The sequence below is a fragment of the Kitasatospora sp. NPDC096077 genome (assembly GCF_040303245.1).
Lineage (GTDB): Bacteria > Actinomycetota > Actinomycetes > Streptomycetales > Streptomycetaceae > Kitasatospora.
The window spans coordinates 8572-66242 of the sequence record NZ_JBEOSV010000047.1; the positions used below are offsets into that span (position 1 = coordinate 8572).

Consider the following 57671-nt stretch of genomic DNA (forward strand, 5'->3'; position numbering starts at 1 on the left):
ACTCCCTCCCTCCCCCCCCCGCCCTACCGCTGGGGCCACCGCCGTTTTCCCCGGCCCCGGCCGGCGCGGCGGGCCGGCCCGCGGCGCGGGCGCCGCCCCCGGCCGGGGCTCAGCGGCCGCGCAGTGCGCGGTAGCGGGCGACCAGCGCCGCGGTGGAGCTGTCCAGCTGCTCGCCGCCCTCGCCGGTGACCAGCACCGGCTCGATCCGCTTGGCGAGCACCTTGCCCAGCTCGACGCCCCACTGGTCGAAGGAGTCGATGTTCCAGACCGCCCCCTGGACGAACACCTTGTGCTCGTACAGCGCGACCAGCTGGCCGAGCACCGAGGGGGTCAGCTCGGCGGCCAGGATGGTGGTGGTCGGGTGGTTGCCCTGGAAGGTCTTGTGCGGGACGAGCTCGGCCGGCACGCCCTCGGCCGCGACCTCCTCCGGGGTCTTGCCGAAGGCCAGCGCCTGGGTCTGGGCGAAGAAGTTGGCCAGCAGCAGGTCGTGCTGGGCGACCAGGCCGGCGGGCAGGTCGGGGGTCGGCCGGGCGAAGCCGATGAAGTCGGCCGGGATCACCTTGGTGCCCTGGTGCAGCAGCTGGTAGTAGGCGTGCTGGCCGTTGGTGCCGGGGGTGCCCCAGACCACCGGGCCGGTCTGCCAGTCGACCGGGGTGCCGTCGCGGGTCACCGACTTGCCGTTGGACTCCATGTCCAGCTGCTGGAGGTAGGCGGTGAACTTGGACAGGTAGTGCGAGTACGGCAGCACCGCGTGCGCCTGGGCGTCGAAGAACGCGCCGTACCAGACGCCCAGCAGGCCGAGCAGCAGCGGGACGTTCTGCTCCGGCGGGGCGGTGCGGAAGTGCTCGTCGACCAGGTGGAAGCCGTCCAGCATCTCGCGGAAGGCGTCCGGGCCGATCGCGATCATCAGCGAGAGGCCGATCGCCGAGTCGTAGGAGTAGCGGCCGCCGACCCAGTCCCAGAACTCGAACATGTTGGCGGTGTCGATGCCGAAGTCCTGCACGCCCTGGGCGTTGGTGGACAGCGCGACGAAGTGCTTGGCCACCGCCTCGGTGCCGGCGCCCAGGCCGTCCAGCAGCCAGGCCCGGGCGGAGACCGCGTTGGTGATCGTCTCGATGGTGGTGAAGGTCTTCGAGGCGACGATGAACAGCGTCTCGGCCGGGTCGAGGTCGCGGACCGCCTCGTGCAGGTCGGCGCCGTCCACGTTGGACACGAAGCGGACGTCCAGGTCCCGCTGGGTGTACGGGCGGAGCACCTCGTAGGCCATCGCCGGGCCGAGGTCGGAGCCGCCGATGCCGATGTTGACCACGGCGCGGATCCGTCGGCCGGTGTGGCCCTTCCACTCACCGCTGCGGACCCGGTCGGCGAAGGCGGCCATCTTGTCCAGGACGGCGTGCACCCCGGGGACGACGTTGACCCCGTCGACCTCGATCACGGCGTCGCGCGGGGCGCGCAGCGCGGTGTGCAGCACGGCGCGCCGCTCGGTGACGTTGATCTTCTCGCCGCGGAACATGGCGTCCCGCAGCCCGGCGACACCGGTGGCGGCGGCGAGCTCGCGCAGCAGCTCCAGGGTCTCCGCGGTGACCAGGTGCTTGGCGTAGTCCACGTGCAGGTCGCCGACCTGGAGGGTGTGGCTGCGGCCGCGCTCGGGGTCGGCGGCGAACAGCTCACGCAGGTGGGTCTCGCCCAGCTCGGCCCGGTGCTTGGCCAGGGCGGCCCACTGCGGGGTGCGGTCGAGCGGGGTACGGGCGTCGGCGCGGGTCTCCGACATCGGTGGGTCCTCGATTCATCTGGGTGCAGAAACCGGCAGGGCCAGGCGGTGAGCGCCTGTTCGCGAGGTCGTGGCGGTACTGGTGGTGCGCCGACTCCGTTGACGGCCTGCCCGGGTTCAGCCTATGCAACCCCGGAGGGGGTCGCGCACATTCCGCACCGTCGGCGGCGGGCGGGCCGGACTGTCCGTCACTTCCGCCGCGCCCACCGCCTCCGCCGCTGCCGCTACTTCCGTTCCGAGCGCAGGTCCAGCCCGCGCAGCACGTGGTCGACCAGCTCCGGGTCGGCGCCGAGCTCGCTGCGGGCGATCAGCATCTCGCGCCGGGAGGCGGCGATCATCTCCTGCTCGACCTCGGCGGCGGCCCGCCACTGGGCGACCCGCTGCTTGGCCTCGGCGGCCTCCTCCTCGGCGTAGTTCTCCGGGCAGAGCCGGGCCAGCCGGTCGTGCTGACGGTCCCGCAGCCGGTCGGCGACCTCGGCGGGCAGCTTGTCCTGCTCCTCCAGTTCGCCGAGCCGCTGCAGCCCGGCCTTGGCGGCCCGCCACCAGAGCCGGCGCACCGCCTGCTCGTGCTGGTCCTGGTCGATGTCCAGTTCGAGCCGCTTGGCCAGCCAGGGCAGGGTCAGCCCCTGGACCAGCAGGGTGAACAGCACCACGCTGAAGGCGATGAAGACCAGCCGGCCGCGCTCCGGGAAGTCCTCGCCGGAGTTCAGGGAGAGCGGGATGGCAAGGGCCAGCGCCACGGTCGCCACCCCGCGCATGCCGGACCACCAGAGGATCACGCTCTCCCGCCAGCTGAACGGGGTGTCCTCCTCGTCGCCCTTGCGCAGCTTCTTGGACAGCCAGCCGGCCGGCAGCAGCCAGAGCAGCCGGACCACGACCACGACCGCGATGACCACGGCGGCGTCGCCGAGGAACCCGGTCCAGCCGCGGCCGGCCTCCTTGAGCACGGTGGCCAGTTCCAGGCCGATCAGGCCGAAGGCGACGCCGGTGATCAGGATCTCGACCACCTCCCAGAAGGCGTTGCCGACCAGCCGGTAGGCGACCGCGTCGGCGTCGGCGGCCCGCTCGGCGAGGTAGAGCGCGCAGACCACCACGGCGAGCACGCCGGAGCCGTGGATCTCCTCGGCGATGGTGTAGGCGGCGAAGGGCACCAGCAGGTTGAGCGCGACCTGCTGGGTCGGGTCGTCCAGCCGGTCGGCGAGCTTGGCGTTCACCCAGCCGAGCACCACGCCGACCAGCACCGCGAGCACCGCGGACAGCACGAAGCGCAGCACCGCGTGGCCGACCGAGAAGTCGCCGCTGACCACGGCCTCGATGGCGAGCGAGTAGATGACGATCGCGGTGACGTCGTTGAACAGCCCCTCGCTCTCCAGGATCGCCACCAGGCGCCGGGGCAGCCCGACGCTGCCGGCCACCGCGACGGCGGCCACCGGGTCGGGCGGGGAGACCAGCGCGCCGACCGCGATCGCGGCGGCCAGCGGCAGGGCGGGCAGCAGCCAGTGCACGGTGCCGGCCACCGCGATCGTGGTGACCGCCACCAGGGCGATCGCCAGCAGCAGGATCGAGCGGGCGTTGGCCTTGAAGTAGCGCACCGAGGAGCGCCGGGCGACGGCGAAGATCAGCGGTGGCAGGACCAGCGGGAGGATCAGCTCGGGCTCGATCTTGACGTCCGGGATCTGCGGGACGACCGCCATCACGATGCCGAGCAGGGTCATCAGGACCGGTTGCGGCACACCCGTCCTGCGGGCGAGTGGCATGGTCACCACGGAGGCGAGCAGCACCAGGAAGAACAGGGGCAGCTGGCCCACGGGAAGGTTCCTCTCGACGGCGGATCGGCGGCGGCCCGAACGGGGACGGGCGACCGGTCGACGGCGGACGGCTGAGCGCCGCCCAGGATAAATCTGACAATGCGCCCATACGTGAAGACACGCCGAACGAGTGCTTGACCTCCAGTGCACTTCAGGTTCGAGGATCGGCGGTACCGAAACGATCGAGAGTGCGAAGGAGCCCCCCATGAAGGCGGTCACCGTCCCGAGGTCCGGCGGTCCGGAGGTCCTGCGGGTCACCGGGGTCACCGACCCGGAGCCCGGCCCGGGCGAGGTCCGGGTGCGGGTGTACGCCGCCGCCGTACAGCCGGTGGACCTGGCGATCCGGGAGGGCTTCCGCCCGCCGGGGCTCACGGCCGAGCCGCCGCTCGTGCTCGGCAACGAGTTCGCCGGGGTGGTGGACCGGCTCGGGCCGGGCGCCGGGGCCTGGCGGGTCGGCGACGAGGTGCTGGGCTTCCGGGTGCTGGGCTGCCAGGCCGAGCTGGTCACGGTGGACGCCGGCCAGCTGGTGGCCAAGCCCGCCGGGATGCCCTGGGAGCAGGCCGGCTCGCTCTCCGCCTCCGGCCAGACCGCACACCTGGCGCTCGAACTGCTCGGGGTCGGCCCCGGCGACACCGTCCTGGTGCACGGCGCTTCCGGCGGGGTCGGCACCGTCGCCGTCCAGCTCGCCCGGGCCCGGGGCGCCGTGGTGATCGGCACCGCGAGCGAGCGCAACCACGACTACCTGCGCGGGCTGGGCGCGATCCCGGTCGCGTACGGGGAGGGGCTGGTCGGGCGGGTCCGGGCGGTCGCCCCGCAGGGGGTGGACGCGGCCTTCGACGCGGCCGGCCGGGGCGCGCTGGCCGCCTCCGTCGAACTGGTCGCCGACCGGGACCGGATCGGCACCGTGGTCGACTACCCGGAGGCCGAGCGGCTGGGCGTCCGGGGGCTGCGGGGGCCGCGCACCGCCGAACGGCTGGCCGAACTGGTGCGGCTGTGGGAGGCGGGCGGGCTGCGGATCGAGATCGCCGAGTCGCTGCCGCTGGAGAAGGCCGGGGAGGCGCACCGGCTGGTCGGCGGCGGGCACGTCCGCGGCAAGGTGGTGCTCACGGCCTGAGCGGGCGGGCCGGCCCGGGAGCCTCCGGGTGGACCGCCCCGGGCTCTCCGGGCTCTCCGGGCCGATTGTGTGTTTCGGCTGCTGACCAGGTAATGTTCTCCACGTCAGCAGGCGCCGCTAGCTCAGTTGGTTAGAGCAGCTGACTCTTAATCAGCGGGTCCGGGGTTCGAGTCCCTGGCGGCGCACAGACAGCCGGAAGGCCCCTTGCGAAAGCAAGGGGCCTTCCGGCGTTTCGGCGTTCCCGCGCCGCGTGTGGCAGGAAAGGTGGGAAACCGGTCATTGCTGCCGTCACGGCCCGCTGTCAGGCTGACCGCATGAGAGAGCGCAGCGTGGTCGTGGTCCTCTACGACGGCGTGCAGAGCCTGGACGTGACCGGCCCGCTGGAGGTGTTCGCGGGGGCGGGCGCGGCCGCCCGGCGGCCGGGGGCGTACCGGGTGACCACGGCCTCCCCCGGTGGTGGGCCGGTGCGCAGCTGCAGCGGGCTGCGGTTGCTGCCGGACGTCGACCTGGCCGAGGTCGGGCCGGTGCACACCCTGCTGATCCCCGGCGGATTGGACGTCGAGCACCCGGACGACGCCCTGGTGGCGCGGGTCCGGGAGCTGGCCGGCCGGGCCGAGCGGGTGGTGTCGGTGTGCACCGGGGCCTTCCTGCTCGCCGAGGCCGGACTGCTGTCCGGGCGCCGGGCGACCACCCACTGGGCGTACTGCGCGGAGCTGGCCCGGCGGTTCCCGGACGTGACGGTCGACCCCGACCCGATCCACGTCCGGGACGGGCACCTCGCCACCTCCGCCGGGGTCACCGCCGGGATCGACCTGGCGCTGGCCCTGGTCGAGGAGGACCTCGGCCGGGACGCCGCCCTGCTGATCGCCCGTCATCTGGTGGTCTTCCTGCGCCGACCGGGCAACCAGGCGCAGTTCAGCACCCAGCTGGCCGCCCAGGTGGCGGCCCGGCAGCCGCTGCGCGAGGTCCAGCGGTGGATCGCCGAGCACCCGGAGGCCGACCTGTCGGTCGAGGCGCTGGCCGGCCGGGCGGCACTGTCGCCGCGGCACTTCGCCCGGGCCTTCGCGGCCGAGGTGGGGACGACTCCGGGCCGGTACGTCGACGGGGTCCGGCTGGAGGCCGCCCGACGGCGGCTGGAGGACACCGACGACGGCATCGAGGAGATCGCGCGCTCCTGCGGCTACGGCACCCCGGAGGCGATGCGGCGCGCCTTCGTCCGGGCCCTGGCCGCCCCGCCCGCCGAGTACCGACGCCGCTTCCGTTCCCGACCCGATGGAGGTCAGTGATGCGCATCGCGATCCTGCTCTACGACGACTTCACCGCGCTGGACGCGGTCGGCCCCTACGAGGTGCTGTCCCGGATCCCCGGGGCCGAGGTGGTGTTCACCGCCGCGAAGCGCGGCCCGGTCCGCACCGACATGGCCAGCCTGGCGCTGACCGCGGACGCCGCCCTGGACGAGGTGGACTCGGCCGACCTGCTGCTGGTGCCCGGCGGTCCCGGGACGGAGGCGCAGCTGACCGACGGGGCGGTGCTCGACTGGGTGCGCCGGGTGGACGCGACCACCACCTGGACCACCTCGGTCTGCTCCGGCTCGCTGATCCTGGGCGCCGCCGGGCTGCTCGGCGGTCGCCGGGCCACCAGCCACTGGGGCGTGCTGGACGCCCTGTCCCGGTTCGGGGCGGAGCCGACCGGCACCGAGCGGATCGTGGTCGACGGCAAGTACGCGACGGCGGCCGGGGTCTCGGCCGGGATCGACCTCGCCCTGCGGCTGACCGGCCTGATCGCCGGCGACGGGACGGCCGAGGCCATCCAGTTGCTCATCGAGTACGACCCGCAACCGCCGTACGGGGCGGGCTCGTTGGCCAAGGCCTCGCCGTCGGTGGTCGAGCAGGCGCGGCTGCTGCTGGCGCCCTGACCGGGCCGTGCCGTGCGGTGGGGCCCGCGTCCTGCGGGCCCCACCGCCGGGTCAGCGGCCGAAGTAGCCGTCGAAGTTCTTGGAGAACTCCCGGCCGCCGAACTGGTCCCAGTTGACGGACCAGGTCATCAGTCCGGCCAGGTTCGGCTGGGCACCCGAACGCGGCACGTACGTCCCGCAGTTGGCGAGCCTGGTGAGGCAGTCCAGCGCCTTGTCCACCTCGGACGGGGCGATGTAGCCGTTGCCCGCGTTGACGGTGGCCGGCATCCCGATGGCCACCTTCGAGGCGGGCAGCGGCGGGAACATGTTGGCGGTGTTGCCCGCGACCGGGAAGCCGTTGAGCAGCAGGTCGGTCATCGCGACGTGGAAGTCGGCGCCGCCCATCGAGTGGTACTGGTTGTCCAGGCCCATGATGGAGCCGGAGTTGTAGTCCTGGACGTGCAGCAGGGTCAGGTCGTCGCGCAGCGCGTAGATGACCGGCAGGTACGCCCCGGCGCGCGGGTCCTGGCCGCCCCAGGGGCCGGATCCGTAGTACTGGTAGCCGAGTTGGACGAAGAAGGTCTCCGGCGCCATGGTCAGCACGAAGCCCGGACCGTACTTGGCCTTGAGGGTCTTCAGTGCCGAGATCAGGTTGACGATGACCGCGCTCTTCGGGTTCTTGAAGTCGGTGTCGCCGGTGTCGAGCGAGAGCGAGTGGCCCTCGAAGTCGATGTCCAGGCCGTCCAGGCCCCACTTGTCGATGATCGCCGAGACCGAGCTGACGAAGGTGTCCCGGGCCGCGGTGGTGGTCAGCTGCACCTGGCCGTTCTGGCCGCCGATCGAGATCAGCACCTTCTTGCCCTGGGCGCGCCGGGCGGCGATGGCGGCCTTGAAGTCGGCGTCGGACTCGACGGTCGGGCAGTCGGTGGCCGAGCAGCGGTTGAAGCGGATGTCGCCGGAGGTCGGGGAGGTGGGCTCGCCGAAGGAGAGGTCGATGATGTCCCAGGAGTTGGGGACGTCGGCCATCCGGGTGTAGCCGGCGCCGTTGGCGAAGCTGGCGTGGAGGTAGCCGACCAGGGTGTGGCTGCCGCCGGGGGTGCCGGTCGGGGTCGCGGTGGGCGTCCCGGTCGGGGTTCCCGTGGGCGTACCCGTCGGCGTCCCGGTCGGGGTTCCCGTCGGGGTCCCGGTGGGCGTTCCCGTGGGCGTTCCCGTGGGCGTTCCCGTGGGCGTTCCCGTGGGCGTGCCGGTCGGGGTCGGGGTCGGCGAAGGGCTGGGGGCGCCCGGGCCGTCCAGCGAGACGTCGTCCGCGTAGTAGGTGCCCTGCCCGTACCAGCCGTGGGTGTAGACGGTGGCGGTGGTCTGGGTGGCGCCGGTGGTGAAGCCGACGCTGAGCTTCTGGTACGCGCCGCCGGTGCCGGGCGTCCAGGTGCTCGGGCCGCCGCCGTCCACGCCCAGGTAGACGTACGAGCCGTTCACCCAGGCGCTCAGCGTGTAGGTGGTGTTGGGCGCCACGGCGACGGTCTGCGAGCACTGGGCGGTGTCGGCCGCGGTGGCCGCGGCGGCGAGGGCGTAGCCGCCGCTGTGCACCGGGGCGGTGACGACGCTGCCGGAGTTGCCGGTGCAGCTCCAGGGGCCGAGCGAGCCGGACTCGAAGCCGCCGTTGACCAGGAACTCGCCGGCCGAGGCGGCGGGCGCCAGGCCCAGGGTGACGCCGACCAGGGTGGCCGCGGCGACGGCGGAGGCGGTGCCGGCGGCGATCGCGGCACGGCGGTGTCCGGACACGGTTGATCTGGGCACGGTTGATCTGCGCATGCGGGGTGCTCCTGCGGTGGCGCGGTCGTGGGGGACGTCCGAGGGCACGCCGGAGCACGCGCCAGTGGGGGGAACGGCCCGGCCTGGCACCCAAGTTGGACTAGACCACTGAAGCGGATCCGACAGTGAGCCGTCAATGGTCCAGACCGGCCAGGGGCCCAGGAGGACCGCCCCGGTTGCCGGGGGTGACACCCCGTCGAAGGATGGAGGGGTGACCCCGCCCGGCTACCTCCGCCACCCCCACCTGCACGGCGGCCTGCTCACCTTCACCGCCGAGGACGACGTCTGGATCGCCCCGCTGGACGCCGGCGCCGCCGCCACCGGCCGGGCCTGGCGGGTCGGCTGCGACCGCACCCGGGTCAGCCACCCCCGCTTCTCCCCCGACGGCACCACCCTCGCCTGGACCAGCTGGCTCGGCCTCACCCCCGAGGTGTGGACCGCCCCGGTCGACGGCGGCGAGGCCCGCCGGCTCAGCTTCTGGGGCAGCCAGGACACCCGGGTGCGCGGCTGGCTGCCGGACGGCGAGGTGCTCGCCGTCACCTCCTACCACGAGCCCTTCGGCCACTACACCTGGGCGCACGCCCTGCCCCCGGACGGCTCCCCCGGCCGCCGGATGCCCTGGGGGCCGGTCGGCGACGCCCAGCTGAGCCGGGGCCGGACCGTCCTGCTCACCGGCTCCGCCCCGCACGAGCCCGCCGCCTGGAAGCGCTACCGCGGCGGCGCGATCGGCCGGCTCTGGGTCGACGGCGAACCGGTCCTGGCCGGGCACACCGGCCACCTCGCCTCCCCCATGCCGGTCGGCGAACCCCCCGACGACCGGATCGCCTTCCTCTCGGACCACGAGGGCATCGGCAACGTCTACTCCTGCCGCCCGGACGGCACCGACCTGCGCCGGCACACCGACCACGCCTCCTACTACGCCCGCGAGGCCGCCACCGACGGCGCCCGGATCGTCTACCAGCACGCCGGCGACCTCTGGCTGCTGGACGGACTGGACGCCCCCGGCCCGCGCCGGCTGCACGTGCCGCTCGGCGGCGCCCGGGCCGGCCGCCGCCCCTACCAGGTCGGCGCCGCCTCCCAGGTCAAGGACCTCGCCTGCGACCAGACCGGCCGGGCCGGGGTGATCACCGTGCGCGGCAGCCAGTACTGGCTCACCCACAAGGACGGCCCGGCCCGCGCGCTCGCCGACACCCCCGGGGTGCGCACCCGGCTGCCGGTGGTGCTCGGGCACACCGGCGAGGCCGCCTGGATCACCGACGCCGAGGGCACCGACGCGATCGAGGTGGTGCCGCTGCCCGGCCACGACGGCCCCTCCGGGGCGACCGGCGGCGAACGGCACCGCCACCGGGTGCTCGCCGCCGGGAAGCTCGGCCGGGTCCTGGAGCTCACCGCCGCCCCCGACGGCGCCCGGCTCGCCGCCACCACCTCGGACGGGCGGCTGCTGCTGGTCTCCGCCGACGACGGCGGGGTGCGCGAACTGGCCGCCTCCGACCACGGCCCGGTCGCCGGCGCCCGGTTCTCCCCCGACTCGCACTGGATCGCCTGGTCCCAGCCCGCCGCCGGCCGCTCGCTGCGCCGGATCCGGCTCACCCGCACCGACGCCCCCGGGCCGACCACCGACGTCACCGACGGCCGGTTCGAGGACGAGCAGCCGGTGTTCACCCGGGACGGCCGCTACCTGGCCTTCCTGTCCTGGCGCGGCTTCGACCCGGTCCACGACGTGCACACCGGCGACCTGTCCTTCCCGCTCGGCTGCCGCCCGTACCTCGTCCCGCTCGCCGCCGACACCCCCTCCCCGTTCGCCGCGCCCGTCGAGGACGGCGCCCCGCGCGGGGACGGCGGCGGCGACGGCACCGTCCGGGTCGACCCGGAGGGCCTCGGCGAACGGCTGCTGCCGTTCCCGGTGATCGCCTCCAAGTACTCGGCCACCGACGCGGTGCGCGGCGGCCTGGTCTGGCTGCGCTGGCCGATCTCCGGCACCCTCGGGCAGACCTTCGCCAGCCCCGAGGACACCTCCGGCCGCCCCTCGCTGGAGCACTTCGACCTGGCCCGGGGCACCCGCAGCACCCTGGCCGACCGGCTGGACGGCTACGCGGTCTCCGGGGACGGCGGCTCGATCGTCGTCTACTCGGCCGGCACCCTGCGGGTCGTCCCGGTCGGCGCCCCCTCCGCCGGGACGTCCGTCGACCTGCGCCGGATCACCCACACCGTGCACCCGGCCGCCGAGTGGCGCCAGGCGTACCACGAGGCCGCCCGGATCGTCCGGGACCAGTTCTGGGACGAGCGGATGTCCGGCCTGGACTGGCCCGCACTGGTCGCCCAGTACGAACCGCTGCTGGAACGGATCTGCTCACCCGACGACTTCGCCGACCTGCTGCGCGAACTCCTCGGCGAGCTCGGCACCTCGCACGCCTACGTCACCCCGTCCCGGCGCGCCGAGGGCCCCACCCTCGCCCAGCAGCCGCTCGGCCTGCTCGGCGCCGACGCCCACCGCTCCCCCGACGGCCGCTGGCTGGTCGACCGGGTGCTGCCCGGCGAGTCCTCCGACCCGCGCGCCCGCGCCCCGCTGGCCGCCCAGGGCGTCCGGGACGGCGACGAACTGCTGGAGGTCGGCGGCCGCCCGGTGGACCCGGTGCGCGGTCCGCTGCCGCTGCTGGCCGGCACCGGCGGCACCACCGTCGAACTGGCCCTGCGCAGCGGCCCGGACGGCCCGGTCCGGCGGATCGCGGTCACCCCGCTGACCGACGAACGGGCCATCCGCTACCAGGACTGGGTGGCCAAACGCCGTTCCCTGGTACGGGAGTTCAGCGACGGCCGGTGCGGCTACCTGCACATCCCGGACCTCGGCGGCTCCGGCTGGGCACAGTTCAACCGGGATCTGCGGCGCGAACTGGACAAGCCCGCACTGGTGTTGGACGTGCGCGGCAACGCCGGCGGCAACGTCTCCGAACTGGTCCTGGAGAAGCTCACCCGGCACGTCCTCGCCTGGGACTTCAGCCGGGACCGCCAGCCGGTCCGCTGGCCCCGGCACGCGCTGCGCGGCCCCCTGGTGGCCCTCGCCGACGAGGCGACCAGCTCGGACGGGGACGTGATCATCGCGGCGATCAAACTGCTCGGCCTCGGCCCGGTGATCGGCAACCGCACCTGGGGCGGGGTGGTCGGGATGACCGGGCGGCACACCCTGGGCGACGGCACCCAGATCTCGGTGCCGAAGAACGCCTCCTGGTTCGGCGGCGGGCTCGGCTGGTCGGTGGAGAACCGGGGCGTCGAGCCGGACGTGCACGTGCTGCGCACCCCGCGGGACTGGGCGCGGGGGCGCCACCCGGAGCTGGTCACCGCCGTCCAGCTGGCCCTGGAGCTGCTGGAGGACGCGCCCGCGGCGGCGCCCCCGCCGGAGTCCACGCCCCGGCCGGACCTGCGGCGACCGCCGCTGCCGCCGCGGAGCGGATGACCCCGGGGCGGCAGCGGAGGCTCAGCTCCAGGGGTCGCCCTCGGAGGTCATGTTCTCGGCGGCACGCCGGTCCGCCTCCTCCTGGGCCGCCCGTTCCCGGGACACCCGGTCCTGGGTGTCCCGGGTGCGCTCGACCTCGTCGCTGTACGCGTCGGCGGCCTCGTCGTGGGCGAGGGCGGCGCGCTGGGCGGCCTCCTGGCCGGTGGACTCGTGCTGCGGCGGACGGTGGAACAGCCTGTCCAGGATGCCCATGACTCCTCCTCCGAACGGATTACCGGGCTGCCCCCACTCTCACACCGGGGACCAGTGGTCGCACGTTGAGCCTTTGGTCCCGGGTGGACGCGCCCAAGGGCCGTAGCCGGGAACGGGCGGCGGGCGGAGGGTGGCGGTGTGAGGAACTCCACCGAGGAACTGCACGACGGACCGCGCCGCCGGGTCGGCGCGCTGGCCGCGCTGGACGGACGGCTGCCCGGCACCCACGACCTGCTGCTGATGCAGTGCCCCGGCTCGCTGCGCCCGCTGGCCGGCGGCGAGCTGCCGGAGTGGGCCCGGCCGGTACTGCGGGCGCACCCGTGGGTCACCGTCGGCCGGGCGCACCCGGTGGTCGGCACCCCGCTGGACCTGCCCCGCCCCCAGCGCTGCACCCGGGACCCGGAGGCGGCGCCCGAGCACTGGATCCCGGTCACCGTGCGCGGCCCGCGCCCCGGACAGCGACTGGACGCGCTGGCCCCCTGGGCCGCGGTGGCCCGCACCCTGCGGCCCGAGCGGCTGCCCGGCCTGCGGGAGCGGCTGGCCCCCGGACGGCTCACCGGGATCCCGGCGCTGGCCGTGCTGCCGGAGGTCGGCCGACTGGTCGCGGACCACCGGCTGGTCTGGGGGCCGATCGGCGCGGTCGGCTACGAACTGGGCACCGGCGTCCCGGTGACCGGGCCGCTCAGCCCGCTGCGGCTGGTGCTGCGCGCCCCGCAGCCGATCAGCCGACGGGACGCGCTGCAGCTGCGCCGGGCGCTGAGCAAGCTGCCGGTGCCGGTGCAGGCCGAACTGGAGACCCGCTACGGCGCGGTGCAGCTGGCCGAGTACGCGGCCGGGGCCGGGGTGCGCGGCCTCACCCTGCTGACGCCGGACGGGCCCCGGGAGGTCCACGATCCGTGGTTCCCCCGGGGCCCGTCCGTATGAAGCCGTCGTCGGGCGCCGTCGTCGGGCGCCGTCGTCGGGCGCCGTCGTCCGGGGCCGTCGGCTCAGCCGCTGACGCTCGGCGCGCCCGTCTCCAGGTGCCCGGTGAACCGCTGCGACCAGCTGCTGTCGGTGTTCACGGTGACCGTGAAGTCGTACCAGCCGTTGTTGTAGGCGACCGCGTTGAAGAAGTCGCTGACGCTGCCGCCGGCCGGCACCTGGTACGTCCAGGGGCCGTCGGTGCGGTAGTTGTTGGAGGTGATGGTGAAGGTGATCGGCGAGGTGCCGGAGTTCGCCATCGCGAAGTAGACGGCCAGCTGGCCGCTGCCCGGCTCGACCGCGTACGAGGCGGTGACGGCGGCGTTCTTGCCCGGCTTGGTGAGGTCGCCGGTGAAGCGGCGCAGGAAGCGGTTCGGGCCGACCACGGTCAGGTCGTACTTGCCGTTGCCGAAGTTGTTGGTGCCGCAGTTGAAGAAGTCGGTGACCGGGCTGCCGGAGTCGACGGTGTACTGCCAGGGGCCGCCGCTGCGGTAGGCGTTGGCGTAGGCGGAGAAGTGCGCGGCCCGGGCGGCGCCCTCGTTGGCCATCTTCACCCAGACGTGCATGATCCCGCTGGAGTTGCTGTCCCAGTGGTCCAGGTTGGCGTTGGGCTGGTACGGCAGCGGGCGGGCCGGGCGGGTGCCGGGCTCCTGGGCGGGCAGCGCGTTGTTGCTCGGCGAGGGGTTGGGCAGCGGGCCGCAGGTGGACAGGCCGATGGTCTGCGAGGTGTCGGGCAGCGCGGGCATGCCGTAGACCGGGTTGGCGAAGTCGAAGACCGAGGTGAGGTCGCCGCACGCCTTGCGGCGCCAGTCGCTGATGTTGGGGCTGGTGGCGGGAGTGCCGAGGGCGGCGGTCCACACCTCCAGGAAGCGCAGCACCGAGGTGTGGTCGAAGGTCTCGGAGTTGACCCAGCCGCCGCGGGTCCACGGGGAGATCGCGAGCATCGGGACCCGGAAGCCGAGGCCGATGTTGGTGGAGTTGTAGAACTCCCCCGCGGTACCGGCCGGCGCGGCCGGCGGCGGGACGTGGTCGAAGAAGCCGTCGTTCTCGTCGTAGTTGATCAGCAGGACGGTGGAGTTGAACACGTTGGGGTCCGCGTTCAGGGCGTCCATCACCAGGTGGACGAAGTGCGCGCCGTCCTGCGGGGTGGCGTAGGGGTGCTCGGAGGACTGCTGGTCGGCGACGATCCAGGAGACCTGCGGCAGGGTGCCGTTCTGCACGTCGGCCCGGATCGCGGCGGCGATGTCGTCCGGGGTGCGGCCGGTGGCCTTGGGGACGGAGCCCATGCCCTTGACGGCGAGCGGGCTGCCGGCCGCGGCGCCGGTGAACTGGCTGAAGTAGGCCAGGGCGTTGTCGCCGAAGTTGTCGGCGGCGTTCTGGTAGACCTTCCAGCTGACGCCGGCGGCCTCCAGCGCCTCGGCGTAGGTCTGCCAGCGCAGGTTGGACTCGGAGCCGCCGTCGTAGGCGGGGCCCCCGGCGGTGCCGGCCGGGTCGATCGTGCCGCTCCAGTGGTACGTCCGGTTGGGGCCGGTCGCGCTCAGCACCGAGCAGTGGTACGCGTCGCAGATGGTCCAGTTGTCGGCCAGCGCGTAGTGGAACGGGATGTCGCCGCGCTGCAGGTAACCCAGGGTGCGGACGGTGCCCTTGGCGGACACCCAGGAGTCCATCTTGCCGCCGTTCCAGGCCTTGTGCTGGTCCGACCAGGCGTGCGAGAGGTCGCCGTTGCACTGGGCCTGGGTCTCGGGACTGCCACTGGCGCCCGAGGGGTTGAAGGCCCACGGGTACTGGCGGGCGAACAGCCCGTTGGGCTGGTTGAAGACGCTGTAGCCGCCGGAGAGCTGGATGGTGGCCTTGTCGCCGTAGCCCCGGACGCCCTTGAGGGTGCCGAAGTAGTGGTCGAAGCTGCGGTTCTCCTGCATCAGGATCACCACGTGCTGCACGTCGTTGATGGTGCCGGTGGTGCTCAGCGTGGTGCTGGAGGCGGCCGCGGCACTCGGGGTGGCGGCGCCCACCACGTCGGCGCCGGCCACCGCGAGACCGGCCGCGGTGGCGCCGGACAGCGCGACGAACTTTCTACGACTCAACTCGGCCATCAGACCGGTCCGTCCCTTCACTGGCGATGTTGTGTACACAACTCGGGGCCATCGATCGCGGTGAAGTGTCCACCGCGGCCGGAGCGGGCCACCAGATGCGCGCAGCAGGGTTGTCGGACTGTTCGCCCGGGTGTCACCGAGCGACGCCGGGCTGAACGCCCGGCCGACCCGACGGGGAGACGTCTCCACCCCGGAGAACCCCGGAGAACCCGGGAGGGCCGGGGAGAGCCCGGGGCCCGGTCAGCGGTCCTTCACCTCGATGCCCAGCGCATGGGCGAACTGCGGTGCCAGCTCCAGCAGTTGGGTGGAGCTGATGACCGCCCCGCGCAACCCCAGGTGGCCGTCCGCCAGGCCGAGCCGCACCGCACCGCGCAGATCGGTCTTGCTCAGCGCCGCCCCGCGCAGCCGGACCTCCTCCAGCGTCGAGCCGGGGAAGGACACCCCGGTCAGCTTGGCGTCGCCGAAGTCCACGTCGCGCAGCAGGCAGTCCTCGAACACCACGTCCCGCAGGACGGCCGCCCGCAGGTTGACCGCCTCCAGCTTGCAGCCGCGGAACACCACCCGGCGCAGCGCCGAGCCGTGCGCGGCGACCCCGGCCAGCACCCCGCCGACGAAGGAGCTGTCCTGCCACTCGGTGTCGCTCAGGTCGCAGGCCACCCAGCGGCCGGCCTGCACCCAGACCTCGTTGAACCGGGCCTGGCGGAGCTTGACCCCGCTGAGTGCGACCCCGGTGAAGGCGCACTCCAGGAACGCCGCCCCGGAGCCCGACTCGTCGGTGTGCTCACCGCCGTCGAAGTGCGCGGTGTCGTACCGGTCGTCGCTGCGCAGCGGGCCGATGTGCGGGCGCAGCAGTTCGGCGTACGGGAGGTCGATGAGCTGCTCGGGGACGGGACGGGGCATGGCGGTGGCGCCTTTCGGGACGGGGACGAACGGGTCTCGCCCGCATGCTCGCACGCACCACCGACAGCGCCCGCCCGACGCACCACCGACCGGGCCCGCCCGACGCGGCCGGGCCGGCGGTGCTCACCCGGGGTTCAGGACGGTCAGCCGCGCGCCCAGAGCGAGTTGACCCGGCTGCGCTCGGCGCTGTTCGGGTACGGGTTGGTGCAGGACGGGCCGGGGCCGCCGCCGGACATCAGCTCGCTGCACGGACCGGAGTAGTGGTCCGGCAGACCGAGCACGTGCCCGGTCTCGTGGGCCGTGACCCGGACCGAGTTGTACTGCCGGTTCTGCTGGTAGTCGAGGAAGACGTAGCCGCGCCCGTGCCCGTCGATGCTGGCGTACGAGCCGCGCGGGTCGTTGCCCTCGTAGTAGCGGAAGTCGGCGGCCGAGCCGGCCCGCAGCTGGACGTTGCCGACCGAGCTGTTCCAGATCTGCGCGGCGCTGGCGATCTGGCTGCGGAAGGACGGCGCCGAGCTGGCGTCGTAGGTGACCACCACGGTGGCCAGGCCCGGGCTGGCGGCCTGCTTGGCCTTGGCGGAGGCCATCACGGCCTGGAAGAACGCCTGGTTGTCGGCGGCCTCCTCGGTCGAACCGGCGTAGGTCGAGGCGGTGTAGCCCTGGACGGCCTGGGCGGCGGGCGCGGCCGGGGCGGCGGTGGCCGCGGTGGCGGGCAGCACGGCGAGACCGGCCGCGAGGGCGAGGCCGAGGGTCGCGGACAGCACGGATCGCTTCATGTGGGGGCTCCTGAAGGGGTCCTGGAGACGGTGGGGGCTCCGGTCCCGGGTGTCGCGGCCGGTTGGGGACGGCCTCGGGGGGACACCTGGCGACCGGGTGTCCCCAGAGCTTCGGGCAGCCCGGCGGCCGGGCGGATGATGTCAACCCGCGATAGCCCGGTCCAATCCCCCGGACCCCCGGAGGATTGGGCCGCCTTTTCCTCGTCTTGACCCAGCCATGCCCCTGGCATTCCGTTCCGGGGGCGGCTAGGCTCCGGGACGGGGAAGTACCCATGCGGCGGCCCGCCCGTTTCCGGCCGGGCGGGCCGCCGCACCCGATTCCCCGGCGGGGCAGGTCAGTTGGCCGGAGCCGCGCCGTTCGCCCAGAGCGAGTCGACCTGGGCGCTCTCATTGGCGTCGGGGTGCGCGTTCATGCAGGACGTGCCCGGGCCGTGGCCCGACATCAACTCGCTGCACGGACCGGAGTAGTCGTCGGGCAGGCCGAGCACGTGTCCGGTCTCGTGGGCGACGATCCGGAGCGAGTAGTACTCCTGGGTCTGCTGGTGGTCGAGGAAGATGTAGCCGTGCCCGTGCCCGTCGGTGCTGGCGTACGAGCCGCTGCCGTCGCCCTCGGTGTACGAGAAGTCGCCGGTGCCGCTGGCCTCCTGGAGCTGGACGTTGTGCACCGAGCTGTTCCAGATCTGCACGGCGTTGGCGATGTCGGCGGTGTAGGAGGGGGCCTGGGTGGTGTCGTAGGTGACGGTGACGGTCTGCAGCCACGGTTCGGCGGCCTGCCGGGCCCGGGCGGAGGCCATCACGGCCCGGAAGAACGCCTGGTCGTTCGCGGCCCGGTCGGCCGAACCGGCGTAGCCTGACCGGTTGTTGGCCGCCCGGCCGTCGGTGGCGTGGGTGTCGGTCGCACGGGTCGGGGCGGCGGTGGCCGCGGTGGCCGGCAGGGCGACGAGGCCCGCCGCGAGGGCGAGGCCGAGGGTCGCGGACAGCACGGATCGCTTCATGTGGGGGCTCCGGATTCGCGGCGCGCCGGTCCGCCGGGGCCGGTGGGGGCCGGACCGGACGGTGGCGGCGCGCGGTGGGGGCCGTCCCGGCGGGGCACCGGGGCGGTGTGGTGCCCCTGAGCTTCGACCCGCCCGGGCCCATCGCGGATGATGTCAACCGGCGATAGTCCGGCCGCATACCGGCGGGGCGTCCGCCGTCGGTCCTGTCAGCGCGCCCTTGAATCCCTGTCATGTCCTTGGCGATGTGGCGCGATGACGTCTATGCTCCCGTCGTGGAGCTCGACGTGAGACACCTCCGGGTGCTGTGCGCGATCGCCGACACCGGCAGCCTCCGCAAGGCCGCGCTCCAACTCGGCATGACCCAGCCCTCCCTCACCACCCAGCTGCACCGCATCGAACGGGCCATCGGCGGAACCCTGTTCACCCGGGAGCAGACCGGCAGCCGACCCACCGCGCTCGGCCACTCGGTGCTGTCCCGGGCCCGGCCGGTGATCAGCGAGATGGCCGCCCTGGTCGCCGCCGCCCGCCAGGAGGCCCGGGACACCACCGGGCCCGGCCGGCAGCGGCGGCTGCGGATCGGCAGCGTCGGCAGCCGGGCCGTCGCCGCCTGGCTGCGCCGGGTGCACGAGCGGCTGCCGGACACCGACACCACCATCCACGTCGACATCTCCGCCAGCGCGCTGCTGCGGATGGTCGCCGCCGACCAGCTGGACGTGGCCTTCGTGTACGAGAGCGAGGGCTTCCCGCTGCGGGTGCCGCCGGACGCCGAGCACCGGGTGCTGATGGCCCGCGAGCCGCAGTTCGTCGCGCTCGCCGCCGGGCACCCGGCCGCCGCCCGCCCGGTCGTCCACCTGGCCGACCTGGCCGAGGACACCTGGATGGTCGACCCGACCGCCGACCACGAGTACGCCGCGATGCGCCGGGTGTTCAGCGAGGCCGGGCTCAACCCCCGGGTGGTCCAGGTGCGGGACAACGCCACCGCCGCCGAGCTGGTCGCCTCCGGCGAGGCCGTCCGCCCCTGCCAGCCCACCTCACTGCCCGGGCCCGGCACCGTGGTCCGCCCGGTGCACGGGGACCCGCTGGCCGTCCGGCTGCTGTTCACCTGGCGCCCCCGGGTGCTCAGCCCGCCCGCCCTGGACGCGCTCTACGGCGAATTGCGCGCCGCCTACCTGGATCTGGCCAAGGTCAACCCGGCGTACCTGGCCTGGCTGGCCCGGCACGAACCGGTGCTGCTGGGACGACTCTCGGCCTAGGATCCGGCCCGGCCCTCACGGCTCGCCCGGCTGTTCCGGATCGCCCGGCTCTCCCGGCTGTGGATCAGCACGCCCGTCGCGACCATCAGCGCGCAGACCAGGCCCGCCGCCGGCACCCCCGAGCCGCCCAGCGCCGTGCAGGCCAGCACCAGCAGCGCGCCGACCGGCGCCACCGACTGGGCCACCACCCCGCGCTTGGTGTGCCGGGAGTGCAGGTACCAGACGGTGACCAGGTAGACCGCGGTCGGCACGGTGACCGTCGCGGTGGCGGCCGCCGGGGAGATCTCCGCCTGGTGCACGGCCGACTCCACCGCCACCTCCAGCCCGGTGCCGATCGCCGCCGCCGAGCCGAACACCAGGTAGTGCCCGTACCCCCAGGCGAAGGCCTGCCGGTTGGAGCGCAGGTGGTCGTGGACCGGCCGGGCGAAGTAGATCCACCAGGCCGCGAAGCAGATCAGCAGCCCGCCGACCGCCACCGGCACCAGCCGGCCCAGCTCCTCGTGCTCGTCCACCGCCGACTGCACCGCCACCGTCGCGGCGGCCACCGTCTCGCCGAGCACGATCAGGGTGAACAGCCCGTACCGCTCGGCGATGTGGTGCGGGTGCCAGGAGGTCTGCATCCGCAGCTCGGCCACCACCGGCACGGCCAGCTCGCACAGCACCCCGATCGGGATGACCACCGGCCGGGCGGCGGCCGGCAGCAGCACCACCACCACCCAGCCGATCTGGCAGAGCGCGATCCCCACCGCGTAGCGCAGCGCGACCCGGCGCGCCTCGCCCTGCTCGGCGGCCGCCGCGCGCAGCCACTGGGTGACCATCGCCAGGCGCATCACCACGTAGCCGGCGATCGACAGCCGCAGGTCCTGGGTGGCGAACAGCCTCGGCACCCCGGCGGCGAGGATCAGCACGCCGGCGATCTGCACCAGCGTGGTGATCCGGTACGGCACGTCGTCGCAGTCGTAGGCGGAGGCGAACCAGGTGAAGTTCATCCAGGCCCACCAGATGGCGAAAAAAGCGATGGCGTAGCCGCGCAGGCCCTCGCCGTAGTGCCCGGCCGCGAGGGAGTGGGCGAGTTCGCGGCCCGCCTGGCCGACCGCGACCACGAAGCAGAGGTCGAAGAAGAGTTCCAGCGGGGTGGCGACCCGGTGCGGCTCGGCGCGGTCGCGCGGGACCATCCGGCGCACCGGGGGCGGGTCGACGTGGTGCGCTCGGGGTGCCGCGGCGGCGGGGTCACTGGCCATCGGTGCTGCTCCGGATGGGTCGGGAGGAGGCGGACGGGGTCCGCGGGAGGGGCGGCCGGGGCCCGGAAGGGCGCGCCGTCCCGCGCATCCTGGCAGCGGTCCGGGCCTGGCGCACGCACCGGCGCGGCGCGGATACCCCGTCCGCGCGCGGGTGCGTCCACGGGTGCGCCGCGGGAGCCCGCCGGGTGCGTCCACGGACGGCAACTCCGTTCGACCCGGGGCACGATGCCCCTTTATGCCCTTTTTCTCCTTGCCGTCAGCGAGAGTTGACGCCCCGGTGCGCGAAGTGGGTGACAGCACGGCGGGTTTCCGGGCGCGCCCCGCGCGCTGCACCGCGAGCGGCCGGAACGCCCCGCTAGATTCGTCCCCGGTTGGAAGCGAGCGCGGGCCCTCTGCGGGGCCCCACGACACGGGCGGCCTGCGGGCAACGCGGAAGGTCAAGGCCGGTGGCAGGACAGCGGGGGCGGCAGTTCCGACCCACCCGTGTCCGTACCACCGGCCTCGTGATCACCGCGCTGCTCGCCAGCGCCTGCCGTGCCCTCGCCGTCGCCGTCGCTGCGGCCGGCCCGGCGGCTCGGGCTACTTCTCCCAGCCGACCGTGCTGTAGTCCTCCTGGCCGAGGCCGAAGGCACCGTAGTTGGCGAGTCCCTTGCGGGTCGCCACCACGGCGGGCCGCTGGTAGAGCTCGACGGTGTGGCCGAGCTCCCAGATCTTCGCGTCCGCCTGGTTGTAGAGCTTCGCGGCCTCCGCCGGGTCGACCGTCCCGGAGGCCTTCTTCAGCAGGTCGTCGATCTCCGGGGTGCCCAGCCGGGACGGGTTGCTGAAGGTGTTGTCGCCCACCGGCAGGCGGAAGTTGGCCAGGCTCTTGGAGTTCGGGAACGAGTCCGTGTTGCGCCAGCTGGCGATGTCGAACTTGCCCGGGGTGATGTACTTGTCGAAGTAGTCGTTGGCGGCCACCTTGTCCAGGTCGACCTTGACCCCGGCGGTCTGCCACATCGCCGCCGCCGCGGTGGCGAGGTCGAGCTGGGCCTGCGCGGTGCCGTCGCTGAGGATCCAGTGCAGCTCCAGCGGCTTCCCGTCCTTGGTGCGCGGCTGGCCGGCGCCGGCCTCCTTCCAGCCGGCGTCGTCCAGCAGCTTCTTGGCGGCCGCGAGGTCGAACGTGGCCCACTGCCCGGAGTTGTCCTGGTAGCCGGCCTGGTTGGGCATGATGATGTGGTTGCCGAGCGGCTTGAACTCCACCGGCACCCCGTTGTTGGCGATCTTGATCAGCGCCGAGCGGTCGAGCGCCTTGCCGAGCGCCTGGCGGACCTTCTGGTCCGCCAGCGCGCCGGTGCCGCCGAAGGAGATGTGCACCTCGTCCCACGGGCTGGCGGACCGGATCACGGTGTCCTTGGCGTTCTTGAGCTGGCCGTACGCGGCGGCGGTGCCGGCCGAGGCGAAGTCGATCTCGTTGTTGAGGTAGGCCTGGATGCTCGCCGACTTGTCCATCACCCGGAAGGTGATCTTGTCGAGCTTGGCCCTGGTCCCCCACCAGGCCGGGTCCGGGACCAGACTGATGGTCTGCGCGGTCTTGTCCGCCGTCCCGATCTTGAACGCCCCGGCGGTGATCGGGATCTTCTCCACCCAGCCCTTGTTGAAGTCCTCCGGGGTGGCGATGCCCGCCGCCGGGATCAACGGGCGGAACAGGTTCTGCCAGTCCGCGTACGGCTGCGAGAAGGTGACCTTCACCTCGGTCGGGTCGGCACCCTGTTCGACCGCGGAGATCAGCTCGTAGCCGGACGGGTCGTAGAGGTTGTACGCCTGGTTCTTGCCGTTGCTGGCCTGCCAGTCGGCCTTGAAGTCCAGGTAGCTGAGCGGCTTGCCGTCCGACCACTTGGCCTTGGGGTTCAGCTTGTACGTGACCACCTGCGGCGATTCGGAGGTGACCTTCGCCTCCGTCAGGTAGTTCGGGTTCGCCCGGAACGTCCCGGAGGCGTCGGTGCTGAACAGCGTGGGCTCCAGCGTGCGCATCAGGTCCACGGTGTCGTTGTAGGAGCCGCCGTCCACCTGGAGCGGGTTCCACTGGGTGATCCACTGGTCCAGCTGGAAGCGCACCTCGCCGCCGTCCTTGATCTGGTCCAGCGACTTGGCGTTGATGTCCTCGGAGTCCTGTCTCGGCGGCTCGCTCTTGGCCACGTCACCGGCCGAACCGCCGCCGCCCGAGGTGCACGCGGTGACCGCCAGCGCGACGGCGGCGGCGAGGGCGAGCGCCCGGCCGAGACGACGGGGCGTGGTGACAGCGTCCATGAGGGTCCCCCTGGTGAGGTCTGCGCGGCGTGGGCGCGAGGTAGGCGCGAGGTGGGCGTCCGACATCCGTCGGGCGAGCGACAGGTATGCGACAGGTATGCGTCAGGTACGGGAAGCAGGAGTTGGGCGCGACAGGCATGACCGGGCTTGAGCGTGGGCACTCAATCCGGCACCGAGCCAGAGGAACGTAACAGCGGATCAGATCCGCCACCAGGGGGAGGACCGGACACCTGATCCAAAAGTCACACGCGGCAATCCAGCCGCAACACCCCGGTGCTTCACTCTGACCTGCGGTTTCCCAACCGCCCGGCCGCTCCTGCCAGCTGACGCCCGATCGGGCCCCGACCGAAGGCCACCACCCGATGCCCTCCAGACGCGTCGCCCCCGCCCCGACCCCGGGCGGCCGCTGATGCTCCGCTACCTGTCGAAGCGGCTGAGCTACTACGCGGCGCTGCTGGTCGCCGCCGTCTTCCTGGCGTACGCGATCTCCGCGAGCGCCCTGCAGCCGCGGGCCTACTTCGACGCCAAGGTCCCCCGCCCGTCCGCCGCCTCGGTCGAACGCCAGCTCACCGCGCTCAACCTGAACGACCGCACCCCGGTCGTCGAGCGCTTCGGCCACTGGGCCGGCGACCTGCTGCACGGCGACCTCGGCCGGACCATCCACGACACCCCGGTCGCCGACGACTTCGGCCGCCGGGTCTGGGTGTCGCTGCGACTGCTGGTGATCGGCAGCCTGCTCGGCACGCTCCTCGGCGTCGCCGCCGGGGCGTGGAGCGCGGTCCGCCAGTACCGGATCTCCGACCGGCTGCTCACCGTGGTGTCCTTCGTGCTGCTCTCCACCCCGGTCTTCCTGGTCGCGCTGTTCCTCAAGAACGGCGCCATCGCCGCCAAGGACGCGGCCGGCCACGAGGTCGTCCCGTTCACCGGCTACGAGACCCCCGGACTGGCCGGCGGCCTCGGCACCCACCTCACCGACTGGGCCCTGCACCTGCTGCTGCCCACCGTCTCGCTCGCCCTCGGCGGCCTGGCCACCTACAGCCGCTACCAGCGCGGCACCATGCTCGACGTGCTCGGCTCCGACTACCTGCGCACCGCCGAGGCCAAGGGCCTCACCCGGCGCCGGGCCCTGCTCAAACACGGGCTGCGAACCGCGGTGATCCCGATGTCGACCATGTTCGCCTACAGCTTCCTGGGCATCTTCACCGGTGCGATCTTCACCGAGACGATCTTCGGCTGGCACGGCATGGGCGAGTGGCTGATCCAGTCGATCAACGAACAGGACGTCAACTCGGTGGTGGCGATCAACCTGTTCACCGCCGTCGTCGTCCTGGCCTCCGGCTTCCTGGCCGACACCCTGCACGCCGCCCTCGACCCGCGCGTGCGGTCCTGACCGGAGGTGGACCGAGATGACCGTCGTCGCCGCTGAACCCACTGGCCCCGAGGAACCCTCCGGCCCCTCCGGGCCGGCAGGGCCTGCTGGACCCGCTGGCCCTGCCGGCCCTGCCGGACCCGCGGGATCCATGAGCGTCCCGGAGCGGCCGCGGGCCGCCGGCCGGGGCCGACTCGTCCTGGCCCGGCTGCTCGCCGCCCGCGGCGCCCTGGTCGGGGCCGGGCTGATCCTGCTGCTCTTCGTGCTCGCCTTCGGCGGCCCCCACCTGATCCCCTGGGACTACGCCGCCCCCGACTTCACCGCCCTGCACCAACCCCCGTCCGCCGAGCACTGGTTCGGCACCAACGGGGTCGGTCAGGACGTGTTCGCCCAGACCGTCCGCGGACTGCAGAAGTCGCTGATCATCGGCCTGCTGGTGGCCCTCTTCTCCACCGTGCTGGCCTCCCTGGTCGGCGCCTGCGCCGGCTACTTCGGCGGCTGGGCCGACCGGGCGCTGATGTTCCTGGTCGACCTGATGCTGGTCTTCCCCAGCTTCCTGATCATCACCGTGGTCTCGCCCCGGCTGCGCAGCAGCGGCTGGATCGCCTTCGTGCTGCTGCTCGCCCTGTTCAACTGGATGATCACCGCCCGGGTGGTCCGCTCGATGACCATCTCCCTGCGCGACCGCGAATTCGTCCGCGCCGCACGGTTCATGGGCGTCCGGCCGCTGCGGATCATCACCCGGCACATCCTCCCGAACGTCGCCTCCTTCCTGATCGTCGACGCCACCATCGCGGTCGGCGGCGCGGTGATGAGCGAGACCGCGCTCTCCTACTTCGGCTTCGGCGTCCGGCCGCCGGACGTCTCGCTCGGCACCCTGCTCGCCGCCGGGACCTCCGAAGCCCCGGTGTTCCCCTGGATGTTCTACTTCGCGGCCGGGCTGCTGGTGCTGTTCGTACTCGCGGTCAACCTGGTCGGGGACGGGCTGCGCGACGCCCTCGACCCCACCTCCGGGACCGGGCCCCGCCGCTCCCGCCGCTCCCGCCGTTCCGGTAGCCCTGCGAGGAAATCCAAGTGACCACTGCCGTCGAGACCCCCTTGCTCGCCGTCCGGGACCTGCGGGTGGACTTCGCCGGCCCGCACGGCCCGGTGCCCGCCGTCCGCGGGGTGGACCTCACCCTGCGCCGCGGGGAGACCCTGGGCATCGTCGGCGAGTCCGGCTCCGGGAAGTCCGTCACCGCGCTGTCCGTGCTCGGCCTGCTGCCCGGCACCGCCCGGGTGTCCGGCTCGGTGCGGCTGGACGGCCGGGAGCTGGTCGGCCTGCCCGGCAAGGAGCTCGCCGCGATCCGCGGCCGCCGGGTCGCCATGGTCTTCCAGGACCCGCTGTCCGCCTTCACCCCGGTCTACCGGATCGGCGACCAGATCGCCGAGGCGGTCCGGATCCACCAGCCGGTCGACCGGGCCACCGCCCGCCGCCGGGCCGCCGAACTCCTCGACCTGGTCGGCATCCCGACGCCCGACCGGGCCCTGGACAGCTTCCCGCACGAGTTCTCCGGCGGCATGCGCCAGCGCGCGATGATCGCGATGGCCATCGCCAACCAGCCGGACATCCTGCTCGCCGACGAGCCCACCACCGCCCTGGACGTCACCATCCAGGCCCAGGTGCTCGACGTGCTGCGCACCGCCCGCGCGGAGACCGGCGCCGCCCTCGTCCTGGTCAGCCACGACCTCGGGGTGATCGCCGGGGCCGCCGACCGGGTCGCCGTGATGTACGCGGGCCGGGTGGTCGAGACCGCGGGCGTGGACGAGCTGTTCGCGGCCCCGCTCCACCCGTACACCCTCGGACTGATCGGCGCGCTGCCCCGGCTGGACGGGCCCGGCGGTCCGCTCGTACCGATCCCCGGCACCCCGGCGCCGATGGCCGAACTGCCGCCCGGCTGCCCGTTCGCTGCGCGCTGCCCGCTGGTCGAGCCGCGCTGCTCGACCGCGGAACCCGAACTGGCGGGCGCGGACGGGCACTCGGCCGCGTGCGTCCGCTCGGACGAGCTGGCCGAGCGGCGGCCCGCACCGCACGAGGTGTACCCGGTGCCGTCGCTGCCGCTGCCGCTGCCGACCACGGGGGCGACGGACCGGGACCGCTCGGAGCGGGCGTCGGTGCTGTCGGTGAGCGGGCTCGGAAAAACGTTTCCGCTGCTCAAGGGCGCGGTGTTCAAGCGCAAGGTCGGCGAGGTCTACGCGGTGGACGGCGTCGACCTGGACCTGCGGGAGGGCGAGACCCTCGGCCTGGTCGGGGAGTCCGGCTCGGGCAAGTCCACCACCCTGTTCGAACTGCTCAAGCTGGGCGCCCCGGAGACCGGCCGGATCGAACTGCTCGGCCGGGACACCGCCCGGCTCACCCGGGCCGAGGCCGAACGCCTCCGGTCCGAACTGCAGATCGTGTTCCAGGACCCGATGGCCAGCCTCGACCCCCGGATGCCGATCGGCGACATCGTCGCCGAACCGCTGCGCGCCCGGCGCGCCCCGCGCGCGGAGATCGCCCGCCGGGTGCCCGAGCTGCTGCACCAGGTCGGCCTCGACCCGGACCACGCGGTCCGCTACCCGCACCAGTTCTCCGGCGGGCAGCGCCAGCGCGTCTCGATCGCCCGGGCGCTCGCCGTCCGGCCGAAGCTGCTGGTGCTGGACGAACCGGTCTCCGCCCTGGACGTCTCGATCCAGGCCGGGGTGCTCAACCTGCTGCAGTCGCTCAAGGCCGAGCTCGGGCTGTCCTACCTGTTCGTGTCGCACGACCTCTCGGTGATCCGGCACCTCGCCGACCGGGTCAGCGTGATGTACCTCGGCCGGACGGTCGAGCAGGGCCCGGTCTCCGCCGTCTTCGACCGCCCCCGCCACCCCTACACCCGGGCACTGCTCTCCGCCGTCCCGCTGCCCGACCCCGCCGCCGAACGCGCCCGCGACCGCATCCTGCTCGCCGGGGACCCGCCCTCCCCCACCGAGCGCCGCACCGGCTGCCCGTTCCGCACCCGCTGCCCGCTGTACGCCGGACTGGCGGACCCGACGGCCCGGGTGCGCTGCGAGCAGGAACGGCCGACGCTCGACGGCGACCGGGGCGCAACGGACCACCAGGCCGCCTGCCACCACCCGGGATGATGGCGGTGGGTGATCGGCCGAATACGATTCGGCGGATCGGCCCGGCGGCGTGTACTGTCTTCCACGTCAGCAAGCGCCGCTAGCTCAGTTGGTTAGAGCAGCTGACTCTTAATCAGCGGGTCCGGGGTTCGAGTCCCTGGCGGCGCACATGGCAAGGTCTCAGGCCGTCCACTCCGGTGGGCGGCCTGAGGCGTTTCCGGGGGCCGTCCGCCCACGTCCCCGCCTCAGCTGGTGTCGAGGACGGCGGAGGCCACCGCGTCCGGGCGGTCGAACATCACCAGGTGCCCGGCCGGGGCCGTGGTCCGGTAGTCGGCCCCGAGCAGCGTCGCGAGCTCCCGCTGCTCGGCCAACCAGGACTCGGTCCGACTGTTCCGGCACCCGTCGTCGGCGGCCAGCACGGTGATCGGCAGGTCCTCGGGCAGCGGCCGGCTGCGCCGCAGCCCGTCCAGTTCGGCGGCCATGTCGAGGTACCGCCCGTTCTCCCGGAGCAGCGCGCGCAGGGCCCGTCCGGTGCGGTAGCAGTGCCGGACCAGCGGCGCCGGGGCCAGGTCCTCGCGCCGGACGGTGGACAGCCGGGCGGTCATCCGGCGCACGGTCGGACCGAGCAGGTACGGCACGGCGAGGGCGGTCGCGGCGCCCGCCACCGCCCGGGCCGCCCGGTCCCGCGCGACGGGCGCCGGGTACGGGCGGGCCTCCGGTTCCACGCTGCTGTCGACCAGGACCAGCCCGGCCGCCCGCCCGGGGTGCAGCCGGGCGAAGGCCTCCACGTGGAAGCCGGCGAGCGAGTGGCCGACCAGGGTGCAGGGCCCGTCGAACCCCAGGCCGTCCAGCACCGCGCGGATCCGCTCGACCTCGCCGGCCACCGTCGGCGCGGGCCGCCTCCCGGTCGCGGGCTCGGCGGCGCTGAGCCCGTAGCCGGGCCGGTCGAAGCGGACCACGGTGCGGTACGGGGTGAGGAACGGGACCACCAGGTCCCAGTCGAACCAGCTGCTGCCGAGGCCGCCGGTGAGCAGGCAGACCGGGCCGCTGCCCTCGGTGCGGACGTGCAACGGGACGCCGTCGATGCGCAGGAAGCGGGCCCGGGGCTCGGGGCGGGCGGGGCCTTCGGAACCGATGGGGTCATTGGGGTCGGCAGGGTCGGCAGGGTCGTTGGGGTCTGCGGGGTCGGCTGGGCCGCCGGGGCCGGTGGGCTCGGTCATGTCCGCCGCCGATCCGGGGCGGGCTCGGGCCGGCCGTCGGACCGGGCCGGGCGGCCCGCCCCACCGGAGCGGTCCGCGCGGGCGACGGCCACCGCCAGGACGCCCAGCCAGAGTGCGACCAGCAACACCTGCAGCCGCTGCCCGGCGCCCAGCGCCCAGGTGCCGCGACCGGCCTGGAAGGCGGCGATCGCACCGAGGCTCCAGCCGGTGGCGAGCAGTTCGGCGCCGAGCAGCCAGGGCCCGAGCCGGCGCACGGCCGGCCAGCGGTGGTGGCGGCGGGCGGCGACGGTGAGCGCGACCAGTCCGGTGAGCGCGCCGAGCATGGCGAGGCTGCTGGTCACGGCGTGCGCGGTGTGGGTGGCGGGGACGAGCCCGGCGGTCTCCCGGGCGGCGCACATCTCGTCGCTGGTGGGGGCGCAGCTGAGCGGCAGCCGGGAGTCGGCGGCGGTCGCGGCGCCGAACAGGGCCAGCGCGGACCAGCCGACCAGGGCCCACCGGTCCCAACCGCCGGCGCCGGGGCGCCTGCCGGGTGCGCCGGGGTGTCGGGCCTGCCCGGCGGCGAGGGCGGTGACGGCGGCGGCGAGCACGCAGAGCCCGGCGGCCAGGTCGGTGGCCCGGAACAGGCCGCCCAGCGGCTGGTCCTCGGCCGCGAGTTCGCTGATGTACGCCTGCACCGGGTCGAGCCCGGTGCTCAGCACCACCTCCAGCACCCACGCGGTGTACGCCACGGCGCTGAGCAGCAGCAGGACGGCGACCGGCGTCCGCGCGCGGTCGTCCCTCGCGCGGTCGTCCGGCCGGGAGCTGGGCACGTTTCCACCCTAACCGGGCGCGAACTCCGTCCCAACCGGGAGGAAACGGGCGGACCGGGGCGCCTTCTCGCGGTGGCGGAGCCCCGGCGGAGCACTGGCGGGGCACCCGGCGGAGCGGGCGCGGTTCGAGGCACCCCCCGGAACCGTGTATTGTTCTCCAGGTCAGCAAGCGCCGCTAGCTCAGTTGGTTAGAGCAGCTGACTCTTAATCAGCGGGTCCGGGGTTCGAGTCCCTGGCGGCGCACAGACAGTTGGGGAGCCTCTCGCAACAGCGAGGGGCTCCCCGATTTTTTGGCCCTCGACGTCCGTTTTGCGTGTGATGTCGGTCTCGATTGCCGTTCCGATGGAGCCATTGGGCCCATCCGACGCGTCCAGGGCAGTAAAACCGGAATCCGGAATCGGGACAAAGGTCCCTAACCGCCGATGTCCCCGTCCGTGCAGGCTGGCCCGGTCCGCCCGCAGGAAAGGCCGCGCCTTGTTCCGAAACGCCCAGAGCGGCGGCCGTCCCAAGCCGTCGATCGGCCTCCGCCCGGTCAAGCGGCTCAAGAACACCGCCACCACGTCCGGCGGCGGGAAGCCGCGCCGCCCCAAGCGCAAGCGCACCGGCTGGCGCCGGCTGATACCCACCTGGCGGATGACGCTGCTCGGCTTCGCCGCGGCGCTGCTGCTCGGCGTCGGCCTGTTCGCGCTGGGTGTCGCGCTGGTAAAGGTCCCGGACGCGCACGCCGCCGCGACCGCCCAGAGCAACACCTGGCTCTACGCCGACGGCTCGGTGATCACCCGTACCGGCCAGACCAACCGGCAGAACGTCGGCCTGGACAAGGTCTCCCCCGCCGCCCAGCACGCGGCGCTGGCCGCCGAGGACCGCAACTTCTACAACGAGGGCGCCATCAACGTGCAGGGCCTGGCCCGGGCCGCCCTCAACACCGCCAAGGGCGAGGGCACCCAGGGCGGCTCCACGATCACCCAGCAGTACGTGAAGAACACGTACCTGGACCAGAAGCAGTCGATCACCCGCAAGGTGAAGGAACTCTTCATCGCGATCAAGGTGGACGCCACCGAGAGCAAGGACGAAGTCCTCTCCGGCTACCTGAACACCTCCTACTACGGCCGCGGCGCGTACGGCATCCAGGCCGCCGCCCAGGCGTACTTCGGCATCGACGCCTCCGCGCTCGACCCGGCCCAGGGCGCCTACCTGGCCACCCTGCTGAACGCCCCGAGCGCCTACGACGTGGCCACCGCGACCCCGGCGGGCAAGCAGAACGCCGTCAACCGCTGGAACTACGTCATGGACGGCATGGTCAAGGAGGGCTGGCTCTCCGCCGACGACCGGGCCAAGGCCACCTTCCCGGACGTCAAGGACCCGCAGCCCAACCCGGGCCTGTCCGGCCAGTCCGGCTACCTGGTCAACGCGGCCACCCAGTACCTGACCTCGAACAACATCATCAGCGAGACCGAGCTGGCCAAGGGCGGCTACACGATCAAGCTGACGATCGACCCGAACCGCCAGCAGGCCCTCCAGGACTCCGTCCAGGCGCAGCTGCACGACACGCTGAACCCGGACAAGCGGAAGAAGGACGCGGCCGCCCAGGCCGGCGCCGTCTCGGTGGACCCGAAGACCGGCGCGGTCGTCGCCCTGTACGGCGGCGTCGACTACGTGAAGCACTACGTCGACAACGCGACCCGGCGCGACTACCAGGCCGGCTCGACCTTCAAGGCGATCGCACTGGCCGCCGCCTTCGAGAACAACGCCAAGACCCAGGACGGCCGGACCGTCACCCCGCGCACGGTCTACGACGGCACCAGCGGCCGCAAGGTCCGCGGCGGCAAGGGCACCCCGTACGCGCCGCCGAACGAGGGCGACAGGAGCTACGGCCAGATCAGCCTGCAGCAGGCCACCGACTGGTCGGTCAACTCCGCCTTCGCCCAGCTGGCGCAGGACACCGGGCTGCAGAAGGTGAAGGACACCGCTGTCGCGCTGGGCCTGCCCGGCAACACCCCGGGGCTCGACCCGGTGCCGTCCATCCCGCTGGGCGCGGCCACCCCGAGCGTGCTCGACATGGCCGGCGTCTACGCCACGCTGGACAACGGCGGCAAGCAGATCGCCCCGTGGCTGGTGCAGTCGGTGGACCGCGAGGGCGAGTCCGTGTCGCTGCCCGCGCACAAGGCCACCCAGGCGATCAGCTCCGACACCGCCAACCAGGTCACCTCGATGCTCCAGGGCGTGGTGAGCGACCCGGGCGGCACCGGCTTCCGGGCGAAGGCGCTGGGCCGCCCGGTGGCGGGCAAGACCGGCACCACCGACGACCAGAAGTCCGTCTGGTTCGTCGGCTACACCCCCGAACTGGTCACCTCGGTGGCCCTGTTCGGCCAGGACCCGGGCACCGGCGCCCAGGTCAGCCTCAGCGGCATCGGCGGGATCGACGGCGCGGCGGGCGGTCAGTACCCGGCCCAGATCTGGACCAGCTACATGAAGGCCGCGCTCAAGGGCCAGCCGGTCAGCGACTTCCCGACCCCGGCGGACGGCGACGACTCCTCGGGCGCCACTGACCTGCCGACCGCCCCGGGCACGCCGAACAGCACTCCGTCGACCGGCGGCGCCACGCCGAGCACCGGGGCCGGCAACCCGTCGGGCGGCAACTCCGGCGCGACCTCCTCGGGCGGCTCGGGCACGGGTTCCGGTTCCGGCTCCGGTTCCGACGGCTCCGACACCGGGCCGACCACGGCCCCGACCAGGCAGCCGACCACCCAGCCCACCACCCGGCCCACCAGCCGGCCCACCACCCGGCCGACGCCGACCACCCAGCCCACCACGGGCCCGACCACGCAGCCGACCACCCAGCCCACCGGCGGGACGGACGCGCTCAGCGGGGCGGGTGCCGGGGCCGGGGGCTGATCACCCGGCCGGTCGCCCACCTGCGTCTCGCCTGCCTCCCAGCCGCATCGGCCGGACCACTGACCTCGGGTCGGTGGTCCGGCCGACGTCGTCCCGGCGTTCGACGGTCCGCGTCCGTGAGCACTCCTCTACGGACAGTTCAGTGCAGGACCAAATGACGAAATGGCGCCTTACCGAAGCATCGGTATGACTGTCACAATGCGGCCGTGCACAGATCAACGGCCTCGCCCACCCTCCCTTCGGGCAGAACCCTCGGCCTCGGCCTCGCTCTGGTCTCCGCCGTCGCGTTCGGCGGCTCCGGCACCGCGGCCAAACCACTGATCGAGGCCGGCCTCTCCCCCCTGCACGTGGTCTGGCTCCGGGTCACCGGGGCGGCCGTGGCCCTGCTGCCGATCGCCTACCGGCACCGGGACGCCGTCCTGCGCCGCCCCGGCCTGCTGCTCGGCTTCGGCCTGCTCGCGGTGGCCGGTGTCCAGGCCTGCTACTTCGCCGCGATCTCCCGCATCCCGGTCGGCGTCGCCCTGCTCATCGAGTACCTCGGGCCGCCGCTGCTGATCGGCTACGTCAAGTTCGTGCAGCGCAAGCCGATCACCCGGGGCGCGGCCGTCGGCGCCGGCGTCGCGGTGACCGGGCTGGCCTGCGTGGTGGAGGTCTGGAACGGCCTGGGCTTCGACCCGCTGGGCGTGCTGTTCGCCCTCGGCGCGGCCTGCTGCCAGGTCGGCTACTTCCTGCTCGCCGACGCCGGTCGGCGCGGCGAACGCCCCGTCGACCCGCTGGCCGTCAGCGCGTACGGGCTGCTCATCGGCGCCGTCGTGCTCACCGTGTTCACCCGGCCCTGGCAGGCCGACTGGAGCCTGCTCGGCGGGTCCGTGGTGATGAACGGGCACAGCCTGCCCGCGCTGATCCCAGCCGCCTGGATGGTGCTGATCGCGACCGTGCTGGCCTACCTGACCGGTGTGGTCTCCGTCGGGTACCTCTCGCCGCCGGTCGCCGGGGTGGTGGCCAACCTGGAGGCGGTGGTCGCCACCGTGCTGGCCTGGGTCCTGCTCGGCGAGCACCTGGGACTGCCGCAGGTCGCGGGCGGCCTGCTGGTGCTGGCGGGCGCCTTCGCGGCGCAGACCAGCAAGTCGCCGGAGGTCGAGGGGGCGACGGCGGCCGAGCCGACCTTCGGCGGTGGCGGTGCCACTGCCTCCGGTGCCGCTCCCTCCGGTGCCACTGCTGCGGCCCGGAAGCGGGTGACCGCCGCCGACGGTGGCGTCAGCGGCCGGTCCAGCCGAACCAGTCGAGGTGACTGACCGGCCACACCACGGCCGAGACCGGGCCGACCACGTTGCCCACCGGTACGGCGCCGCCGCCCGGGTTCTGCCGGTGCCAGCGGGAGTCCGCCGAGTCGCTGCGGTGGTCGCCCTCGACCCAGATGTAGCCCGAGGGCACCGTCACCGGGCCGAAGTCCATGCCCGCGCAGGAGTCGTCGCCGGGGTGCAGGTACGGCTCGTCGACCTTCTTGCCGTCGACGGTCAGCGTGGTCCCCGAGCACTGCACGGTCTGCCCGCCGGTCGCGATGACCCGCTTGACCAGGTAGTTGTCGTCCTTCGGCGGCATCAACCCGACGAAGCTCAGCACCGAGGTCACGGTGTTGGTGAGCGGGTTCGAGTCGACCGGCTGCGGCGGCAGCCAGTTCCCCGGGTCCTTGAACACCACCGGCTGTCCCGGCTCCGGCTTCCAGCCGGTCAGCGGCGCCAGCTTGTTCACACCGACCCGGTCACCGATCCGCAGGGTGTTCTCCATCGACCCGGACGGGATGGTGAAGACCTGGAACAGGCAGGTCTTGATCAGCAGCGCGACCACCAGCCCGACCGCCGCCATCGCCGGAATCTCGATCCACCACGGTCGCGGACGGCGCCCCGCCCGGCGGGCCTTGCGCCCGCGCGCCCCGCCGGCCCTCCGACGGGCCCCGGCACGGCCACCGGCCGGGTCCCGGGGGTGCTCGCCGTTCGGGCCGGGCCGGCCGGGCAGGTTGGGCCGACCGTTCGGGCCGGGCCGGCCGGGAGCTCCGCTGGGCGTTTCGGGCAGGTTCACCGCCATCGTCGCTGCTCCACCTCTCCGGCTGGGGAAACCTGCACGCTACGCCAACCGGGGAGCCGCACGAAATCCGGGCTTTAGCCGCCCCCGACATCGCCGGACGGCGGAACGCCCGTTCGCGGGCGGCCCCCGACCGGGGAGCGGCGTCGCCGGGCGCCGGAGCGCGGCGCCGACGTCCGGCCCCACGGCGGCGGGTGGTGCGGCGCCCTCGGTGCCGGGTGGTGCGGCGCGCCCGGCACCGGCGTTCCAGCGCTCCCGGAGTCGCGTTCAGCGCCGGATTCAGGCGCGGGCGATGGCCTCGTGGTGGCGGATGACCTCGGCGATGATGAAGTTCAGGAACTTCTCCGCGAAGACCGGGTCGAGCTTCGCCCCGGCGGCCAGCTCCCGCAGCCGCTTGATCTGGTCCCGCTCCCGGGCCGGGTCGGCCGGCGGCAGCTTGTGCTCGGCCTTGAGCCGACCGACCCGCTGGGTCGCCTTGAAGCGTTCGGCCAGCATGTGGACCACCGCGGCGTCGATGTTGTCGATGCTCTCGCGCAGGCTGGTCAGCTCCGCCCGCACCGCGTCGTCGATCCCCTCGGGCGCACCGGCGTCGGAGGTCGTGGGCTGGTCCGTCATCGGGGCGGCTCCCGGTGTCTGTGATGGGCGCCCGACCGTACGGCGGCCGGGCTCGGGCCCCGGCAAATCTAACAGGGCGCCCGCGCCGGACCGGCACCGTCCGGGGAACGGTCCAGCATCCGGACGGCCGCGGCCACGTCCGTCGCCTCGTCGCCCCGTCGCCGCCCGGCTCGGCGACGGGGCTGCCCGTAGGCTGGTGCGTGCATGACCGGACGTGACGAACAGCAGTCCCCCAGTAGTGGAGGAACCGATCGTGGCAACCACCCGCACCGCCCGTACCGCCTGGGAGGGCGACCTCCTGCACGGCAAGGGGGAGGTGACCTTCGCCTCCTCCGGGATCGGCGAGTACCCCGTCTCCTGGCCGGCCCGTGCCGAGGCGCCCAACGGCAAGACCAGCCCCGAGGAACTGATCGCGGCCGCCCACTCCGCGTGCTTCTCGATGGCCCTCTCGCACGGCCTGACCGGCGCCGGGACCCCGCCCAGCAAGCTGGACACCCAGGCCGACGTCACCTTCCAGCCCGGCACCGGCATCACCGGCATCCACCTGACCGTCACCGGCCAGGTGCCCGGACTGGACGAGGCCGGCTTCGTGAAGGCCGCCGAGGACGCCAAGGCCAACTGCCCGGTCAGCCAGGCCCTGACCGGTACCACCATCACCCTCACGGCCAAGCTGGCCTGACCGCCCCGGCCCCTCCGGGGGCGCACCCGGCCCCGCCCCCGGCGCGCAACCAGCGCCCGGGGGCGCGGTCTCGGCGCGCGCGCTCCCGGCGCACCTCATGTGATGTGTAGCGAAGGCGTCCGAACGTTCCACCATGCATGATCACAAACGGGACGAATCACCCTGCCGGCGGTCACCGCGCGTTGTCATCGCGGCCTATGATCGGCCGAAGCGCCCTGTTCTCCCCCGGGTCCCCGCGCGGCAGCGCCCCAGGCGAACGCCCCGCAGCGGACCGACCCCGAGACCCCGACAGAGCGCGGAGCCGGCCGCCGGTATCCCGGCCGACCAGGCGAACCATCGTCAAGCGTCAGCAGCGGACGGGAGCATGCCGTGCCGGGCCAGACCGAGGGGGCCGACGCACACCACCCAGGCGTGCGACACGAGGAATCGTCACACCACCGCCGCCTCGCCGCACCGCTCCTCGATCCGGCGGCCCACAGCGGATCGACCGTTACCCCCTCCTCCACCGCCGCCCCGGCCACGGCCTGCGGCACCCTGGAGGATCCGGGGGTGCTGCTCTGCCCCACCTGCTCGACCCCGTTGGCCGACGGCGCGCACCTGGGCGGCAGCGACGCCCCCGGCCTGCCGGGCAGCTCCGACGACCGGCTGGTGGCGGCACTCCGGGCCAGCGAATCCCGGTTCCGGGCCGCCTTCTGCGACGCCGTCATCGGCATGGCCCTGATCGACCCCGAGGACCGGATCATCGAGGTCAACCCCGCCTGCGCCGCCCTGATCGGCCGCGGCGTCGGCGAGCTGGCCCGCACCCCCCTGTACGAGATCATCGACCCGGAGGGCATGCCGCACCGGCTCTTCGACGAGCTCGTCCACGGCGGGCGGGAACGGTTCCGCGTGGAGAAGCAGCTCAAGCACCGCGAGGGGCACACGGTCTGGAGCAAGGTGACCGTCTCGCTGATCCGGGACCCGGCCGGACAGCCGCTCTACACCCTCGCGCTGGTCGAGGACATCACCGAGCAGCGGCGGCTCGGCGACCGCCTGGAGTACCAGGCCCTGCACGATCCACTGACCCGGCTGCCCAACCGGACCCTCTTTTTCGAACGGCTCGACGCCGCCTGCCTCCCGGCCGTCGAGGAGCCCGTGCACCGCAGGACCGGCGGGGGCGACGGGAGCTCCGACGGGTCGGTCACCTCGACGGACGGGCGGCGGGTGGGTCTCTGCTACCTGGACCTCGACGGCTTCGCGGCGATCAACGAGACCCTCGGCCACCACATCGGCGACCAGCTGCTGATCGCCGTCGCCGCCCGGCTGCGGGGCGGACTCTCCGGACGGGACACCGACCTGGTGGCCCGGATGGGCGGCGACGAGTTCGCCGTCCTGGTCACCGACAGCAGCGGCGACGAGCAGCTGACCGCGCTGGCCGGACGGATCCTGGAGGTGCTGGAACGGCCCTTCGACGTCGCCGGGCACCGACTGGTGATCACCGCCAGCGTCGGCGTCGTCGAGCGGTCGGTGCACGAGACCACCCCCACCGACCTGGTCAAGGACGCCGACGCCACGCTCTACTGGTCCAAGGCCGACGGCCGCGCCCGCTGGACCCTCTACGACCCGGACCGCGGCGCCCACCAGCTCACCCGCCAACTGCTCGCCACCGCACTGCGGCCGGCCCTGGAACGCGGCGAGTTCACCATCGAGTACCAGCCGCTGGTCAGCCTGGCCGACGGCACGGTGCACGGCGCCGAGGCCCTGGTCCGCTGGCGCCACCCCCGCTACGGGACGCTCTCCCCCGACCGCTTCATCCCGCTCGCCGAGGAGTCCGGCGCCATCGTGCCGCTCGGCAAGTGGGTGCTGGAGGAGTCCTGCCGTCAGGCCCGACGCTGGCTCACCGAGTTCCCGGACACCGAGACCTTCGTGAGCGTCAACCTGGCGGCCCGCCAGATCTGGGACTCCGACGTGGTGGCCGACGTCGCCCGGGCCCTCGAACACACCGGCCTGCCCGCCCGGCTGCTCCAGCTGGAGATCACCGAGAGCGCCCTGCTCGGCCCCGGCGGCCGCCCGCTGCAGGCTCTGCAGGCGCTCGCCGACATGGGCGTGCGGATCGCGATCGACGACTTCGGCACCGGCTACTCCAACCTGGCCTACCTCTCCCGGCTGCCGGTGCACGTCCTGAAGCTCGACGGGACGTTCATCGAGGGCTTCCGCGATCCGGCACCCGCGCCGGCCGCCGCTGTGGGCCCGGCCGGGGCCGCGCCGTCGGCCACGCCGTCGGGTGCGGTCGGGGCATCGGCGGCGGTCGGCACTGCGGAGGCGGACCGTCCCGGCCGCCCGGAGCTCCGCTCCCGCCGCAGCGACGCGGACGAGCAGATCGTCGGCGCGATGGTGCAGCTGGCCCACACCCTCGGCCTGACCGTCACCGCCGAGGGCATCGAGAGCGCCGCCCAGGCCGAGCGGCTGCGGCTGACCGGTTGCGACACCGCCCAGGGCTGGTACTTCGCCCGGCCGGGCGAGGCCGAGCTGGTCGCGGCGATACTCCGGGAGGGCCGTCCCACCCCGACCGGGCGCTAGCCCGGCGGGGCGGGGAGGGGAGGCCGGGGCGGGTGACCGCCCTCAGACGGCCGCCGTCAGGCCGTACGCCTCGGCGATCATGCCGTAGGAGCGGAACCGGGCCTCGTGGCCGTGGATGTGCGAGGTGACCATCAGCTCGTCCACCCCGGTCCGCTTGCGCAGGGCCTCCAGGCCGTCCGCCACCTGGCCCGGGTCACCCAGCACGACGTTGTCGAGCCAGTTGTCGATGAAGTCCGCCTCGACCGGGCTGTACGGGTACTCCTCGGCCTCCTCCGGGGTGGGGATCGGGCCGGGGGCGCCGCGCCGCAGCCGGAGCATGCCGAGGGCCGCGGACCGGGCCAGGCGGCGGGCGGTGTTCTCGTCCTCGGCGGCGACGGCGCTCACCCCGATCAGCGCGTACGGCTCGCCGAGCACGGCGGAGGGGCGGAAGGACGTCCGGTACAGGTCCAGGGCCGGGATGGTGTTGGCGCTGCTGAAGTGGTGGGCGAAGGCGAACGGGAGCCCCAGTCGGCCGGCCAGCTGGGCGCTGAAGCCGGAGGATCCGAGCAGCCAGATCGGCGGGCGGCTCTCCCCCGCGGGCACGGCGGTCAGCCGCTCGTACGGGTGGCCGGAGGGGAAGTCGCCGTCGAGGAAGTGGGTCAGCTCGGAGAGCTGCAGCGGGAAGTCGTCCGCGCCCTCGGCGAGGCCGCGGCGCAGAGCGCGGGCGGTGGCGGGGTCGGTGCCGGGGGCACGGCCGAGCCCGAGGTCGATCCGGCCGGGGTGCAGGGCCTCCAGCAGTCCGAACTGCTCGGCGATGGCCAGCGGGGCGTGGTTGGGGAGCATGACCCCGCCGGAGCCGAGGCGCAGCGTCGTGGTGTTGGCGCCGAGGTGGGCGAGCAGCACGGCCGGGGTCGAGCTGGCCACACCGGGCATGCCGTGGTGCTCGGCCACCCAGAAGCGGTGGTAGCCCCACTTCTCGGCGCTGCGGGCCAGCTCGGTGGTGGCGGTCAGGGCCTGGCCGGGTGTGTAGCCGACGCCGACGGTGGCCAGGTCGAGGATCGAGAGCGGAGCGGGGGCCGTGCCGCGGGCGGTGCCCCGGATCGCCTCGCTGGCTCCCGGCCCGGTTCCGTGCTCCTGCTGGTCCTCGGTGGTCATGCCGTCCGCCCTCCTGGCTGTGGTGGTCCGGCTCTCCTCCGAGCCGACCGTCGTGGGCGGCCGCGCGGGTCTCGGACGGCCCGGCGGTCGCTGCTGCCGACGGAGACCAACCACCGCCGGGGGCCCGCTGTTCCCGTGTCGGCCGCCGGAACCGGGCGAGGTTCGGACGACGGGTCCGGGCGGGGCTCGGACCCGGTTTCCGATCCGGTTCGGGTGGCTGCTCGGGCCCCGGTCGCCGAGGCGGTCCGGCCGTCGGGCACCGTCGGGCACCGGTGGGCACCGGTCGCCAACGATGGGCCGACCGACCGTTCGGATGACTCAGAGCCATCGGGCCGACACGGTTGGCGACTTCACGCCAGGGTCGGAAGTCGCCAGCCCCGGCGCTCGCGGTCGGCGACCCGCCTCGGGCAGGCTGGTGATCAGGAGCGGGTCACCGAGCGGGTCTGCGCTCCGTCAGCAAGATCGCCGGGCTGGACCAGCCTCGGACGATCCCTGCGAGCCCTCGGCGCGGCACCCCGCCCCGGGGGCTCGTTCCATTGCCGGCCCCCGGCTCCCGGTGTCCGGGTTCGCCGCCGCCGGGTCCGCACCCCGGCGCCGAGCGACCCCCGCCCACCGGGGTGCTTCATGGCATGAAAAGTCGAGGCGCTAGCGTTGACCTCCTAGCCACCTGCTCCACCAGGGCGGCGTGGAGGGAGTAAGGGCCTTGAATTTCGTAGCGACGATCGGATCCTCGTGGATCTGTGCCCTTGCCCTGTTCGCCGTGCTCGGCGACGCCCTGCTCCCCTTCATCCCGAGCGGGACGCTGGTCATCCTGGCCGTTCTCAAGACCGCACAGATCAACGGCGCACCGCTGCTGCTCGGCCTCGGCGTGGCGGTGGCGTCCTTCCTGGGCGACGTCCTGCTGTTGCACCTCGCCCGACGCGGCGCCCCGGTGCTGCAGCGCCGGCTCGCCCGGCGCCCGAAACTGGCGGCCAGTGTGGCGCGGGTCCAACAGTCCCTGATCGAACGCCCGCACGGCGGGGCGGCCGTCATGGTGGTGGTCGCACGGTTCGTGCCGGCCGGGCGAACCGTCCTGGACCTCGCGATCGGCCACTCCCCCGCCCACCCGCACCGCTTCCTGCACTGGTCGGCCCTGGCGGCACTAATCTGGGCCGCCTACATCGTGACGCTGGGCTGGCTGAACAGCCACTGGTTCAACACCGCCTGGCTGAGCCTGGCGGTCTCCTGCGCGGCGGCCACCGCCGTGAGCACCGCGATCGCGCGAATAGTGCGCCGCAACCGGCGGCTGGCCGCGCTCTGAGGCCCCTCGGGCCGATCCGCGCCGATCCGCACCGACCGGCTGTCCGGCGCCGGACGGCGCCGGACGGCGCCATCTGACTGCACTGTGCTGTCAGTAGCACAATTTTCCCTTACGGGCGACGGTCCGTTCCGAGCGCTGACGAACTCTGACCGCGCCGGGCGGCGCGGCGGTACCGTACTTCCCTGAAGACGCGCGGTGTGAAGCGTCACAGGACCGCAACAGACGATGGATCCGTGCAGCCCGACCGGGCGCCCCAGGCGTGTTGACTGTCGTCGGAGCCGGGCGACCTTGGAAGCCACCACGGCGACATGACATGCTAACGGCGGAATATTCATCAATTGCCCGATTTGGCCGGTGCGGCCCGAGGCCGCCCTCACCACCGGCCATCGGCACCCAGGGGAGACCATGACCAGCATCTCGCGCAGGACGGTGCTCAGTGCAACCGCTGCGACCGCAGCCCTCGGCGCGGTCGCGGCCTGTTCCAGCAGCGGATCCGGTTCCGGGCAGAACTCCACCTCGGCTTCCTCCAGCGGCAGTAGTGCCACCACCGGCACCGCCGACCCCACCCAGGCCGTGGTGCCCAAGGGCGCCCCGATCGGGGACGGGTCCAACGCGGACACCGGCCCGCAGCCGAACCAGCCCAAGCCCGAGAAGCTCAAGCCGGGCGAGCGCCCGCCGCAGTTCGTGGTGTTCTCCTGGGACGGCGCGGGCGGCACCGACGACGGCCAGTTCCCCCGCTTCCTGAAGCTGGCGGAGCAGTACAAGGCCACGATGACCTTCTTCCTCTCCGGCATCTACGCCCTGCCCAAGGGCAAGTCCGAGCTGTACCACCCGCCGAAGCATGCGGTCGGCGCCTCCGACATCCCGTACCTGTCGGACGGCGCGGTCAAGAGCACCCTCAAGCTGGTCAGTCAGGCCTGGCTGGCCGGGCACGAGATCGGCACCCACTTCAACGGGCACTTCTGCTCCAGCCGTCCGGACAAGAACGGGGTCAACATGTGGACCCCGGACGACTGGCAGAGCGAGATCGACCAGGCGATCTCCTTCGTCACCCAGTGGCGGACCAACACCGGCTTCACCGACGTCGATCCGCTGCCCTTCGACTACAAGAAGGAGCTCATCGGCGGCCGCACCCCGTGTCTGGAGGGCCAGAAGGCGCTGCTGCCGACCATCGCCAAGCTGGGCTGGAAGTACGACGCCAGCTCCGCGGGCGGCCTCCAGATATGGCCGCAGAAGGTGCAGGACGGCAAGGTCTGGGACTTCCCGCTGCAGTCCATCCCCTTCCCCGGGCACACCTTCCAGGTGCTGTCGATGGACTACAACATCCTCGCCAACCAGTCGAACGGCAGCACCAAGGGCGACCCGTCCAAGTACAACGACTGGCGCACCCAGGCCACCAACTCCTACCTGGCGGGCTTCGAGCGCGCCTACAACAGCAACCGCGCGCCGTTCTTCGTCGGCAACCACTTCGAGCAGTGGAACGGCGGCATCTACATGGACGCCGTCGAAGAGACCCTCAAGGCCATCGCGGGCAAGCCGGAGGTCCGGCTGGTCTCCTTCCGGCAGCTGGTCGAATGGCTGGAGGTGCAAGACCAGTCCACCCTGCGCAAGCTGCGTACGCTCAACGTCGGCCAGGCGCCGGCCGGCGGCTGGGCGGGCTTCCTGGGCACGGCGGGCTGACCCGGTAGGACCCGGGCGGCCGGTGCCGGATCGGAGCTGGATCACGGCCGGATCGGAGCCGGTCAAGGCTGGTACACGGCCGGCGGGGTGTTCGCACCCCGCCGGCCGCGCCCGTCGCGCCATCGCGTCGTCGCGGCGTGCGGCCTTGCGGCGTGCGGCCGCTCTGCCGTTCGACCGGGCCGACTTGAGGCCTACCCGGCAGCGGGGGCGTCCGCCAGCAGGCCGCGGACGATGCGGTCGGCCCCCGCCTCGCCCCAGAGGATCGAGTAGTGGTTGGTGTCCGGCACGGGCGAGGCCGGCACCCGCTGCTGGTCCAGCCCGGCCAGCCCGATCCGCTGCTGGTCGTAGAGGCCCTGCGGCTCGTTGAGCAGGCCGCGTTCCGCCCAGAGCAACTCGGCCGGACAGGGCAGTCGGTGCACGGCGGTGGCCGCCTCCTGGTCCAGCAGGACCTGGGCACCGTCGGTCCGGACGGCCTCCAGCACGCAGGAGGAGCGCAGTTCGGGCTCCGTTCCGACGAGGTCCCGCTGGGTGTAGGCGTCGATCCCGTCCGCCCAGTCGCCGTCGAAGGCCGGGTGGCGCTGCCAGAACTCCCGGTAGGCGGCGCGGTCCGGGAAGGTCATCGACAGTCGGGCCAGCGCGGGACCGAGCACCGCCGCCAGGGCGTCCTCCTCGCGGACGCCCTCCGGGAGCGGGAAACTCACCGCGCCGTCCACCAGCAGGACCCGGCGGACGAGTTCGGGGTGCCGGACGGCGGCCAGGGCCGTGACCCAGGCCCCCATCGAGTGGCCGACGACCACGACCGGCCCCGTACCGAGGGCGGAGGTCAGCGCGGCCACGTCGTCGGCGTGCCGGGCCAGCCCGTACGGTCCAGTGACCGTGCTGCTGGCGCTGCGTCCCCGCAGGTCGGGGGCGAGCAGGGTGACCCGCCCGGCGAGTCGGCGGGCAACCTCGTACCAGGCCAGGCCGTTGGCGGTGATGCCGTGCACCGCCACGACCGTCGGGGCGTCCGGTCGGTCGGCGGGCCAACGCAGGACGGCCAGGTCCCCACCGGGTACGGGGACGGTCAACTCCTCGGGCTTCAGGGGTGACTGGCTCACGCGGGGGAACCTCCGGTGGGACGGGCGGCGGGCACGCCGGCCGGCGTGCGGACCGCGCGGGCGGATCGGGCGGCGCGGATGCGGGCGGGCAGTCTAGCCAGGCCACCCGGAAGCAGGTAGACCACGGCGACGAACAAGGAGCCCAGTAGGAAGAGGGGTTGGGAGAGCGGCACGCGCAGCACCGCGGGCAGTTCGGCGACGGCGGTCGAGTTGGCGAGGTCGCCGAGCCGGTGGCCGGCCCAGGTGTAGAGCACGCCACCGAGCAGCGGCCCCCAACGGGTGCCGGAGCCACCGAGGACCACCATGACCAGCAGCGCGAGTGTGGCGTCCGAGCCGGCGGCCTGCGGTGCGGCCCCGCCGGTGAGCAACAGGTAGACCACGCCGCCCATCCCGGCGAGCCCACCGGCCAGCACGAAGGCGACGAGCTTGTACCCGTAGGGCCGGAGTCCGAGCACCTCGACCCGGCGCTCGTTCTCCTTGATGCCCTCCCAGACCCGCCCGGTCCGGGAGTTGACGGCCCAGTGGACGACCGCGACCGTCAGCACCAGGTATCCGACGGCGATCCAGTAGAGATTGGCGGTGTTCTCGATCCCGAGCAGGCCGGACGGCAGCAGGTCGGCCGGGGCGGAGCGGCCCTCCTCCCCGCCGGTGACGCCACCGGGGTTGCGCTGCACCAGGATCGCGCCGGCCTGGGCGAAGGCGAGGGTGACCATGGAGAACCCGATGCCGGTGACCCGCAGGCTCACCGAGCCGAGCACGACGGCCAGCAGCACCGTACAGGCGACGCCGAACACCGCGGCGGCGGCGAAGGGGAGTCGCAGTTCCAGCATGCCGAGGTCGGTGGCGTAGAGGCCGGTCGCGAAGTAGAGCGCGTGGCCGAAGGAAAGTAGTCCGGTGCGACCGAGCAGGAGGTCGTAACCGGTGGCGAGGGCCCCGTAGAGCAGGCACAGGGCGATGAGTTGGAGACTTCCGGGGCTGCCGAGCGGGCCGTCGAGCAGTCCCGGGACGGGAAGCGCACTGTATGGGGCGACAAGGAACGTGATCAGCAGGGCGATCGGCCACCAGCGTAGCGCTCTGTGCATGACTGTCCAGCGATTAGTGACTGAATCACCTGTTCGAGGGATGGCGCCGGGCCCGTCCCTGTGTTCACAATGGGTTCCGGCAAGGCTGGTGTCAGTCCCCCTTGCCATAGTGACGGTGTCGGCGGAGCTGGTGTCAGTCCCCTCTGCTGACATGGTGGTCACGGCAGGGCTGGTGTCAGTCCCCCCTGCCGAGGTGGCGGCGCTGCGGGCGGCCGCGGGGCCACCGGTGCTCGTGATCGGAGTTTCGGCGTTCACGCGAGCCTCCCGGTGAGTCCACGGGGTCGGACCAGAAGCAGCACGGCGAGCAGGACGACGACCGAGAGGTCGCCGAGCCCGGCACCGGTGTAGTAGTTGGCGAACTGCTGGACGAGGCCGACGCCCACCGAGGCGGCGGCGGCCCCGGTCACGGAGCCCATGCCACCCATCACCACGACGACGAACGCGAAGATGAGCAGGCTGGTCCCCTGGCCGGGACTGACCGAACCGAAGTAGAGGCCGCCGAGGGCGCCACCGAGCGCGGCGGCCGCCCCACCGAGGGCGAAGACGAGGGTGAACGCCCTCCGGACGTCGATGCCGAGCGCTGTGACCATCGCCCGGTCCTCGACGCCGGCCCGGACGATCAGCCCGTAGCGGGTACGGGCGAGGAACAACCGAAGAGCGAGCAGGAGCAGCGCGGCTGCGGCCACGAGCACGAAGCGGTTGACCGGGACGGTCGCCCCGAGCACGTGCCAGGTGCCGGCCAGCAGGGCCGGCTGGGGGAAGGGGCGGGCGTCCGCGCCCCAGATCCCCATGAGCAGGGCGGGTACGGCGAGCCCGACCCCGACGGTGGCGAGGATCTGATCGCGCGGCCGGCTGTAGAGCGGCCGGATCAGGAAGAGCTCCAACAGGACGGCGGCGACCGTCCCGAGCAGGGTGCCGAAGGGCACCGCGAGCCAGAAGGGGAAGCCGGCCTCCACGCCGGCCCACCAGGTCGCATAGGCGCCGATCGAGAGCAGGGCGCCGTGCGCGAAGTTGAGCACGTCCATCAACCCGAAGATCAACGAGAGACCGGAGGCGACCAGGAAGTACAGCGCACCGAGGCCGAGACCAGTACAGGAGAGGAGAACGACAGTGTCCATCAGGGCTTCACCTCCGCGGTGACGACAGGGGCAGTCGAGGAGGCGACGGCGGGCCGCGGTCCACCGGCGAGCGGGCGGCGGGAGCCGACGCCGAGCAGGCGGCGGGCGGCCTCCTCGTCGGCCAACAGCTCGGCGGTGTCGCCCCGGTGGGCGGTCCGGCCGTCGGCCAGGACGGCGCAGGTGCCGGCCAGGCGGCGGACGAGCGCGAGGTTCTGCTCGACCAGGAGAACGGGCACGGCCTCGGCCGCCCGCGCCAGCACCTCGGCCACCTCCGCGACGATCTTCGGCGCCAGGCCCTTGGTGGGTTCATCGGCGATGATCAGCCGGTTCCGGTTGAGCAGCGTCCGCCCGATCGCCACCATCTGCTGCTGGCCGCCGGAGAGCGTCCCGGCCAACTGCCCGGCCCGCTGCTTGAGTTCGGGGAAGAGCTCGTGGACGAGCGAGTAATTCGGCTCGCCCGCACCGGCCCCGTCCCCACCCCGGGCTCCGCGCTCAGCGAGGCGGAGGTTCTCGGCGACCGTCAGGCCGGCGAAGATCCCCCGGTCCTCGGGCGCGTACCCGATGTCATGACGGACCACCAGATGAGTCGGCAGGGAGGAGATTTCCGCGCCGGAGAACCGGATGCTTCCGGTGCGCGGCACCAGGCCCATGAGGGCCTTCACGGTGGTGGTCTTGCCCGCGCCGTTGCGGCCCAGCAGCGCGGTGACCCCGGCGGGGGCCACGTCGAGGTCGACGCCGTGGAGGATGTGCAGCCCATCGATGACCACCCGCAGATCGCGGACGGAGAGGAGGGACTCGGCGACGGACGGCTCGCCTGCGGACTGCTCGGCAGAGGACACGAAGGAGGACATGGAGGAGGACGGCTGCATCGAAGAACCGGGAGAAGAACCAGGAAAGGAGGTCACAACGCCTCACCCAGGTAGGCCTGCTGCACGGTCGGGTCGGCCATCACGGCCTCGGGGGTGTCCAGGGCGAGCAGGGTGCCGTGGTGCATCACCGCCAGGCGGTCGGCCAGGCCGAGCAGGACGTCCATGTGGTGCTCGACCATCAGCACGGTGCGGCCGAGCTCACGGTGCACGGAACGGATCAGTTCGGTGAGGGCCGGCACCTCCTCCGCGCTGACGCCGGCCATCGGCTCGTCCAGCAGGATCAGCCTCGGGTCGGAGACGAGCAGGACGGCGAGTTCCAGCTTGCGCTTCTCACCGTGCGAGAGCGCTCTGGCCAGGGTGTCGGCGCGGTGGGCGAGTTCGGTGCGGTGCAGGGTTTCGGTCACCTGCTCCGCATAGCGGTCGGCGCGGCGCCACAGCCGGTACGAGGCGCCCGGCCCGGCTGCCGCCTGGGCGGCCAGCCGGACGTGGTCGGCAACGGTCATCCCGGGCCAGAGGGAGGAGGTCTGAAAGGTCCGGCCGAGCCCGCGACGCGCCCTGGTGTGCACGGCCTCGGCGGTGATGTCCGCACCGTCGAGGTGGAGGGTGCCGTGGGTCGCCGGACAGATGCCGGAGATCAGGTTGAAGAGGGAGGTCTTGCCTGCACCGTTGGGACCGATGAAGGCGATGAACTCGCCTTCGCCGACCGAGAAGGAGACGTCCTCGACGATCGGCACACCACGGACGGACCAGCCGAGCCCGTCCAACCGCAGCACCGGAACGGAGCGACCGGAAGGAGCAACCCCGAGGAAGGAGGAGCCGGCCGAGGAATGCGCCGACGCGGAGGACTGGGAGGTGGCGGACGGAGGGGTGGAGGCGGCAGGAGCGGGCATCGGGGTCAGCCCGCCATCGGGGTGACCGGGGGCGCCACCTCGTCCGCGGTCAGGACCTTCTCGACCGAGGGCTTGGCGGCGGCTCCGGTGCCGGTCAGCCGGACCTGGAACATCGGCTGGAGGAGGGCGTGGTCCTCGGCACGAACCGTGGTCCGGCCCTTCACCCCGTCGAAGCTCCAGCCCTCCAGCGCCTTGACCAGGGCCGAAGTGTCGTCGGCCGAGCCGCGGTTGGCCTCGACGGCGTGCACGATCAGCTGGGCCGCGGTGAAGCCGTCGGGGGTGAAGATGTCGGTCCTGCCACCGGCAGCGGTGACGGCATCGGTCATGGCCTTCTCCACCGGGGTGCCGGCGGCGCCGTCGAAGTAGTGGTCCAGGAAGGAGATCTTCTCACCGGCCGGGCCGAACAACGGGTAGGAGGCGGCCATGTCCAGGCCGGTGACGACCTTGGTGGCGGCGAACACGTCCTGCTGGTTGAGCGCCGTCCACAGGGCGGACGCCGTGTCGCCGGCCCAGGCGACGAACAGCAGGTCGGGCTTGGCGGTCCTGGCCTGGGTGGCGAAGGGGGTGAGGTCGGTGGCGCTCGGCGGGGCGAGCACCTGGTCCACCGTCGCCCCCTGGGCGCCGAGCACGGCCTTCACGGCGGCCACGTTGGCCTGCCCGAAGGCATTGTCCTGAGCGAGCACGGTGACCTTCTTGCCCTTGGCGTCACCGATGAACGAGGCCGCGGTCCTGGTGTCCTGGTAGGACTGGCGGCCGGAACGGAAGGTGTACTTGTTCAAGCCGGTGACCTTGTCGGCAGCGGCCGGGCCGCTGATGAAGAGCACCTTGTTCTGGGCCGCGATCGGGCCGACCTGGAGGGCGACACCGGAGGCGGTGGAACCGGCCAGGACCTTGTAGCCCTTGCCGATCAGGTCCTTGGCGGCGGACACCGCCTTGGCCGGGTCGCCCGCGTCGTCCTGCTCCTCGAACTCGATCCGGTGCCCGTCGACCTCGCCCGTGCCCTTGGTCGCGTAGCTCAGGCCGGCCTTGAAGCCGTCCAGGTACTGCTTGCCGTAGGCCGCCAGCGGGCCGGTCCTGGAGTACACCAGGCCGACCTTGACCGGGGCCTTCGCGTCACCGCCGCCCACCGCGGCCGTCCCGGCGGTGCCCGCCTTGGCGCAGCCCGCGGCGAGCAGGAAGCAGGCCGCGACGGCGGCGAGCCTCCGCGCCGGGCCACCGGTCAGGGCCCGGCCCGGGCGGGCGCCGGAGGCGGTCCTGGAGGGGACTGTGGTGCTGCGCATGGTGACCGACTCCTGGGGGTGCGGCGGGGTGGATGCCGGAACCGTAGGTGTGCGGTGGGACCGGCGACATGTGCCCGGTCGACGTAGCAGCCCACCGTGATGTGGCTCCAGTCGCCATACCGCCGCCCGGACGCCGCGCCCCGGATGGCCGGATGTGGTCTGCCGACAGGAGTCCGTGCCCGGCCATGGCGGCGGCCCCCATGGCCGCGGCGGCCCGCGCCCGGCGACGGTGGAAGCGGCACTGCGGCGGTGGAGCCGGAGCACCGGCGGTGGAGGCGGCACGGGTCCGTGCGAGGGCCGATACGACCGCCGGCCGCCCGGGCCCGGACGCACCCCTGTGCTGCCGTGCACCGCCGTACCGCACCACACCACGCTGCGCCATGGCCCGGCTCGCCCCAACGCGCCACGTCCGTCCGGCGCGCGCACCACGTCCCCTCCCTCCCACACCCCTCATGAGGTGATCCCTTGGACAAGGTCCTGGACTCCCCCGCCGCCGCGGTCGCGGACGTTCCCGACGGCGCGGTGCTGGCCGTCGGCGGCTTCGGCCTGTGCGGCATCCCGAGCACGCTGATCGGTGCCCTGGTGGACGCCGGTACCACCGGGCTGCGCGTGGTGTCGAACAACTGCGGGGTGGACGACTGGGGGCTGGGCCTGTTGCTGCGGGCGGGCCGGATCGCCCGGATGACCTCCTCCTACGTCGGCGAGAACAAAGAGTTCGCCCGGCAGTACCTCAGCGGGGAGCTGGAGGTCGAGCTGACCCCGCAGGGCACGCTGGCCGAGCGCCTGCGGGCCGGTGGCGCGGGCATTCCGGCGTTCTTCACCCCGGCCGGCGTCGGCACCCAGGTCGAGGAGGGCGGGCTGCCCTGGCGCTACGCGGCGGACGGTTCGGTGGTGCTGGCCTCACCGCCCAAGGAGGTACGGGAGTTCGGCGGCCGCCGGTACCTGCTGGAGGAGGCGATCACGGCGGACTTCGCCCTGGTCCGGGCGGAGGTGGCGGACCGGCACGGCAACTGTGTGTTCCACGCGGCCGCCCGCAACTTCAACCCGCTCTGCGCGACGGCCGGCCGGGTGACCCTGGTCGAGGCGGACCGGATCGTCGAGCCGGGCGAGCTGGCCCCGGACGCCGTGCACCTGCCCGGGGTGTACGTCGACTGGGTGGTGCCCGCCGACCCGGCCGACCGCCGCATCGAGCGCCGAACCGTCCGCCCCGCCCGTCAGGAGGTCTGACCCCATGCCCGCCACCACCCCGACCGCGACCGCCCCGACCACCCCTCCCGATTCCGCCCCGCTCGACCCGCGCAACGCCCTGGCCGCCCGCGCCGCCCGGGAGTTGCGCGACGGGCAGTACGTGAACCTGGGCATCGGCCTGCCCACCCTGATCCCCGACCACCTCCCGCCGGGCGTCCAGGTGGTGCTGCACTCGGAGAACGGCGTCCTCGGCGTGGGCCCGTTCCCGCTGGAGGGCACCGAGCACCCGGACCTGATCAACGCGGGCAAGGAGACGGTGACGATCGCGCCCGGAGCCTCGTACTTCGACTCCGCCTTCTCCTTCGGCATGGTCCGGGCAGGCCGGATCGACGTCTCGGTGCTCGGCGCGATGCAGGTGTCCGCCACCGGGGACCTCGCGAACTGGACGGTCCCCGGCCGGATGGTCAAGGGCATGGGCGGTGCGATGGACCTGGTGCACGGTGCCCGTCGGCTGATCGTGGTGATGGAGCACACGGCACGGGACGGCTCCCCGAAGATCGTCCGGGAGCTGTCGCTCCCCGCCACCGGTCGGCGGGTCGTCGACCGGATCGTCACCGATCTGGCGGTCGTCGACGTGACCCCGGAGGGGCTGCGCCTGGTGGAGACGGCCCCGGGCGTGAGCCCCGCCGAGGTGCGGGCGGCCACCGACGCCACCCTGCTGCCCGCACTCTGAGGCGTAGCGAACCGCCAGGGCTCCGAACCGTCGGAGCCCCGAACCGTCGGATCTCCGAATTCGCCCGAGCTCCGAACCCCCCGAACCCCCCGAACCCCAGAGCCCCGACCCTCCGGCCGGACCGCCCCCGTGGAACAACTCACCCCGGCGGTCCGGCCGTTCGCCTGCCCCCGGTGGCATCCGCCAACCATCACGGTGTCGAATTCCCCCGCATTAGCACCATCGCCAGCCACCGTGGCCAGGAACCGTAGTATCTTCACGCTTGCGCGGCGATCGTCTGTGGGAATGGTTGCGATCAGCGTTACGCTCCGGGAGAGTTGAGCAAGCCAAGGATCCTGCCGCACCCGGAGGGGAAGCTGGACAGCGCACCGGGATCCCGCATTCGAAGCCGCCGCACAGGCGCCCATGACCGAACCGGTCGCACACACATCGTGCGCCGGGCTCCACGCGTTGGATTCCCGCTGCCGGAGAGCGAGTTGCACGGCCCGGAAACTGTGGGACGGCCCGCAGTTCGCCGGGCCGCGTTCCACCCGGGCGGCTCCGGGGCGAGGCGAGCAACGCCGAGCACAGTACGCCGCAATACTCCGGGGGGAGCACGCCATGACCATTCCGTCCTCGCGACGAGAGGACGCCGGAACGGCCGAACCGGGTCACACCGGGGGCCGGACCGAGGGTCGAGCCGAGGGACGGTCCCGCGGCCGCACCCGAGCCCGCCGCCGGGACGAAGGGCCGCTCGCCGAGCAGCTGGACGAACAGCCCGGCGGACAACTCGACGGACAACTCGACGAGGCCGCACTGCGTGGCCTGCCGGTGCCCGAAGCCCCGTACGACTACGGCCACTTCAGCCGCCTGGCCGGTCCGGCGGTCGATCCGGACGAGGACCGGGAGCTCGGCGGCGGGGTCTACCGGCCGGAACCGGGCAGCAGCCGGGCGTCCTCGGCTCCAGCAGCAGCAGGACCGGGAACGGCGGAGCCGGCCACCCCCTACCGGGTCCAGTACCGCAGCCTGCTGCGCCACGAGCCGCACCGGATCCGGGCCGCCCTGCTGCTGGTGGCCGCGCCGCTGGTGGAGGCGATCCTGCTGGTCTGGCTGCTGCTGCCGGAGCACTGGCCGGAACGCCCCGACGAGACCAACCTCCTGGTGCTGCTCGGCGACAAGGTGATGATCGGGATCATCGCCGTGGTCGAGCTGTTCCGGCTGGTCAACGTCGTCTCCAACACCCACGCCACCCTCGTCGCCCGGGACCCGATACCGGTGACGCCGGAGTCCGGCACCCGGGTCGCGTTCCTCACCACCTGCGTGCCGGGCAAGGAGCCGCCGGAGCTGGTCCGGACCACCCTGGTGGCGGCGCGCGCGGTCCGGCACGAAGGTCCTTACGACGTCTGGCTGTTGGACGAGGGAAACGATCCTGCAATGCGGGCCCTGTGCACCGAGCTGGGCGTCCGCCACTTCAGCCGGGCCGACCGCCCGCACTGGAACCGGCCGAAGGGGCGGTTCCGCGCCGGGACCAAGCACGGCAACTACAACGCCTGGCTCCAGGCCCACGGCGACGACTACGACTTCTGGGTGTCCGTCGACACCGACCACGTACCGCTGCCCGACTTCTGCGAGCGCATGCTCGGCTACTTCCGCGACCCGGACGTGGCATTCGTGGTCGGCCCCCAGGTGTACGGGAACTACCGGAGCTCGGGTTCGGCCGTCACCAAATTCTCCGAGAGCCAGCAGTACCTCTTCCACGCCCTCATCCAACGCGCCGGAAACCGTTACGGCGCACCGATGTTCGTCGGCACCAACAACGCCGTCAGAATCCGCGCGCTCCAGTCGATCGGCGGGTTGTACGACTCCATCACGGAGGACATGGCGACCGGTCTGGAGTTCCACCGGAGCCGGAACCCGGAGACCGGGGACCGCTGGAAGTCCGTCTACACCCCGGATGTGCTCGCGGTGGGGGAAGGCCCTTCCTCCTGGACCGACTTCTTCTCCCAGCAACTGCGCTGGAGCCGCGGCACCTACGAGACCCTGCTCACCCAGTACTGGCGGGTGCTCTGGCGGCTCTCACCCGGGCGACTGCTCAACTACTCGTTGATGGTGGGCTTCTACCCGATGGCGGCGCTCACCTGGCTGCTCGGTGGCGTGTCCAGCGTGCTCTACCTGTGCTTCGGAGCCTCCGGAGTCCACGTCTCCTCGGAGATCTGGATGATGCTGTACAGCGACGCCGCCGCCCTCCAACTCCTGCTCTACACCTGGAACCGCAAGCACAACGTGAGCCCGCACGAGCCGGCCGGCTCCTCCGGGGTCGCGGGCATGGTGATGTCGGCGCTCTGCGGTCCGGTGTACGCGGCCTCGCTGCTCCAGGCGCTGGTGCGCCGCCGCAGCCGCTTCGTGGTGACACCCAAGGGCCGTTCGACCAGCGCCGACCGGCCCGGCACCTTCCGCTACCACCTGTTCTGGACGCTGGTGTTCGGCGGTGCCGTCGCCGCGTCCTTCCGCACCGGCTACGACCACGTCGCGATGCGCACCTGGGCCTGCATCGCGCTGGCCCTGACCCTGCTGCCGCTGCTGATCTCGGCCGGTGACGCCGTCCGCCGGCGGCGCACCCGGCCCACCGCCACCCTCACCGTGACCGGTGGTCCGTCGGCCACCCCGACGGTCGTCCTGGAGAAGCGCCGCCCCCGCCACGCCCGTACGGCCTCCCCACTCGGCACCTCCCCACTCGACACCGCACTCGGCGCCTCCCCGCTCGACCGCCCGACGCCGCACGCCTCCCCACTCGACAGCCCGACGCTCCAGCTCCGCCTGCCCGGGTCCGACGAGCGCACGCCCACCCACTGACCCCGTCCCGCCCGCCATCCGAGGGGACCACCACCGTGAAGATCCACAAGACCGGCCGCACCAAGCGCTTCGCCCTCGGCAGCACCGTCGCGCTGACCGTCGCCGGGATGAACGCCCCCGCCGTCCTCGGCTTCGCCAGCGACCAGTACCACCAGTACGTGATCAACCGCCCCGAGTACAAGGCGCAGTACGGCCACTGGCAGACCCTGTCGCTGCCCTCCGAGTTCCGTGTGAACGCCGTGCACGCGACCCTGCTGCGCACCGGCAAGGTACTCATCGTCGCCGGATCCGGCAACGACGAGAAGCAGTTCAACGCGGGCACCTTCAAGAGCCTGCTCTGGGACCCGGCGAAGAACACCTACAAGCTGATACCCACCCCCGCCGACATGTTCTGCGGCGGCCACACCTCCCTCCCGGACGGCCGGGTGCTGGTGGCCGGCGGCACCCAGCGGTACGAGAAGCTGGACGGCGCGGTGAAGAAGGCCGCCGGCGTCATGCGGGTGCGCAACGAGAGCCCGGAGCGCGCCCGCACCTTCCCCAAGGGGACGGTGTTCGTCGGCCCGAACGGCCGCGAGTACGCCAGCACCGTCGAGGTGACCGTCCCCGCCGCGACCAAGGCCGGCTCCGGGAAGCAGACCGTGGTCACCGCCGGCGAGCAGCACGTGTTCGTGGAGGCGGTCGGCGAGGGCGCGGCCTACGTCACCAACTCCTCCGCCCAGTACCGGATCAAGGGCCTGACCGGCGTCGACGCCCACAACCTGTACGGGCAGAGCGACAAGCTGAACCTGGACAAGCAGGACTACCAGGGCATCCGCGCCGCCTTCGAGTTCAACCCGGACACCGAGCTCTACGAGCAGGTCACCGACATGGCGCAGGCCCGCTGGTACCCGACCCTGACCGGGCTGGGCGACGGCCGGGTGGTCACCGTCTCCGGCCTGGACGACACCGGGCAGATCCTCAACGGCAACGACAACGAGGTCTACGACCCGAAGACCAAGAGCTGGGCCAAGGCCCCCGACCGCTACTTCCCGACCTACCCGTCGATCTTCCTGACGGCGAGCGGCAAGCTGTTCTACTCCGGCTCCAACGCGGGCTACGGCCCGGCCGACAAGGGCCGCCAGCCCGGCATCTGGGACCTGTCGAACGACGGCTTCCAGCCCGTGCCCGGGCTGCGCGACCCGGAGCTGACCGAGACCTCCTCCTCGGTGCTGCTGCCGCCCGCGCAGGCGCAGAAGGTCATGGTGCTCGGCGGCGGCGGGGTGGGCGAGTCCCCGTTGTCCACGGCCCGCACCGACGTCGTCGACCTCACCGCCCCCAAGCCCGCCTTCACCCCGGGCCCGGACCTGCCGGCCGGCGGGACCCGCTACCTGAACAGCGTGATCCTCCCGAACGACACCGTGTTCACCACCGGCGGCTCCAGCGGCTACCGCGGCCGGGGCGACAGCGACCTGCTCAAGGCGCAGGTGTACCACCCGGATTCCAACAGCTTCAGCACCGCCGCCGAGCCCACCGTCGGCCGCGACTACCACTCCGAGGCGCTGCTGCTGCCGGACGGCCGGGTCGCCGTGCTGGGCTCCAACCCGCTGTTCGCCGACAAGGCCGAGACCCAGCCGGGCGGCTTCGAGCAGCGCATCGAGATCTACACCCCGCCGTACCTGTACCACGGAGACCGCCCGGAGGTGACCGCGGCGCCCTCGGCGACGAAGCTCGGCGGGACGGTGAAGGTCGGCACCGCCCGGCCGGACGCGGTGGCCACCGCCAAGCTGATCCGGCCCAGTTCGGTGACCCACGTGACCGACGTCGAGCAGCGCTCGGTCGCCCTGGACATCGCCGGGCGCACCGCCGACGGGGTCTCGCTCACCCTCCCGGGCAACCCGAACCTGCTGCCGCCCGGCTGGTACATGCTGTTCCTGACGGATGCCGCCGGCACCCCGTCGGTCGCCCGCTGGATCCAGGTCACCGGGTGACGCGAACCGCCCGGCCGCGCCTCAGTGCACAGCCGCGCCTCAGCGCACGACCGCGCCTCAGCGCACGACCGCGCCTCGCCGCCCCGCCGCACCTCAGCGCATGGCCGCCTGCTGCGCCAGGCCGAGGGCGTACGGCAGCCAGAACTGCCCCGCCCTGGGCTCGCCGCGGCCGCACTCGCCGTCCGACTCCCCCGGGTTCTTGATCCACAGGTAGGCGTCGACCCCGGGCCGCCCGGTGTCGGCGGTCGGCGCCTCCCCGAGCGCCCGGCCGGGCGGGTTGCACCAGGAGTCGGCGCCCGCCGAGCCGTTGCCGCTGCGGCTGGTGTCGATGACGTAGTGCTTCCCGCCCAGGGCGGCGGAGAGCCGGTCGCCGTAGGCCACGTTCCGGTCGGTCGGGTAGAAGTTGGCCACGTTGACCGCGAAGCCGTCGGCCGCGGCGATGCCGGACTTGCGCAGCGCGCCGGCCATCGCGTCCGGGTCCTGTGCCCAGCCCGGGTTGCCCGCGTCCAGGTAGACCCGGACGTTGGGATTCTTCTTCAACTCCTGGACGGCGAAGGCCAGCAGACCGTACCGCTCGGCGGCCAGGTCGCCCTTGAGCCCGCAGCCGTCCAGGGTGTGGGCGACGGCGTCCGGCTCCAGCACCACCCAGGCCCTGCGGTCGCCGAGGGCCTGGGCGACACCGCTGATCCAGGCACGGTAGGAGGCGGCGTCGGGAGCGCCGCCAGCCGAGTACTGGCCGCAGTCCCGGTGCGGGATGTCGTACGCGACGAAGACGGCCGTCCGGCCCGCCTCGGCGGCCCGCCGGCTCACCTGCTCGGCGATCTGCTGGGCACCCTGTTCGCCGAGCCACTGCGAGGAGGGCTGGCCGGCGATCCGCAGTAGGGTGTCGGCCTCGGCCGAGCGGCCCTGGCTGCGCAGCGCGGCGACCTGCTGGGCGGCGTTGGTCCGGTCGGAGACGTAGAAGGCCTGTCCGGGCAGCTGGTTGAGGCCCGGGACATCACTCGTCGGCTGCGCGGCAGGGGTTCCGGCACCGCCGGAGCCGCCGGGGGCGGCGCCCGCCGGGCCGCCGTCCGAGCCGCTGCAGCCGGAGACCGCGAGCATCGTCAGGCCCGCGAGCAGCGCGGCCCACCGAAACGTTCCTGCCCGTCCCACCCCGCGCACGTACCGCTCCTCCGGGCCGACCCCCGCCCCACCGGACCGGTCCGACGACCGGCCGGCACCAGCTAAGCACACCCGACCCCGGCGGACGGCCCACACCGGTGAACGGCAAATGGCCGTGGTCGAACGGGAATCCGTCCCGTCCGGCCACGGCCACCCGGCCCGACCCGGAAGCCGCCCCTCCGGAGGTCGGTTCCCGCCGTCAGTTCCGCGGTCAGTTCCCGTAGTCGGATCCTGCGGACAGTCCTGCGGTCAGTCCTGCTTCAGGTTCGGCACCTGCCAGTCGATCGGCTCGCCGCCGAAGCCGTCCAGCGCCGCGTTGATCTGCGAGAACGGGCGGCTGCCGAGGAACAGCTTGGCAGACAGCGGCGACGGGTGCGCGCCCTGGACCACCACGTGCTTCTCGGTGTCGATCAGCGGCAGCTTCTTCTTGGCGTAGTTGCCCCACAGCACGAAGACCACCGGCTCCTCGCGCGCGCTCACCGCCTTGATCACCGCGTCGGTGAACTTCTCCCAGCCCTTCGCCTTGTGCGAGTTGGCCTCGTGCGCGCGGACCGTGAGCACCGCGTTGAGCAGCAGCACGCCCTGCTCGGCCCAGTGCATCAGGTAGCCGTTGTCCGGGGCGGGGATGCCCAGGTCGGCGTCCAGCTCCTTGAAGATGTTGCGCAGCGAGGGCGGCGTCTTCGTCCCCGGCAGCACCGAGAAGCTCATGCCGTGGGCCTGGCCGTTGTCGTGGTACGGGTCCTGGCCGAGCACCAGCACCCGGACCTTGTCGTACGGGGTGGCGTCCAGCGCGGCGAACTCCTGGCCGCTCGGCGGGAACACCTCGTGCTCCGCTCGCTGGGCCGCCACGAAGGCCGCCAGCTCGGCGAAGTACGGCTGCTCCACCTCGGCGCCCAGCACCTCGCGCCAGGACTCGGGCAGCTCCAGCCCGCCGCCCTCGCCGGCCTCGACCACGCCCGCCTCGACCGTGTCCGTCACGACATCTACCTCCCACACCGCGGCTGCTGCGCCGCCCGCCCTCTTACACCCCGAACGCTACACAGCCCCACCGACAACTCACTCCACGGGAGCCGACGCAGGAGCGGTCCCGACAGCCCCGACAGCCCCGACCGCCCTGACAGCCCCGACGGCCCCGCCCGACGCCGCCGACGGGACCGGCTCGGCCGACACCGCCCCAACCGGAACCGGAGCACCCGCCGCCGCCCGCACCACCCGCAGGTGTTCCACCCCGTTGAGCAGCACCAGCAGCACCGCCAACGTCACCAGCACCCCCAGCGCCGGCAGCCGCACCATCGCGGGCAGCAGCCCCAACACCACCACCGCGGCGGCGATCCGGGTCGTCGACAGCCGGCGGAACATCATCCAGCGGGTGTACCCGAA

43 protein-coding genes and 3 tRNA genes (1 of these 46 running past the window's edge) are annotated in these 57671 nt (G+C 73.1%); 22 read left to right on the plus strand and 24 right to left on the minus strand.

The annotated features are described in order from the left end of the window. Positions 1–109: 109 nt before the first annotated feature. Both pgi and ABTZ03_RS30520 read right to left on the minus strand, forming a co-directional pair. Positions 110–1771, minus strand: a complete 1662-nt coding sequence (gene pgi / locus ABTZ03_RS30515; protein ID WP_350516344.1) for a glucose-6-phosphate isomerase — start codon at positions 1769–1771, stop codon at positions 110–112. Positions 1772–1995: 224 nt separating this feature from the next. Then, a complete protein-coding gene (locus ABTZ03_RS30520; RefSeq protein ID WP_350516345.1) occupies positions 1996–3579 on the minus strand; it encodes a Na+/H+ antiporter in 1584 nt (527 codons plus the stop codon). 205 nt (positions 3580–3784) lie between these two features. Here ABTZ03_RS30520 and ABTZ03_RS30525 point away from each other — a divergent pair, with 205 nt between their 5' ends. The 4 genes from ABTZ03_RS30525 to ABTZ03_RS30540 all read left to right on the plus strand — a co-directional run bounded on the left by ABTZ03_RS30525 (position 3785) and on the right by ABTZ03_RS30540 (position 6608). Next, entirely contained in the window at positions 3785–4693 is a 909-nt protein-coding gene (locus ABTZ03_RS30525; RefSeq protein ID WP_350516346.1) for an NADP-dependent oxidoreductase, read from the plus strand. A gap of 111 nt (positions 4694–4804) precedes the next feature. After that, positions 4805–4878 (plus strand) — tRNA-Lys (locus ABTZ03_RS30530). Positions 4879–5007: 129 nt separating this feature from the next. Beyond that, positions 5008–5979, plus strand: a complete 972-nt coding sequence (locus tag ABTZ03_RS30535) for a GlxA family transcriptional regulator (RefSeq protein ID WP_350516347.1) — start codon at positions 5008–5010, stop codon at positions 5977–5979. Next, a complete protein-coding gene (locus ABTZ03_RS30540; protein WP_350516348.1) occupies positions 5979–6608 on the plus strand; it encodes a DJ-1/PfpI family protein in 630 nt (209 codons plus the stop codon). The genes ABTZ03_RS30535 and ABTZ03_RS30540 overlap by 1 nt, the downstream gene beginning before the upstream one ends. Positions 6609–6659: 51 nt before the next feature. Here ABTZ03_RS30540 and ABTZ03_RS30545 read toward each other — a convergent pair whose 3' ends face one another. Continuing rightward, positions 6660–8399, minus strand: coding sequence for a chitinase (locus tag ABTZ03_RS30545; protein WP_350516349.1), 1740 nt, complete (start codon positions 8397–8399; stop codon positions 6660–6662). A gap of 136 nt (positions 8400–8535) precedes the next feature. Between ABTZ03_RS30545 and ABTZ03_RS30550 the strand changes: the two genes are divergently transcribed. Then, positions 8536–11850, plus strand: a complete 3315-nt coding sequence (locus ABTZ03_RS30550) for a S41 family peptidase (protein WP_502894639.1) — start codon at positions 8536–8538, stop codon at positions 11848–11850. 21 nt (positions 11851–11871) lie between these two features. Here the strand turns inward: ABTZ03_RS30550 and ABTZ03_RS30555 are convergent, their stop codons facing one another. Beyond that, the gene (locus tag ABTZ03_RS30555) at positions 11872–12102 is read right to left on the minus strand and encodes a hypothetical protein (protein ID WP_350516351.1); all 231 of its coding nucleotides are present in this window, start codon (positions 12100–12102) and stop codon (positions 11872–11874) included. A 138-nt stretch (positions 12103–12240) separates the two neighbouring features. Between ABTZ03_RS30555 and ABTZ03_RS30560 the strand changes: the two genes are divergently transcribed. Continuing rightward, entirely contained in the window at positions 12241–13026 is a 786-nt protein-coding gene (locus ABTZ03_RS30560) for a phosphoribosyl-dephospho-CoA transferase MdcG domain-containing protein (RefSeq protein WP_350516352.1), read from the plus strand. Positions 13027–13088: 62 nt separating this feature from the next. On the opposite strand, the gene ABTZ03_RS30565 is transcribed toward ABTZ03_RS30560, so the two are convergent. The 4 genes from ABTZ03_RS30565 to ABTZ03_RS30580 form a co-directional block, all read right to left on the minus strand. Next, complete coding sequence (locus ABTZ03_RS30565) at positions 13089–15155, minus strand: phosphocholine-specific phospholipase C (RefSeq protein WP_350516353.1); 2067 nt, start codon at positions 15153–15155, stop codon at positions 13089–13091. Between the two features lie 240 nt (positions 15156–15395). Continuing rightward, positions 15396–16055, minus strand: a complete 660-nt coding sequence (locus ABTZ03_RS30570; protein WP_350516354.1) for a pentapeptide repeat-containing protein — start codon at positions 16053–16055, stop codon at positions 15396–15398. Positions 16056–16198: 143 nt separating this feature from the next. Beyond that, positions 16199–16831 carry a snapalysin gene (snpA, locus tag ABTZ03_RS30575; RefSeq protein ID WP_350516355.1) on the minus strand — a complete coding sequence of 211 codons (633 nt, stop codon included), beginning with the start codon at positions 16829–16831 and terminating at the stop codon, positions 16199–16201. Positions 16832–17166: 335 nt separating this feature from the next. After that, entirely contained in the window at positions 17167–17826 is a 660-nt protein-coding gene (locus tag ABTZ03_RS30580; RefSeq protein WP_350516356.1) for a snapalysin family zinc-dependent metalloprotease, read from the minus strand. A 272-nt stretch (positions 17827–18098) separates the two neighbouring features. Here ABTZ03_RS30580 and ABTZ03_RS30585 point away from each other — a divergent pair, with 272 nt between their 5' ends. Next, entirely contained in the window at positions 18099–19079 is a 981-nt protein-coding gene (locus tag ABTZ03_RS30585) for a LysR family transcriptional regulator (RefSeq protein WP_350516357.1), read from the plus strand. Here ABTZ03_RS30585 and ABTZ03_RS30590 read toward each other — a convergent pair. Then, the gene (locus tag ABTZ03_RS30590; RefSeq protein ID WP_350516358.1) at positions 19076–20320 is read right to left on the minus strand and encodes a low temperature requirement protein A; all 1245 of its coding nucleotides are present in this window, start codon (positions 20318–20320) and stop codon (positions 19076–19078) included. The genes ABTZ03_RS30585 and ABTZ03_RS30590 overlap by 4 nt on opposite strands. A gap of 579 nt (positions 20321–20899) precedes the next feature. Beyond that, a complete protein-coding gene (locus tag ABTZ03_RS30595) occupies positions 20900–22606 on the minus strand; it encodes an ABC transporter family substrate-binding protein (RefSeq protein WP_350516359.1) in 1707 nt (568 codons plus the stop codon). A gap of 409 nt (positions 22607–23015) precedes the next feature. Between ABTZ03_RS30595 and ABTZ03_RS30600 the strand changes: the two genes are divergently transcribed. From ABTZ03_RS30600 to ABTZ03_RS30615, 4 genes are all read left to right on the plus strand, one after another. Further along, positions 23016–23996 (plus strand): ABC transporter permease, encoded by a 981-nt coding sequence (locus tag ABTZ03_RS30600; protein WP_350516360.1) that lies wholly within the window; start codon positions 23016–23018, stop codon positions 23994–23996. 130 nt (positions 23997–24126) lie between these two features. Beyond that, the gene (locus tag ABTZ03_RS30605) at positions 24127–25053 is read left to right on the plus strand and encodes an ABC transporter permease (protein ID WP_350516361.1); all 927 of its coding nucleotides are present in this window, start codon (positions 24127–24129) and stop codon (positions 25051–25053) included. Next, positions 25050–27122, plus strand: a complete 2073-nt coding sequence (locus tag ABTZ03_RS30610) for an ABC transporter ATP-binding protein (RefSeq protein WP_350516362.1) — start codon at positions 25050–25052, stop codon at positions 27120–27122. The genes ABTZ03_RS30605 and ABTZ03_RS30610 overlap by 4 nt, the downstream gene beginning before the upstream one ends. Positions 27123–27195: 73 nt before the next feature. Further along, positions 27196–27269 (plus strand) — tRNA-Lys (locus ABTZ03_RS30615). A 77-nt stretch (positions 27270–27346) separates the two neighbouring features. Here ABTZ03_RS30615 and ABTZ03_RS30620 read toward each other — a convergent pair. Next, a complete protein-coding gene (locus ABTZ03_RS30620; RefSeq protein ID WP_350516363.1) occupies positions 27347–28321 on the minus strand; it encodes an alpha/beta fold hydrolase in 975 nt (324 codons plus the stop codon). Further along, the gene (locus tag ABTZ03_RS30625; protein ID WP_350516364.1) at positions 28318–29130 is read right to left on the minus strand and encodes a DUF998 domain-containing protein; all 813 of its coding nucleotides are present in this window, start codon (positions 29128–29130) and stop codon (positions 28318–28320) included. Before ABTZ03_RS30625 ends, ABTZ03_RS30620 begins: the two co-directional genes overlap by 4 nt. A 169-nt stretch (positions 29131–29299) precedes the next feature. On the opposite strand from ABTZ03_RS30625, the gene ABTZ03_RS30630 reads away from it, so the two are divergent. The 3 genes from ABTZ03_RS30630 (at position 29300) to ABTZ03_RS30640 (ending at position 33320) form a co-directional block, all read left to right on the plus strand. Further along, positions 29300–29373, plus strand: a tRNA-Lys gene (locus tag ABTZ03_RS30630). 231 nt (positions 29374–29604) lie between these two features. Then, positions 29605–32025: a transglycosylase domain-containing protein gene (locus tag ABTZ03_RS30635; protein WP_350516365.1), complete on the plus strand. Its 2421-nt coding sequence runs from the start codon at positions 29605–29607 to the stop codon at positions 32023–32025. A 206-nt stretch (positions 32026–32231) separates the two neighbouring features. After that, positions 32232–33320 (plus strand): EamA family transporter, encoded by a 1089-nt coding sequence (locus tag ABTZ03_RS30640; protein ID WP_350516366.1) that lies wholly within the window; start codon positions 32232–32234, stop codon positions 33318–33320. On the opposite strand, the gene lepB is transcribed toward ABTZ03_RS30640, so the two are convergent. Next, positions 33283–33891 carry a signal peptidase I gene (gene lepB, locus ABTZ03_RS30645; RefSeq protein WP_402430424.1) on the minus strand — a complete coding sequence of 203 codons (609 nt, stop codon included), beginning with the start codon at positions 33889–33891 and terminating at the stop codon, positions 33283–33285. The genes ABTZ03_RS30640 and lepB overlap by 38 nt on opposite strands. Positions 33892–34386: 495 nt before the next feature. Then, on the minus strand, positions 34387–34722 hold the full coding sequence (locus ABTZ03_RS30650) for a chorismate mutase (RefSeq protein WP_350516368.1): 336 nt from the start codon (positions 34720–34722) through the stop codon (positions 34387–34389). Between the two features lie 253 nt (positions 34723–34975). On the opposite strand from ABTZ03_RS30650, the gene ABTZ03_RS30655 reads away from it, so the two are divergent. Both ABTZ03_RS30655 and ABTZ03_RS30660 read left to right on the plus strand, forming a co-directional pair. After that, positions 34976–35401 carry an OsmC family protein gene (locus ABTZ03_RS30655; RefSeq protein ID WP_350516369.1) on the plus strand — a complete coding sequence of 142 codons (426 nt, stop codon included), beginning with the start codon at positions 34976–34978 and terminating at the stop codon, positions 35399–35401. Between the two features lie 411 nt (positions 35402–35812). Then, positions 35813–37960 carry a putative bifunctional diguanylate cyclase/phosphodiesterase gene (locus ABTZ03_RS30660; RefSeq protein ID WP_350516370.1) on the plus strand — a complete coding sequence of 716 codons (2148 nt, stop codon included), beginning with the start codon at positions 35813–35815 and terminating at the stop codon, positions 37958–37960. Between the two features lie 42 nt (positions 37961–38002). Here ABTZ03_RS30660 and ABTZ03_RS30665 read toward each other — a convergent pair whose 3' ends face one another. Next, positions 38003–39094, minus strand: a complete 1092-nt coding sequence (locus tag ABTZ03_RS30665) for an LLM class flavin-dependent oxidoreductase (protein WP_350516371.1) — start codon at positions 39092–39094, stop codon at positions 38003–38005. A 703-nt stretch (positions 39095–39797) separates the two neighbouring features. On the opposite strand from ABTZ03_RS30665, the gene ABTZ03_RS30670 reads away from it, so the two are divergent. Continuing rightward, complete coding sequence (locus ABTZ03_RS30670) at positions 39798–40394, plus strand: DedA family protein (RefSeq protein ID WP_350516372.1); 597 nt, start codon at positions 39798–39800, stop codon at positions 40392–40394. Positions 40395–40799: 405 nt separating this feature from the next. Next, positions 40800–42074 (plus strand): polysaccharide deacetylase family protein, encoded by a 1275-nt coding sequence (locus ABTZ03_RS30675; RefSeq protein WP_350516373.1) that lies wholly within the window; start codon positions 40800–40802, stop codon positions 42072–42074. A 191-nt stretch (positions 42075–42265) separates the two neighbouring features. On the opposite strand, the gene ABTZ03_RS30680 is transcribed toward ABTZ03_RS30675, so the two are convergent. The 6 genes from ABTZ03_RS30680 to ABTZ03_RS30705 all read right to left on the minus strand — a co-directional run bounded on the left by ABTZ03_RS30680 (position 42266) and on the right by ABTZ03_RS30705 (position 48410). After that, complete coding sequence (locus ABTZ03_RS30680) at positions 42266–43171, minus strand: alpha/beta fold hydrolase (RefSeq protein WP_350516374.1); 906 nt, start codon at positions 43169–43171, stop codon at positions 42266–42268. After that, the gene (locus ABTZ03_RS30685) at positions 43168–44253 is read right to left on the minus strand and encodes a branched-chain amino acid ABC transporter permease (protein WP_350516375.1); all 1086 of its coding nucleotides are present in this window, start codon (positions 44251–44253) and stop codon (positions 43168–43170) included. The genes ABTZ03_RS30680 and ABTZ03_RS30685 overlap by 4 nt, the downstream gene beginning before the upstream one ends. A 251-nt stretch (positions 44254–44504) precedes the next feature. Then, a complete protein-coding gene (locus tag ABTZ03_RS30690) occupies positions 44505–45371 on the minus strand; it encodes a branched-chain amino acid ABC transporter permease (protein WP_350516376.1) in 867 nt (288 codons plus the stop codon). Continuing rightward, a complete protein-coding gene (locus ABTZ03_RS30695; protein WP_350516377.1) occupies positions 45371–46222 on the minus strand; it encodes an ABC transporter ATP-binding protein in 852 nt (283 codons plus the stop codon). Before ABTZ03_RS30695 ends, ABTZ03_RS30690 begins: the two co-directional genes overlap by 1 nt. A 50-nt stretch (positions 46223–46272) precedes the next feature. Then, positions 46273–47130, minus strand: a complete 858-nt coding sequence (locus ABTZ03_RS30700; RefSeq protein WP_350516378.1) for an ABC transporter ATP-binding protein — start codon at positions 47128–47130, stop codon at positions 46273–46275. Positions 47131–47135: 5 nt separating this feature from the next. Next, on the minus strand, positions 47136–48410 hold the full coding sequence (locus ABTZ03_RS30705) for a substrate-binding domain-containing protein (RefSeq protein ID WP_350516379.1): 1275 nt from the start codon (positions 48408–48410) through the stop codon (positions 47136–47138). 465 nt (positions 48411–48875) lie between these two features. On the opposite strand from ABTZ03_RS30705, the gene ABTZ03_RS30710 reads away from it, so the two are divergent. From ABTZ03_RS30710 to glxA, 4 genes are all read left to right on the plus strand, one after another. Further along, on the plus strand, positions 48876–49637 hold the full coding sequence (locus tag ABTZ03_RS30710) for a CoA transferase subunit A (protein ID WP_350516380.1): 762 nt from the start codon (positions 48876–48878) through the stop codon (positions 49635–49637). A gap of 4 nt (positions 49638–49641) precedes the next feature. Further along, entirely contained in the window at positions 49642–50331 is a 690-nt protein-coding gene (locus ABTZ03_RS30715; protein WP_350516381.1) for a 3-oxoacid CoA-transferase subunit B, read from the plus strand. 600 nt (positions 50332–50931) lie between these two features. Further along, a complete protein-coding gene (locus ABTZ03_RS30720; RefSeq protein WP_350516382.1) occupies positions 50932–53163 on the plus strand; it encodes a glycosyltransferase family 2 protein in 2232 nt (743 codons plus the stop codon). 35 nt (positions 53164–53198) lie between these two features. Beyond that, the gene (glxA, locus tag ABTZ03_RS30725) at positions 53199–55130 is read left to right on the plus strand and encodes a radical copper oxidase GlxA (protein WP_502894641.1); all 1932 of its coding nucleotides are present in this window, start codon (positions 53199–53201) and stop codon (positions 55128–55130) included. 93 nt (positions 55131–55223) lie between these two features. Here the strand turns inward: glxA and ABTZ03_RS30730 are convergent, their stop codons facing one another. The 3 genes from ABTZ03_RS30730 to ABTZ03_RS30740 all read right to left on the minus strand — a co-directional run. Beyond that, positions 55224–56291 carry a glycoside hydrolase family 6 protein gene (locus ABTZ03_RS30730; protein ID WP_350516383.1) on the minus strand — a complete coding sequence of 356 codons (1068 nt, stop codon included), beginning with the start codon at positions 56289–56291 and terminating at the stop codon, positions 55224–55226. Between the two features lie 249 nt (positions 56292–56540). Then, entirely contained in the window at positions 56541–57269 is a 729-nt protein-coding gene (locus ABTZ03_RS30735; RefSeq protein ID WP_350516384.1) for a uracil-DNA glycosylase, read from the minus strand. 78 nt (positions 57270–57347) lie between these two features. Next, positions 57348–57671 carry the 3' portion of a low temperature requirement protein A gene (locus ABTZ03_RS30740; protein ID WP_350516385.1) on the minus strand. 981 nt of this gene lie beyond the right edge of the window, so only the last 324 of its 1305 coding nucleotides appear in the window; the start codon falls outside the window, past its right edge; the stop codon is at positions 57348–57350.

Excerpts from the sequence above, each read along its gene's own strand:
- pgi (WP_350516344.1), bottom strand. The coding sequence starts at position 1,771 with ATGTCGGAGACCCGCGCCGACGCCCGTACCCCGCTCGACCGCACCCCG.
- ABTZ03_RS30525 (WP_350516346.1), top strand. The coding sequence starts at position 3,785 with ATGAAGGCGGTCACCGTCCCGAGGTCCGGCGGTCCGGAGGTCCTGCGG.
- ABTZ03_RS30535 (WP_350516347.1), top strand. The coding sequence starts at position 5,008 with ATGAGAGAGCGCAGCGTGGTCGTGGTCCTCTACGACGGCGTGCAGAGC.
- ABTZ03_RS30540 (WP_350516348.1), top strand. The coding sequence starts at position 5,979 with ATGCGCATCGCGATCCTGCTCTACGACGACTTCACCGCGCTGGACGCG.
- ABTZ03_RS30545 (WP_350516349.1), bottom strand. The coding sequence starts at position 8,399 with ATGCGCAGATCAACCGTGCCCAGATCAACCGTGTCCGGACACCGCCGT.
- ABTZ03_RS30550 (WP_502894639.1), top strand. The coding sequence starts at position 8,536 with ATGGTCCAGACCGGCCAGGGGCCCAGGAGGACCGCCCCGGTTGCCGGG.
- ABTZ03_RS30555 (WP_350516351.1), bottom strand. The coding sequence starts at position 12,102 with ATGGGCATCCTGGACAGGCTGTTCCACCGTCCGCCGCAGCACGAGTCC.
- ABTZ03_RS30565 (WP_350516353.1), bottom strand. The coding sequence starts at position 15,155 with ATGGCCGAGTTGAGTCGTAGAAAGTTCGTCGCGCTGTCCGGCGCCACC.
- ABTZ03_RS30570 (WP_350516354.1), bottom strand. The coding sequence starts at position 16,055 with ATGCCCCGTCCCGTCCCCGAGCAGCTCATCGACCTCCCGTACGCCGAA.
- snpA (WP_350516355.1), bottom strand. The coding sequence starts at position 16,831 with ATGAAGCGATCCGTGCTGTCCGCGACCCTCGGCCTCGCCCTCGCGGCC.
- ABTZ03_RS30580 (WP_350516356.1), bottom strand. The coding sequence starts at position 17,826 with ATGAAGCGATCCGTGCTGTCCGCGACCCTCGGCCTCGCCCTCGCGGCG.
- ABTZ03_RS30590 (WP_350516358.1), bottom strand. The coding sequence starts at position 20,320 with ATGGCCAGTGACCCCGCCGCCGCGGCACCCCGAGCGCACCACGTCGAC.
- ABTZ03_RS30595 (WP_350516359.1), bottom strand. The coding sequence starts at position 22,606 with ATGGACGCTGTCACCACGCCCCGTCGTCTCGGCCGGGCGCTCGCCCTC.
- ABTZ03_RS30600 (WP_350516360.1), top strand. The coding sequence starts at position 23,016 with ATGCTCCGCTACCTGTCGAAGCGGCTGAGCTACTACGCGGCGCTGCTG.
- ABTZ03_RS30605 (WP_350516361.1), top strand. The coding sequence starts at position 24,127 with ATGAGCGTCCCGGAGCGGCCGCGGGCCGCCGGCCGGGGCCGACTCGTC.
- ABTZ03_RS30620 (WP_350516363.1), bottom strand. The coding sequence starts at position 28,321 with ATGACCGAGCCCACCGGCCCCGGCGGCCCAGCCGACCCCGCAGACCCC.
- lepB (WP_402430424.1), bottom strand. The coding sequence starts at position 33,891 with ATGGCGGCGGTCGGGCTGGTGGTCGCGCTGCTGATCAAGACCTGCCTG.
- ABTZ03_RS30650 (WP_350516368.1), bottom strand. The coding sequence starts at position 34,722 with ATGACGGACCAGCCCACGACCTCCGACGCCGGTGCGCCCGAGGGGATC.
- ABTZ03_RS30665 (WP_350516371.1), bottom strand. The coding sequence starts at position 39,094 with ATGACCACCGAGGACCAGCAGGAGCACGGAACCGGGCCGGGAGCCAGC.
- ABTZ03_RS30675 (WP_350516373.1), top strand. The coding sequence starts at position 40,800 with ATGACCAGCATCTCGCGCAGGACGGTGCTCAGTGCAACCGCTGCGACC.
- ABTZ03_RS30685 (WP_350516375.1), bottom strand. The coding sequence starts at position 44,253 with ATGCACAGAGCGCTACGCTGGTGGCCGATCGCCCTGCTGATCACGTTC.
- ABTZ03_RS30690 (WP_350516376.1), bottom strand. The coding sequence starts at position 45,371 with ATGGACACTGTCGTTCTCCTCTCCTGTACTGGTCTCGGCCTCGGTGCG.
- ABTZ03_RS30695 (WP_350516377.1), bottom strand. The coding sequence starts at position 46,222 with ATGTCCTCCTTCGTGTCCTCTGCCGAGCAGTCCGCAGGCGAGCCGTCC.
- ABTZ03_RS30700 (WP_350516378.1), bottom strand. The coding sequence starts at position 47,130 with ATGCCCGCTCCTGCCGCCTCCACCCCTCCGTCCGCCACCTCCCAGTCC.
- ABTZ03_RS30705 (WP_350516379.1), bottom strand. The coding sequence starts at position 48,410 with ATGCGCAGCACCACAGTCCCCTCCAGGACCGCCTCCGGCGCCCGCCCG.
- ABTZ03_RS30715 (WP_350516381.1), top strand. The coding sequence starts at position 49,642 with ATGCCCGCCACCACCCCGACCGCGACCGCCCCGACCACCCCTCCCGAT.
- ABTZ03_RS30720 (WP_350516382.1), top strand. The coding sequence starts at position 50,932 with ATGACCATTCCGTCCTCGCGACGAGAGGACGCCGGAACGGCCGAACCG.